Annotated in this window: 53 protein-coding genes, 1 other RNA gene and 2 pseudogenes (2 of these 56 cut by a window edge); 26 read left to right on the forward strand and 30 right to left on the reverse strand. The window is 64.2% G+C overall.

The features are described from left to right. A protein-coding gene (gene serB / locus F3H96_RS07300; protein WP_149791273.1) for a phosphoserine phosphatase SerB crosses the window boundary here: on the forward strand, positions 1 to 8 show its 3' end. Its footprint begins 880 nt before the window's first position; the window shows 8 of its 888 coding nt (coding positions 881-888); its start codon lies off the left edge, out of view; the stop codon is at positions 6 to 8. Then, a complete protein-coding gene (locus F3H96_RS07305) occupies positions 5 to 577 on the forward strand; it encodes a GNAT family N-acetyltransferase (RefSeq protein ID WP_149791274.1) in 573 nt (190 codons plus the stop codon). The genes serB and F3H96_RS07305 overlap by 4 nt, the downstream gene beginning before the upstream one ends. 46 nt (positions 578 to 623) lie before the next feature. Here F3H96_RS07305 and F3H96_RS07310 read toward each other — a convergent pair whose 3' ends face one another. The 6 genes from F3H96_RS07310 to F3H96_RS07335 form a co-directional block, all read right to left on the reverse strand. After that, positions 624 to 2,141, reverse strand: coding sequence for a DegQ family serine endoprotease (locus F3H96_RS07310; RefSeq protein ID WP_149791275.1), 1,518 nt, complete (start codon positions 2,139 to 2,141; stop codon positions 624 to 626). A 260-nt stretch (positions 2,142 to 2,401) separates the two neighbouring features. Then, a complete protein-coding gene (locus tag F3H96_RS07315) occupies positions 2,402 to 2,587 on the reverse strand; it encodes a DUF2065 domain-containing protein (protein WP_149791276.1) in 186 nt (61 codons plus the stop codon). A 5-nt stretch (positions 2,588 to 2,592) separates the two neighbouring features. Then, a complete protein-coding gene (locus F3H96_RS07320) occupies positions 2,593 to 3,555 on the reverse strand; it encodes a protease modulator HflC (RefSeq protein ID WP_149791277.1) in 963 nt (320 codons plus the stop codon). Next, positions 3,555 to 4,667: an FtsH protease activity modulator HflK gene (hflK, locus tag F3H96_RS07325; protein ID WP_149791278.1), complete on the reverse strand. Its 1,113-nt coding sequence runs from the start codon at positions 4,665 to 4,667 to the stop codon at positions 3,555 to 3,557. Before hflK ends, F3H96_RS07320 begins: the two co-directional genes overlap by 1 nt. A gap of 247 nt (positions 4,668 to 4,914) precedes the next feature. Beyond that, positions 4,915 to 5,433 carry a dihydrofolate reductase gene (locus F3H96_RS07330; RefSeq protein ID WP_149791279.1) on the reverse strand — a complete coding sequence of 173 codons (519 nt, stop codon included), beginning with the start codon at positions 5,431 to 5,433 and terminating at the stop codon, positions 4,915 to 4,917. Further along, positions 5,433 to 6,452, reverse strand: coding sequence for a DUF4424 domain-containing protein (locus F3H96_RS07335; RefSeq protein WP_149791280.1), 1,020 nt, complete (start codon positions 6,450 to 6,452; stop codon positions 5,433 to 5,435). The genes F3H96_RS07330 and F3H96_RS07335 overlap by 1 nt, the downstream gene beginning before the upstream one ends. A gap of 139 nt (positions 6,453 to 6,591) precedes the next feature. Here F3H96_RS07335 and cobF point away from each other — a divergent pair, with 139 nt between their 5' ends. After that, positions 6,592 to 7,353, forward strand: a complete 762-nt coding sequence (gene cobF, locus F3H96_RS07340; RefSeq protein ID WP_149791281.1) for a precorrin-6A synthase (deacetylating) — start codon at positions 6,592 to 6,594, stop codon at positions 7,351 to 7,353. A gap of 40 nt (positions 7,354 to 7,393) precedes the next feature. Here the strand turns inward: cobF and F3H96_RS07345 are convergent, their stop codons facing one another. The 4 genes from F3H96_RS07345 to modA all read right to left on the reverse strand — a co-directional run bounded on the left by F3H96_RS07345 (position 7,394) and on the right by modA (position 10,448). Then, a complete protein-coding gene (locus F3H96_RS07345) occupies positions 7,394 to 7,735 on the reverse strand; it encodes a winged helix-turn-helix domain-containing protein (protein ID WP_040982165.1) in 342 nt (113 codons plus the stop codon). An 85-nt stretch (positions 7,736 to 7,820) separates the two neighbouring features. After that, positions 7,821 to 8,933 carry a molybdenum ABC transporter ATP-binding protein gene (modC, locus tag F3H96_RS07350; protein ID WP_149791282.1) on the reverse strand — a complete coding sequence of 371 codons (1,113 nt, stop codon included), beginning with the start codon at positions 8,931 to 8,933 and terminating at the stop codon, positions 7,821 to 7,823. After that, positions 8,930 to 9,634 carry a molybdate ABC transporter permease subunit gene (gene modB, locus F3H96_RS07355; protein WP_149791283.1) on the reverse strand — a complete coding sequence of 235 codons (705 nt, stop codon included), beginning with the start codon at positions 9,632 to 9,634 and terminating at the stop codon, positions 8,930 to 8,932. Before modB ends, modC begins: the two co-directional genes overlap by 4 nt. A gap of 19 nt (positions 9,635 to 9,653) precedes the next feature. Next, on the reverse strand, positions 9,654 to 10,448 hold the full coding sequence (gene modA, locus F3H96_RS07360; protein WP_149791284.1) for a molybdate ABC transporter substrate-binding protein: 795 nt from the start codon (positions 10,446 to 10,448) through the stop codon (positions 9,654 to 9,656). A gap of 165 nt (positions 10,449 to 10,613) precedes the next feature. Here modA and F3H96_RS07365 point away from each other — a divergent pair. Beyond that, positions 10,614 to 10,803: pseudogene (locus F3H96_RS07365) on the forward strand (TOBE domain-containing protein); the annotation flags it as partial. A 56-nt stretch (positions 10,804 to 10,859) separates the two neighbouring features. Here the strand turns inward: F3H96_RS07365 and F3H96_RS07370 are convergent. Both F3H96_RS07370 and F3H96_RS07375 read right to left on the reverse strand, forming a co-directional pair. Next, a complete protein-coding gene (locus tag F3H96_RS07370) occupies positions 10,860 to 11,654 on the reverse strand; it encodes a thymidylate synthase (protein WP_149791285.1) in 795 nt (264 codons plus the stop codon). A 137-nt stretch (positions 11,655 to 11,791) separates the two neighbouring features. Continuing rightward, on the reverse strand, positions 11,792 to 12,103 hold the full coding sequence (locus F3H96_RS07375) for a DUF2853 family protein (protein ID WP_149791286.1): 312 nt from the start codon (positions 12,101 to 12,103) through the stop codon (positions 11,792 to 11,794). A gap of 170 nt (positions 12,104 to 12,273) precedes the next feature. On the opposite strand from F3H96_RS07375, the gene ssrA reads away from it, so the two are divergent. Beyond that, positions 12,274 to 12,634: a transfer-messenger RNA gene (ssrA, locus tag F3H96_RS07380) on the forward strand. A gap of 54 nt (positions 12,635 to 12,688) precedes the next feature. Then, positions 12,689 to 13,239 (forward strand): annotated as a pseudogene (locus F3H96_RS07385) (AAA family ATPase). A gap of 44 nt (positions 13,240 to 13,283) precedes the next feature. On the opposite strand, the gene F3H96_RS07390 reads toward F3H96_RS07385, so the two are convergent. After that, a complete protein-coding gene (locus F3H96_RS07390) occupies positions 13,284 to 14,489 on the reverse strand; it encodes a multidrug effflux MFS transporter (RefSeq protein ID WP_149791287.1) in 1,206 nt (401 codons plus the stop codon). A gap of 159 nt (positions 14,490 to 14,648) precedes the next feature. On the opposite strand from F3H96_RS07390, the gene F3H96_RS07395 reads away from it, so the two are divergent. The 4 genes from F3H96_RS07395 (at position 14,649) to F3H96_RS07410 (ending at position 16,422) form a co-directional block, all read left to right on the forward strand. Beyond that, positions 14,649 to 15,332 (forward strand): TetR/AcrR family transcriptional regulator, encoded by a 684-nt coding sequence (locus F3H96_RS07395; RefSeq protein ID WP_149791288.1) that lies wholly within the window; start codon positions 14,649 to 14,651, stop codon positions 15,330 to 15,332. Positions 15,333 to 15,448: 116 nt separating this feature from the next. Further along, positions 15,449 to 15,979, forward strand: coding sequence for an SspB family protein (locus tag F3H96_RS07400; RefSeq protein ID WP_149791289.1), 531 nt, complete (start codon positions 15,449 to 15,451; stop codon positions 15,977 to 15,979). A gap of 9 nt (positions 15,980 to 15,988) precedes the next feature. After that, positions 15,989 to 16,186 carry a DUF4169 family protein gene (locus tag F3H96_RS07405; protein ID WP_149791290.1) on the forward strand — a complete coding sequence of 66 codons (198 nt, stop codon included), beginning with the start codon at positions 15,989 to 15,991 and terminating at the stop codon, positions 16,184 to 16,186. A gap of 8 nt (positions 16,187 to 16,194) precedes the next feature. Further along, entirely contained in the window at positions 16,195 to 16,422 is a 228-nt protein-coding gene (locus F3H96_RS07410) for a ribbon-helix-helix domain-containing protein (protein WP_149791291.1), read from the forward strand. A gap of 8 nt (positions 16,423 to 16,430) precedes the next feature. Here the strand turns inward: F3H96_RS07410 and F3H96_RS07415 are convergent, their stop codons facing one another. Continuing rightward, entirely contained in the window at positions 16,431 to 18,233 is a 1,803-nt protein-coding gene (locus tag F3H96_RS07415) for a chloride channel protein (RefSeq protein ID WP_149791292.1), read from the reverse strand. A 227-nt stretch (positions 18,234 to 18,460) separates the two neighbouring features. Between F3H96_RS07415 and F3H96_RS07420 the strand changes: the two genes are divergently transcribed. Then, positions 18,461 to 18,892 carry a helix-turn-helix domain-containing protein gene (locus F3H96_RS07420; protein WP_149791293.1) on the forward strand — a complete coding sequence of 144 codons (432 nt, stop codon included), beginning with the start codon at positions 18,461 to 18,463 and terminating at the stop codon, positions 18,890 to 18,892. 153 nt (positions 18,893 to 19,045) lie between these two features. On the opposite strand, the gene F3H96_RS07425 is transcribed toward F3H96_RS07420, so the two are convergent. Further along, positions 19,046 to 22,990 (reverse strand): AsmA family protein, encoded by a 3,945-nt coding sequence (locus F3H96_RS07425; protein ID WP_149791294.1) that lies wholly within the window; start codon positions 22,988 to 22,990, stop codon positions 19,046 to 19,048. A gap of 302 nt (positions 22,991 to 23,292) precedes the next feature. Between F3H96_RS07425 and F3H96_RS07430 the strand changes: the two genes are divergently transcribed. Next, positions 23,293 to 24,261 (forward strand): Dyp-type peroxidase, encoded by a 969-nt coding sequence (locus F3H96_RS07430; RefSeq protein ID WP_149791295.1) that lies wholly within the window; start codon positions 23,293 to 23,295, stop codon positions 24,259 to 24,261. Between the two features lie 15 nt (positions 24,262 to 24,276). On the opposite strand, the gene F3H96_RS07435 is transcribed toward F3H96_RS07430, so the two are convergent. Further along, positions 24,277 to 25,692 (reverse strand): FAD-linked oxidase C-terminal domain-containing protein, encoded by a 1,416-nt coding sequence (locus tag F3H96_RS07435; RefSeq protein WP_149791296.1) that lies wholly within the window; start codon positions 25,690 to 25,692, stop codon positions 24,277 to 24,279. Positions 25,693 to 25,880: 188 nt separating this feature from the next. Here F3H96_RS07435 and F3H96_RS07440 point away from each other — a divergent pair, with 188 nt between their 5' ends. Then, positions 25,881 to 26,366: a thioesterase family protein gene (locus F3H96_RS07440; protein WP_149791297.1), complete on the forward strand. Its 486-nt coding sequence runs from the start codon at positions 25,881 to 25,883 to the stop codon at positions 26,364 to 26,366. A 146-nt stretch (positions 26,367 to 26,512) separates the two neighbouring features. Beyond that, positions 26,513 to 26,710 (forward strand): hypothetical protein, encoded by a 198-nt coding sequence (locus F3H96_RS07445; protein WP_149791298.1) that lies wholly within the window; start codon positions 26,513 to 26,515, stop codon positions 26,708 to 26,710. A gap of 51 nt (positions 26,711 to 26,761) precedes the next feature. Here F3H96_RS07445 and F3H96_RS07450 read toward each other — a convergent pair whose 3' ends face one another. Beyond that, positions 26,762 to 27,253, reverse strand: coding sequence for an Lrp/AsnC family transcriptional regulator (locus F3H96_RS07450; RefSeq protein WP_149791299.1), 492 nt, complete (start codon positions 27,251 to 27,253; stop codon positions 26,762 to 26,764). An 88-nt stretch (positions 27,254 to 27,341) separates the two neighbouring features. On the opposite strand from F3H96_RS07450, the gene F3H96_RS07455 reads away from it, so the two are divergent. Beyond that, the gene (locus tag F3H96_RS07455) at positions 27,342 to 28,259 is read left to right on the forward strand and encodes a DMT family transporter (RefSeq protein WP_149791300.1); all 918 of its coding nucleotides are present in this window, start codon (positions 27,342 to 27,344) and stop codon (positions 28,257 to 28,259) included. A gap of 34 nt (positions 28,260 to 28,293) precedes the next feature. On the opposite strand, the gene F3H96_RS07460 is transcribed toward F3H96_RS07455, so the two are convergent. Then, positions 28,294 to 29,211, reverse strand: a complete 918-nt coding sequence (locus tag F3H96_RS07460; protein ID WP_149791301.1) for a dienelactone hydrolase family protein — start codon at positions 29,209 to 29,211, stop codon at positions 28,294 to 28,296. Positions 29,212 to 29,534: 323 nt separating this feature from the next. Here F3H96_RS07460 and F3H96_RS07465 point away from each other — a divergent pair, with 323 nt between their 5' ends. Both F3H96_RS07465 and F3H96_RS07470 read left to right on the forward strand, forming a co-directional pair. Then, positions 29,535 to 29,972, forward strand: coding sequence for a hypothetical protein (locus F3H96_RS07465; protein ID WP_149791302.1), 438 nt, complete (start codon positions 29,535 to 29,537; stop codon positions 29,970 to 29,972). Between the two features lie 380 nt (positions 29,973 to 30,352). Then, positions 30,353 to 32,416, forward strand: a complete 2,064-nt coding sequence (locus F3H96_RS07470) for a bifunctional diguanylate cyclase/phosphodiesterase (protein ID WP_188131315.1) — start codon at positions 30,353 to 30,355, stop codon at positions 32,414 to 32,416. A gap of 55 nt (positions 32,417 to 32,471) precedes the next feature. Here the strand turns inward: F3H96_RS07470 and F3H96_RS07475 are convergent, their stop codons facing one another. Then, positions 32,472 to 34,787 carry a glucose/quinate/shikimate family membrane-bound PQQ-dependent dehydrogenase gene (locus F3H96_RS07475; protein WP_149791303.1) on the reverse strand — a complete coding sequence of 772 codons (2,316 nt, stop codon included), beginning with the start codon at positions 34,785 to 34,787 and terminating at the stop codon, positions 32,472 to 32,474. Positions 34,788 to 35,071: 284 nt separating this feature from the next. Between F3H96_RS07475 and F3H96_RS07480 the strand changes: the two genes are divergently transcribed. Beyond that, on the forward strand, positions 35,072 to 37,735 hold the full coding sequence (locus F3H96_RS07480; protein ID WP_149791304.1) for a UvrD-helicase domain-containing protein: 2,664 nt from the start codon (positions 35,072 to 35,074) through the stop codon (positions 37,733 to 37,735). A 10-nt stretch (positions 37,736 to 37,745) separates the two neighbouring features. On the opposite strand, the gene F3H96_RS07485 is transcribed toward F3H96_RS07480, so the two are convergent. The 5 genes from F3H96_RS07485 to F3H96_RS07505 form a co-directional block, all read right to left on the reverse strand. Continuing rightward, a complete protein-coding gene (locus F3H96_RS07485; RefSeq protein ID WP_149791305.1) occupies positions 37,746 to 38,792 on the reverse strand; it encodes an ABC transporter permease in 1,047 nt (348 codons plus the stop codon). Beyond that, on the reverse strand, positions 38,792 to 39,586 hold the full coding sequence (locus F3H96_RS07490; protein ID WP_149791306.1) for an ATP-binding cassette domain-containing protein: 795 nt from the start codon (positions 39,584 to 39,586) through the stop codon (positions 38,792 to 38,794). The genes F3H96_RS07485 and F3H96_RS07490 overlap by 1 nt, the downstream gene beginning before the upstream one ends. Before the next feature lie 85 nt (positions 39,587 to 39,671). Further along, entirely contained in the window at positions 39,672 to 40,685 is a 1,014-nt protein-coding gene (locus F3H96_RS07495; RefSeq protein ID WP_149791307.1) for a substrate-binding domain-containing protein, read from the reverse strand. A gap of 100 nt (positions 40,686 to 40,785) precedes the next feature. Continuing rightward, complete coding sequence (locus F3H96_RS07500) at positions 40,786 to 41,694, reverse strand: sugar phosphate isomerase/epimerase (protein ID WP_149791308.1); 909 nt, start codon at positions 41,692 to 41,694, stop codon at positions 40,786 to 40,788. Continuing rightward, complete coding sequence (locus tag F3H96_RS07505; RefSeq protein ID WP_149791309.1) at positions 41,691 to 42,722, reverse strand: Gfo/Idh/MocA family oxidoreductase; 1,032 nt, start codon at positions 42,720 to 42,722, stop codon at positions 41,691 to 41,693. Before F3H96_RS07505 ends, F3H96_RS07500 begins: the two co-directional genes overlap by 4 nt. A gap of 195 nt (positions 42,723 to 42,917) precedes the next feature. Here F3H96_RS07505 and F3H96_RS07510 point away from each other — a divergent pair, with 195 nt between their 5' ends. From F3H96_RS07510 to F3H96_RS07520, 3 genes are all read left to right on the forward strand, one after another. Continuing rightward, positions 42,918 to 43,943 carry a LacI family DNA-binding transcriptional regulator gene (locus F3H96_RS07510; protein ID WP_149791310.1) on the forward strand — a complete coding sequence of 342 codons (1,026 nt, stop codon included), beginning with the start codon at positions 42,918 to 42,920 and terminating at the stop codon, positions 43,941 to 43,943. Positions 43,944 to 44,074: 131 nt separating this feature from the next. Beyond that, on the forward strand, positions 44,075 to 45,556 hold the full coding sequence (locus tag F3H96_RS07515; RefSeq protein WP_149791311.1) for an esterase-like activity of phytase family protein: 1,482 nt from the start codon (positions 44,075 to 44,077) through the stop codon (positions 45,554 to 45,556). A gap of 104 nt (positions 45,557 to 45,660) precedes the next feature. After that, positions 45,661 to 47,133 (forward strand): MATE family efflux transporter, encoded by a 1,473-nt coding sequence (locus F3H96_RS07520; RefSeq protein WP_149791312.1) that lies wholly within the window; start codon positions 45,661 to 45,663, stop codon positions 47,131 to 47,133. 15 nt (positions 47,134 to 47,148) lie between these two features. Here the strand turns inward: F3H96_RS07520 and F3H96_RS07525 are convergent, their stop codons facing one another. Continuing rightward, positions 47,149 to 48,357 (reverse strand): MFS transporter, encoded by a 1,209-nt coding sequence (locus tag F3H96_RS07525; protein WP_149791313.1) that lies wholly within the window; start codon positions 48,355 to 48,357, stop codon positions 47,149 to 47,151. Positions 48,358 to 48,495: 138 nt separating this feature from the next. Between F3H96_RS07525 and F3H96_RS07530 the strand changes: the two genes are divergently transcribed. Next, positions 48,496 to 49,071 (forward strand): TMEM175 family protein, encoded by a 576-nt coding sequence (locus tag F3H96_RS07530; RefSeq protein ID WP_149791314.1) that lies wholly within the window; start codon positions 48,496 to 48,498, stop codon positions 49,069 to 49,071. Between the two features lie 3 nt (positions 49,072 to 49,074). On the opposite strand, the gene F3H96_RS07535 is transcribed toward F3H96_RS07530, so the two are convergent. Further along, positions 49,075 to 49,356: a hypothetical protein gene (locus tag F3H96_RS07535; RefSeq protein WP_149791315.1), complete on the reverse strand. Its 282-nt coding sequence runs from the start codon at positions 49,354 to 49,356 to the stop codon at positions 49,075 to 49,077. 264 nt (positions 49,357 to 49,620) lie between these two features. Here F3H96_RS07535 and F3H96_RS07540 point away from each other — a divergent pair, with 264 nt between their 5' ends. Further along, on the forward strand, positions 49,621 to 50,487 hold the full coding sequence (locus tag F3H96_RS07540; protein WP_149791316.1) for an SDR family NAD(P)-dependent oxidoreductase: 867 nt from the start codon (positions 49,621 to 49,623) through the stop codon (positions 50,485 to 50,487). Between the two features lie 18 nt (positions 50,488 to 50,505). Here the strand turns inward: F3H96_RS07540 and F3H96_RS07545 are convergent, their stop codons facing one another. From F3H96_RS07545 to F3H96_RS07560, 4 genes are all read right to left on the reverse strand, one after another. Then, positions 50,506 to 50,937 carry a low affinity iron permease family protein gene (locus tag F3H96_RS07545; protein WP_149791317.1) on the reverse strand — a complete coding sequence of 144 codons (432 nt, stop codon included), beginning with the start codon at positions 50,935 to 50,937 and terminating at the stop codon, positions 50,506 to 50,508. A 319-nt stretch (positions 50,938 to 51,256) separates the two neighbouring features. Beyond that, entirely contained in the window at positions 51,257 to 51,898 is a 642-nt protein-coding gene (locus tag F3H96_RS07550) for a DapH/DapD/GlmU-related protein (protein ID WP_149791318.1), read from the reverse strand. Positions 51,899 to 51,969: 71 nt separating this feature from the next. Next, the gene (locus F3H96_RS07555) at positions 51,970 to 52,398 is read right to left on the reverse strand and encodes a CreA family protein (protein ID WP_244619944.1); all 429 of its coding nucleotides are present in this window, start codon (positions 52,396 to 52,398) and stop codon (positions 51,970 to 51,972) included. Between the two features lie 145 nt (positions 52,399 to 52,543). After that, on the reverse strand, positions 52,544 to 53,050 hold the full coding sequence (locus tag F3H96_RS07560) for a cytochrome b/b6 domain-containing protein (protein WP_188131316.1): 507 nt from the start codon (positions 53,048 to 53,050) through the stop codon (positions 52,544 to 52,546). 217 nt (positions 53,051 to 53,267) lie between these two features. Between F3H96_RS07560 and F3H96_RS07565 the strand changes: the two genes are divergently transcribed. The 3 genes from F3H96_RS07565 to F3H96_RS07575 all read left to right on the forward strand — a co-directional run. Then, a complete protein-coding gene (locus F3H96_RS07565; RefSeq protein ID WP_149791321.1) occupies positions 53,268 to 53,852 on the forward strand; it encodes an SCO family protein in 585 nt (194 codons plus the stop codon). After that, complete coding sequence (locus F3H96_RS07570; RefSeq protein ID WP_149791322.1) at positions 53,852 to 54,724, forward strand: 50S ribosomal protein L11 methyltransferase; 873 nt, start codon at positions 53,852 to 53,854, stop codon at positions 54,722 to 54,724. Before F3H96_RS07565 ends, F3H96_RS07570 begins: the two co-directional genes overlap by 1 nt. Before the next feature lie 87 nt (positions 54,725 to 54,811). After that, a protein-coding gene (locus F3H96_RS07575; protein ID WP_149791323.1) for an aminopeptidase P family protein crosses the window boundary here: on the forward strand, positions 54,812 to 55,769 show its 5' portion. 887 nt of this gene lie beyond the right edge of the window; the window shows 958 of its 1,845 coding nt (coding positions 1-958); it begins with the start codon at positions 54,812 to 54,814; its stop codon lies beyond the right edge, outside the window.

Consider the following 55,769-nt stretch of genomic DNA (forward strand, 5'->3'; position numbering starts at 1 on the left):
TCGAATGAAGCCGATCCGCACCGAGCGCCTCATCTTGCGCAACTGGGAAGACCGCGACCGCGAGCTCTTCCACCGCATCAACTCCGACGAACGCGTGATGGAATTCTTCCCGTTCCGCCGCGACCGTGCCGCGGCGGATGCCAAAATGGACGAGCTGCGCGCCTGGATCGATGAGGATGGCTACGGCTTCGCCGCAGCCGAGATTGCAGAAACCGGCGAATGCATCGGCTTCGTCGGGTTGCTCGAAACGGACGACGTCGACACCCTCCCGGCCGGCACGATCGAGATCGGCTGGCGGCTGGCGCCTGAATTCTGGGGCAAGGGCTATGTCACCGAGGCATCGGAAGCCTGGCTTGCCTTCGGTTTCGAAACGCTTGGCGTCGACGAAATCGTGTCGTTCGCTGTCCGCGACAATCACCGGTCCATCGCCGTCATGAAGCGCCTCGGCATGCGCGCCGATCCCGATGCCGATTTCGACCACCCCGCCGTTCCCGACAGCCACCCGCATCTCAAGCGGCATGCTCTATACCGGCTGTCGCGTGAGGATTGGCAGGCACGAAAAAGGGCGGCCCGCTAGCCACCCTTTTTCATTGAAACTCAGCCGATTGGGCTGTTTTCCGGAATCAATCCATCCGGATCGTCACGAAACGCAGTTCGCCGGTCTTCGAGGCCAGCATCAGGAGCGCATTCTTGCGCCCCTGCTCCTTCAGCGCGCCGATCCGGTCCATCACGTCCTTCGGCGTGCCGACCGATTCCTGCGCGATCTCGGTGATCACCTCGCCGGGCTGGATGCCGCGCTCGGCCGCCGCTGAGTCCTTGGCGACATCGGTGATGACGACGCCCGACACGTCGGCGGCAATGCCGAATTTCTGCCGGGTCTGGTCGTTGAGCTCGCCAACCGTCATGCCAAGCACGGAAGCCGTCGATACCGGCGGGGTTGTCTTGTCGTTGTTCTCCTGGTCGGTGTTGCCGTTCTCGCCGCTGGCCAGCTTCTCGCCGTCCTCGAGCCGTCCGAGCGTCACCTTGACGGTCTGCTCGACGCCCTTGCGCACGATGACGACGTCGACCGCCTTGCCGACCGGGCTTTCCGCCACGACGCGCGGCAGATCGCGCATTTCATGGATATCCTTGCCATCGAACTTGATGATGACGTCGCCGGCCTGTACGGAACCGTTGTCGACAGGGCCGCCCTTGATGACGCCGGCCACCAGCGCGCCCTTGGCGGTAGCCATGCCGAGGCTTTCGGCGATGTCGTCCGTCACCGGCTGGATGCGCACGCCAAGCCAGCCGCGCCGCGTCTCGCCATACTGGCGAAGCTGATCGACGACACCGGCGGCAAGCTGCGAGGGAATGGAAAAACCGATACCGATAGAGCCGCCCGACGGCGAGATGATCGCCGTGTTGATGCCGATAACCTCGCCCTCGGCATTGAACAGCGGACCGCCGGAATTGCCGCGATTGATGGCGGCGTCGGTCTGGATGAAATCGTCATAAGGACCGGAATTGATGTCGCGGTTGCGCGCCGAGACGATGCCGACCGTTACCGTGCCGCCGAGGCCGAACGGATTGCCGATCGCCATCACCCAGTCGCCGACCCGCATCTTGGTGGAATCGCCGAATTTCACCGCGGTCAGCTTGTGGCCCTTGGGTTCGACCTTCAGCACCGCGACATCGGTCTTGGTGTCGGTGCCGATCAGCTTCGCCTTCAGCGTGACGCCGTCGGAGAAATTCACCTCGATGTCGTCTGCGTCGGCAATGACGTGGTTGTTGGTCACCACGATGCCCTGTTCGGCGTCGATGACGAAGCCGGAGCCGAGAGATTGCACTCTCTGCGCGGCGCCGCCCTTGTCGCCGCCGCGGTTCTTGAAGAAATCATCGAAAAAGTCCTGGAACGGCGAGCCCTCGGGCAGTTGCGGCATCGGCACCGCGCCCGGCCCTTCCGTGCCCTTCACCGTCTGCGAGGTCGAGATGTTGACCACCGCGCCAAGCAGCCGCTCGGCGAGATCGGCGACAGAAGGCGGTCCGTCGGAGGCGATCGTCGGCGTGACGAACGACGGAACGGCAACAATGCCAACCACGAATGCCGTGGCGCCGGCGAAGAACGTGCGCCGCGCCGCGCGCAACAGGGTGTCGGATATCATCATGGCCTCCCGGTGTTCTCTGAAAGGGAAGGCGCTTCCGCAAAGACGCCTGTCCGGTTCATGTTGGCAAGAATTACGGCACGTTTGCGGCCACAGCTCTCGGCGAAGGATAAATCGTCAATCGCCGCGGCACTAGGGCATGATGCCGAAAAGTGTGAGGCGGTTTTCGGACGACATCATGCTCTACTTCTTTGATTTAGAGACGGATTCAGATTTCAGGTCGATCTGACCTGAAATCATCCGGCTCTAAGGAATTTTCGTCAGCCGCGCACCAGCCAGACGATGGCGACGCCGACGGCGATTGCGGCGAGCCCTCCGATCCGCAACACGTTCTCGGGCATCGACAGCACTTCCGTCGCCAGTTTCCGGGCCAAGCCCGGAAACCCGCCATAGACCAAGCCTTCGATCACGAGGACCAGACCGATCGCCGCGACAAAATCCTGCACCGCCGCTACTGGGCGGTGCTGGGTTGCGTGGCCGGCGCTGCCGGTTGCCCGGTTCCAGGCTGCGACGCCGCCGGCTGGGCGGGCTGAGGCTTGCTGTCCGGATCGCGGAAGTAGCGGAAGAACTCGGACTCGGGCGAGAGCACCATCGTCGTGCCGGTGTTGTCCAGCGCGGTGCCATAGGCGTTCATCGAGCGGTAGAAATCGAAGAACGCCGGATCGCGCTTATAGGCGTCCGCGAAGGTCGCGCTGCGCTGCGCCTCGCCCTCACCGCGCAGGATCTCCGATTCCTTTTGCGCCTCGGCGACGATCTCGACGACCTCGCGGTCGGCTCGCGCCCGGATGCGTTGAGCCGCCTCGTTGCCACGGGCCCGCAGCCGCTCGGCTTCGGCCAGACGCTCGGCCTTCATGCGGTCGTAGGTCTGCTGCGAGACCTCCGCGGTCAGGTCCGTGCGGCGGATGCGCACATCCTCGATGTCGAGACCGAGCGAGGTCGCGTCGGGGCGAAGCTGATCGCGCACCTCGCGCATCATGACGCCGCGCTCCTCGGAGAGCGCGGCCTCGAAGTCGCGCAGGCCGTAGACGCGGCGCAGCGCCGCATCGAGACGCGTCCTCAGCCGGGCCTCGGCCAGTTCCACCTGTCCGGACACCGCCGCGCGGAAGGTGCGCGGATCCGAGATGCGGTAGGCGATGAAGGCGTCGACCTCGTAGAACTTGCCGCCCGAGACCTGGACGCGGATGTTGTCGAGGTCGAAGCGCATCACCCGCTTCTCGACCATTTGCACGCTGTCGGCATCGAAGAAGGCGAACGGCGCCTTGAAGTAGATGCCGGGCTCGCTCTTGACGTCGATGATCTCGCCGAACCTGAGCACGATCGCCTGCTGGCCGGCGCTGACCACGAACACCGAGGAATAGAGCAAAAACAGAAGGACAGCCGCGATGACGGCGATGACGGGGAGACGGTTTGCCATCACTGGTTACCTCCCGTCGTGCCGCCCAGGGGGGCCGGCGCCGGCTGCGTTTTCGGCTGCAATGCCGGCAGCGGCAAGTAGGGCAGCACGCCCTGACCGTTGCCCTGCTCGACGACGACCTTGTTCGAGTCCTTCAGGATCCTCTCCATGGTTTCGAGATAAAGGCGCTTGCGCGTGACGTCGGGCGCCTTGGCGTATTCGTTGTAGACGGAGATGAAGCGTTGCGCCTCGCCTTCCGCCTCCTGCACGACGCGGTTCTTGTAGGCGGCGGCATCTTCGCGGATCTGCGCCGCCTGGCCGCGCGCCTGCCCGAGCTTCTGGTTGGAGTACTGGTTGGCCTGCTCGACGAACTTGTCCTCGTCCTGCTCGGCGCGCTGCACCTCGTCGAAGGCATCGGCGACCTCACGCGGCGGCGCCGCGTCCTCGATCGAGATCGCGTTGACCTGGAGGCCGGTCTTGTAACCGTCGAGCGTCGTCTGGATGATCTCGCGCACCGCGGTTGCGATGCCCTGGCGATCGTCGCGGAAGATATCCTGCGCCGGGCGCCGGCCGACGACCTCGCGCATGGCGCTCTCGGCCACCTGGGTCACCATGCCGTCGGGATCGGAAACATCGAACAGATAGGCCTTGGGATCGGAGACCTGGTAGGCGACCGAGAACTGCACGTTGACGATGTTCTGATCGCCAGAAAGCATCAGCCCGGAGCCGCTGGTCGAGCCACCGCCGATGCTGACGAGCTGCTCGGAGATCTTGGCGGTCTCGACCGTTTCGATCGGCCACCAGTGGAAATGCAGGCCGGGCTGCGAAAGCTCGGTCTTTGGCTGGCCGAAGCGCAGCTCGACGGCAACCTCGTCGGGCTGCACCGTATAGATCGCCTTGAAGGCCCACAGCACGATGAGGGCAAGCGCAATCAGTCCGAGCACGGCCGGGCTTGCGCCGCCGCCGCCTGGAAGCGCGCGCCGCAGCCTGTCCTGGCCACGACGGATGATATCTTCAAGATCGGGAGGCGAACCCTGCGGGCCGCTCGGCCCTTTCGGTCCCTGCCCCCAGGGCCCCTGATTGCCGCCGCCGCCCCATGGGCCGCCGCCGCCGCTCTTGTCGTTCCAGGGCATGAATGTCCTTTCGCTTCGGTTCCCTCGGGCCTTGCGGCGCAATCCTAACGCAAGACCCGGAAAACCCATATCGGTTTTCGAAAAGGAATCGTGCGCCAAAATCAAAGTTTTACAGCGGCCTCTTGCGCGCCCGGTGGGACGCGCGCCGACGTAACATCGTTCTTCTATAGGGACGCCTTGGCCCGCTTTCAACGCGATGTGCCACCGCCACCGTGCGATTTGGATCGGTAGCGACCCTTTGTCGTCGTCAATGATCGTCGCGGCGGCGCTCGTACACCGTATAGCGGGTGGCGTGGCTGTCCTTCTCGCCAGCAGGAAAATCCTCGGCGCTGACGACCCGCCAGATGCTTGGGTCGATCGGCGGGAAATGCGCATCGCCATCGACTATGGCGAGCACATGCGTGACATGCAGGCGGTCGGCGACCGGCAGGGCCTGCGCATAGATCTCGCCGCCGCCGACCACGCAGATCTCATCGACGCCCGCCATGCAGCGGCCGCGCGCCTTGGCCAGCGTGATCGCGTCACCCAGCGAATGGGCCACCTCGATGCCTTCGGCGCGCCAGGCTTTGTCGCGCGTCACCACGATGTTGAGCCGGCCGGGCAGCGGCCGGCCGATGCCTTCGTAGGTCTTGCGGCCCATGATGATCGGTTTGCCCATCGTGTCGGCCTTGAAGCGCTTGAGATCGGTGGAAAGCCGCCACGGCAGGCCGCCTTCGCGTCCGATCACGCCGTTTTCGGCAATGGCGACATAGATCGCGATATCCATCAGCCGCCGTTCCCATCCTTGTCCGAAGGCCGGAGCAGCAGGATGTCGATGTCGTGCTCTGGATAAAAATCCTTGGCCGTCATCTCGAACGTCGTCGGGCCGACCTTGCGGACATTGTCGCCGCAGAAGGACACCAAATTGTCGGCGCTGCCCTTGTCTATGGTCAGCTTGAAGTTGCCGATGGTGCCGGCCGCCCAGTTGCCGCCCGTGGTCAGGATATAGGCGATGCGGCTCTCATAATATTTCGGATAGCCGTCCGGACTTGCCTTGGCTGCCTTGCGCACCGCATTCGCGAACGCATCGTCCATGCAGTAGCGGGTCTTGTAGGTATCGTATTGCGGGTGCTGGAACTGGCCATCGTAGAAGAAGCTGACCGAGGACGTGCCGCCGACGCTCGGCTTGTAACGATGCGAGACGTGGACTTCCTTGTTGGCCGGGAAGGCCGAGCGCCACCAATAGGTCGAGCGCAACTGCCAGAACGGCGTGTAGGAAAGCGTGGCGCCTTGTCCGTTGTCCGCTTCCGGATCCTCGATGATGATACCGCGGTTCTCCCAGTCCGCGGCAACCGCCCCGGGCAATTTCGCCAACGCCGCCTTGGCGGCATCGCCGAACGGATTGAACGGCACATTCTGCGCTTTCAGGTCGGCGCTGATGTCGATACCCAGCGCGAACACCTTCTGTTCGAGCTGCGGCTTGGCCGCGACGCCATCGACGGTCACCTCGAAGCCGAGGAAATTGTCGCTCTGGTTCTCCGGGATCGCCGGCATTTCTTCGGGATCGCCTGAAATGTCGGGCATCGGGAAGGCGACGATCGCATCGACATCCTTGTCGGTGTTGTTGCGGAACACATAGTCGACCGTCACCTTTTCGGGTGAGATGAAAAGGTCCTCGCTTTGCATGGCAACGGCGTCGCTGCGCGACAGGATCAGGCCGCCGGTGCCGAGCTCGGCGACGGAATCATTGGCGAAGGCCGGCGCGGCCATCACTGCCAGCGCTGCGGTCAGTACGGTGCGCAACATGGCCCCCCCTCTCTGCGGCGTTACCGGGATTGGCCGGATGCGCCCTTCATCTACCTGTTTCAGTGTGGCGTTTCAAAGCCCTTCCTCGCCGTTGCTGTGACTTCTGGACACCGCGCTGCCGATCGGGCAGGAGATCGCCATGCGCAAGCTTCTCGTTATCGGCATCGGTGCCGGCAATCCCGACCATATGACGGTCCAGGCCATCAACGGCCTGAACCGCGCAGATGTGCTGTTCATTCCCGACAAGGGAGCCAAGAAGAACGATCTCGCGGATCTGCGCCGGCAGATCTGCGACCGCTTCGTGACCAATCCCAAATCGCGACGGGTCGAGTTCGACGTGCCGGTTCGCGCCGAGCCGACGTCGTCCTATCGCGTCACCGTCGACGACTGGCACGAAGCGATTGCCGAAATCTATGAGGCCCTGATCCGCGACGAGCTTGCCGGGGACGGCTGCGGCGCATTCCTGATCTGGGGCGACCCGTCACTCTACGATAGCGCGTTGCGCATCCTCGAACGCGTGCGGGTCAGGGGCAATGTGGGCTTCGAGCTCGAAGTCATTCCAGGCATCACCGCGATCCAGGCGCTCGCCGCCGCCCATGCGACCGCGCTCAACCGCATCGGCGATTCGATCCTGGTCACAACCGGCCGGCGGCTGACGGAGGAAGGCCTGCCTGCCAATGCCGGCACAACGGTGGTCATGCTCGACGGCAAATGCGCCTTCAACACGCTCACCGACAAGGATGTCTTCATCCAGTGGGGCGCCTATCTCGGCACGCCCGACGAAATCATCATTTCCGGCCAGTTGGGCGATGTCGGCGCCGAAATCGAAAAAGTCCGCGAGGAAGCCCGGCGAAACAAGGGCTGGATAATGGACACCTATCTGCTGCGAAAGCCAGGATAGGCAGCTACTGCCTACTGCCTACTGCCTACTGCCTACTGCCTCATCCCGCGTCGATCTCCGCCTGCAAGGCCTGCATATGGACGGCGGCGGCCGACGACGCGGCTCGCTCTATGGCCCTGAAGCGGCTGACGACGGCAAGACCGACCGAGGTCAATTGCGCGCCGCCGCCTTTCCGCCCGCCGGTCTGCGCAGCGACCAGCGGCTTGCCGAACACGCGGTTCATGTCCTCGACCAGGTCCCAGGCATGCTTGTAGGACATCTCCATGCCGCGTGCCGCGGCCGAGATCGAGCCGAAGGCGGCGATCTGCTCGAGAAGCTCTATCTTGCCCGGACCGATCCTTCCGTCGGGGTCGAGATTTATCCGCAAGCTCAGCGACGGCACGTCCTATCCTCCGCGATCACGGCGAGTTTAACCGTTCTGCGATCATATCGCTATTCCAAAACAACATAGCGATGCGGCTCTTCCGTCATCCGTCGGCGTCGACCGGCAGTCCGGCCCAGGTCGTCTCACTGTCGAAACTCACGGTCTTGACCACCGCGAAGACCTTGCGACCGAGCGCAAGGCGCAGAGTGTGCTTTGACTGTTCGGTGATGCGCGCCAGCACGGTCGCGCCATTGCAATCGACGGCGATCTCCACCGTGGGCCCGATTCCCGGCCTGACGGCAGAAATCGTTCCCGCTAAAATATTGAGCGCGCTGAGGCCCGACGGCTGCTCGGTCGCAATCATGACGTCGCGGGCCCGGACACGCAGCCGTACCGAAGCTCCGACCGGATGCGCAAGGCGCGGCACACGGATTTCGCCGGCCCGCGAGGCAAGCACCGTCATGCCGAAAGCCTCGTCGTGGCGCAGCACCGTGGTGTCGAGCACCGCGCCGCCTTCGCTCCGCTCCTCCGCCGGCAATAGGTCGAGCCGCTGCATGATCGCCACGGTCGGGCCGGAGGCTGCGACCTTGCCCTGGGCAAGCACGACCACGTCGCTTGCCAGCCGCGCCACCTCGGCTACGGAATGGCTGACATAGACGATCGGGATTTTCGTCTCGTCGCGCAGCCGCTCGATATAGGGCAGGATCTCGGCCTTGCGCGCCTCGTCGAGCGAGGCGAGCGGCTCGTCCATCAACAAAAGTTTCGGGCTGGCAAGCAAGGCTCGGCCGATCGCGACACGCTGCCTTTCGCCACCCGACAGCTTGGCCGGCCGCCGGTCGAGGAGGTGACCGATGCCGAGCAGGTCGACCACCGCATCCATTTTGGCGTAGCGCTCGGAAGATGGCGTGAACCAGCGGCCGTAGCGCAAGTTGCCGGTAACGCTCATATGCGGGAACAGCCGCGCATCCTGGAACACCATGCCGATCCGCCGCTTGTGCATCGGCACGAAGATGCGCGCGGCTGTGTCGATCAGCACGCGCTCGTCAGCCACGATGCGGCCGTTGTCGGGACGGATCAGCCCGGCGATCAGGTTGATGAGCGTCGATTTGCCTGAGCCAGACGGCCCGAAAAGCGCCGTCAGCCGGCCGGCGCTTTCGAATTGGGCTTCAATGGCGAAATCACCGAGCCGATGATGAATATCGACCGCGAGCGTCATTCGATGTCCATCCGCCGGCCGACGCGCCGCGCCAGCACTTCCGACGCGACCAGCGCGACCATCGAGATGGCGATCGAAATCAGCGTCAGCCTGAGCGCGCCTTCATCGCCGCCCGGCACCTGCGTGAAGGTGTAGATCGCCGAGGGCAGTGTCTGCGTTTCGTTGGGAATGTTGGAGACGAAGGTGATGGTGGCGCCGAACTCGCCCATCGCCTTGGCAAAGGAAAGGATAGCGCCGGCGATCAGGCCGGGCAGGATCAGCGGCAGCGTAATGGTGGCGAACACCCAGAGCGGATTGGCGCCGAGCGTGCCGGCGGCGGCCTCCATCCTGCGGTCGACCGCCTCGATCGATAGCCGGATCGCCCGCACCATCAGCGGAAAACCCATGACGCCGCAGGCCAATGCCGCGCCGGTCCAGCGGAACGACAAGACGATGCCGAAATGCTCGGCGAGGAGGACACCGGCCGGCCCACGCCGGCCGAAGGCGAGCAACAGCAGATAGCCGGTCACCACCGGCGGCAGGATCAGCGGCAGGTGCACCAGCCCATTGAGAAGGGTCTTGCCCCAGAAGCGCCCCCTGGCCAGCAGGAGCGCGAGCAGAATGCCGGGCGGCAGGCTGGCGATCATCGCCACCGTTGCCACCTTGATGGACAACCGGACCGCATTCCATTCGTCGGGCGTTAGGTCCAGCAGCCAGGTCATGTGCGATGTCAGGTCTTTCTCAGTTGCTCGGCGCGAGCACCGTAAAACCCTGTTCCTTGAAGAGATCCGCCGCCTTGGCCGACTCGACGCACTTCAGGAACGCAGTCGTGTCCTTGTCCTTCGAATCGGCGGTCTGGGCAATCGGGTAGATGATCGGCGGATGCGAATCCTCAGGGAAGGTACCGACGATCTTGACGCCCTTGTCGGCATGCGCGTCGGTGGCATAGACGATGCCAAGCGGTGCTTCGCCTGTCGACACCAGCTTCAGCGCAGCGCGAACATTCTCGGCCTGCGCGACCTTGCCCTCGACGGACGACCAGACGCCCAGCGATTCCAGCGCCGCCTTGCCATATTTGCCGGCCGGCACGGCCTTGACATCGCCCATGGCGAGCCTGCCGTCGCCGATGAGCTTGGTGAGATCGAAGCCTTTCTCGACCTTGACCTCGACAGTGGAATCCTTCGGCGCCACCAGCACGATCCGGTTGCCGAGCAGCTTCACTTCGGTGTCTGGTTGGGTCAACTTCTTGTCGGAGAGATACTTCATCCAGTCAAGGTCGGCCGAAACGAAGACGTCAGCCGGCGCGCCGGCTTCGATCTGCCTGGCCAGCGCCGAGCTTGCCGCATAGGAAATCGTCGCCGCTTCGCCGACCTCCGGCTCGCAGGCCTTGTTGACCGCGTCAAGCGCATCCTTGAGGCTGGCGGCGGCAAATACGATCACCTTGTCGTCGGCATGGGCCGCCGGCATGATGGCCATCAGCGTCGCCGTCAGGCCGCCAACGGCGATCGCCTTCAGTCCAAAAGCCTTGCCGGTCATAAATCTCTCCAGGTTTGAAAATCGTTCGGCCCAAAGCCTCGAACCGATATATCCGGATGAACATAACAAGGGAAGGTGTTTCGCGTGCCGTAGCATTGTGCGCCGGGCTTGACCTCAGCCTACGACGAATGCGAAACGGCACGTCCGAGCACAACGGAGAGACGCATGAAAATCGGCGCCCGCAACATTCTCAAAGGGTAAGGTTAGCGAGATCGTCATGGCATGCACCACCTTGCATGTCAGGATCGACATTGGCGGCGGCGCCATCGTCCCAGCGTCGATCACCAACGAAGCGATCGCCGACCTGGCGCTCGATAAAGGCAGGCGAGCCTATGCCGTGATCAAGGCCTCGGATGGTCGGCATCGACTGACCGGTACGTGGGCGGCAATTCCGCGGCCGAGGCCCGAGCTCTACACCGCGATCGGCGCCTTGATGTTGGCGTCCGCGAAATAGTTTTCGAGGCGGAAGTCCTCGAAACGGAAGGCGAAAAGATCCTTGATGTCGGGATTGATCCACATCGTCGGCAGCGCCTTGGGGGTGCGCCGCATCTGTTCGCGCGCCTGCTCGAAATGGTTCGCGTAAAGATGCGCGTCGCCGAGCGTGTGGACGAAGTCGCCGGGTTTCAGCCCGGTCACCTGCGCCACCATCATGGTGAGCAAGGCGTAGGAAGCGATGTTGAACGGCACGCCGAGGAAAATGTCGGCGGAGCGCTGGTAGAGCTGGCAGGAAAGCCGGCCCTCCGAGACATAGAACTGGAACAGGCAGTGGCAGGGCGGCAGCGCCATCGCCTCGACTTCGGCCGGGTTCCAGGCCGAGACGATCAGCCGGCGCGAATTGGGATTTTTGCGTATCTCTTTCAAAAGATTCGCAATCTGGTCGATCTCGCCGCCATGCCCGTCCGGCCATGAGCGCCACTGCTTGCCGTAGACCGGGCCGAGATCGCCGTTCTCGTCGGCCCATTCGTCCCAGATGCTGACACCGCGGTCGTTGAGATATTTGATGTTGGTGTCGCCGGCCAGGAACCACAACAGTTCGTGGATGATCGACTTCAGATGCAGCTTCTTGGTGGTCGTGACCGGGAAGCCGCGCGACAGGTCGAAGCGCATCTGGTAGCCGAACACCGAGCGCGTGCCGGTGCCGGTGCGGTCGCCGCGATCGACACCGCTTTCCAGCACATGCTTCAAAAGGTCGAGATATTGGCGCATCGGCTTCGCCTCGATTCGGTCACGCAATCATACCCGACTGACGCCCGGTCGAACACCGTAAAGCGGATGCAGATGTGGACCGGGCGAAAGGCACACGGCGCCGGCACGGTATCGTGCCGGCCCCGGGTAGCCGAGCTTCAGAGTGAACCGAGTTTGCCGAGGTCCTTGGCAACCAGGTAATAGAACGTCACGCGGCTCTTGGTGTTGTCCGCCTGCATAGCCTTGCAGGTCTTCTCGATCGAGGCGTTGGCCTTCGCGGCATCCGAGATGCCGAGCTTCTTGCCGATCCAGTTCTCCCGCACGCGGTCGAGTTCTTTCGAGTCGGTGCAGGACACCAGCGAGGAATCGCGGTTCCGCAGCGCAATGCCCAGATGCTTGACGATCTTATCGACCGCTTCGGCGCTGGCGCCGGCATCGTATTTCTTCACATCCGCAAGATAATCGGCCATCAAACTTCCCCTCGTCGGCGCCACGGATCCGATCGATGAGGGTTGTGGCGCGGCGCGCAACCTGTGCGCTAGGTCAGAGACTCCTCATCGCAGGCGCGAGCTTTGATTGACTAAGGGCGCAAGTCAACCCTTGGCTGTACGGATTGGCATAACCGGATAAGCGCCGGTTTGGCCTTTCTTTTTCCGTTATCGCTCCCTATATTCGCTTCGTCGGCTTGACCGACTATGGCGATAAACAGGCGATGTAATAAGCCGTTCGGACCCGGGGGCGGTACCCGGCGCCTCCACCAAAAACCGCTCTTGCTGACGGAGCGGCTTTTGCTGGGGGCGAAATAGGATCGACGAAGGTGTAAAGATCGTACTTTTGCCCGGCATTGTACCACCGTCATCGGGCTAAACTTATAGTTGCCAACGACAACTATGCGGAAGCTCGTCTCGCTGCTTAATGCGGCGCGAACGCTTCAAATCAAGTCCTAGAGGTTCGCACTTCTAGGCGGGGTTCGGAGGTACCTGGCAACAGAAACCTCCACCTTCCCCCATTGCTTCTTCCCAGACCAACAGAACGGCCAAGGCTCGTGCGGCGCTTTGAGTGCGCGGCGGCCGCCCTGCCGTTCCGGCGGCCCCGGCTCCGGCAAGACCACGCTGATCGAAGCGCTGCGGCCGAAGGCTTTGCGACCGCGCCCGAAGCCGGACGCGGCATCATACGCGACCAGATGGCGATCGGCGGCCCTGCCCTTCCCTGGCAGGACCGCGCGCTCTTTGCCGAACTGATGCTGTCGTGGGAACTGCGCTCCTGGCACGCCGCGCGCGAATTAACCGGCCAAGTCTTCTTCGACCGCGGCGTGCCCGACACGATCGGCTACCTCAGGCTCTGCGGCCTGCCAGTGCCGGATCACGTCAAGACCGCGGCGGCGACATTCCGCTACGCGCGTCGGGTCTTCGTCGCGCCGCCATGGCCGGAGATTTTCACCCAGGACGATGAGCGCAAGCAGACGCTCGACGAGGCCGAGCGCACGGTCCGCTCGGTGACCGGCGTCTATGCCGAGCTCGGCTATGAGCTGATACCCTTGCCGCTAGCGCCGGTCGATGAGCGGCTGCGCTTCGTCATCAATCAAGCAGGCTTGCGACAAACATGAAAAAGGCCGGGCGAGCCGGCCTTTTTCCGTTGTTTTGTGGGGTCTTATTCCGCCGGCGCCTCGGCCGCTTCGCGCGCACGGCCGAGCGTGAGCTTGGCCAGCGTGAACGAAATCACCGCGCAGAGCGTGATGCCGGCCACCATCGGCAACGGCGTGCCGTCGAAGAAGATGCCGGCAACGCCCATTGCCAGCGCGCCGATGGCAAAGTGCAGCGTGCCCATCAGCGCCGAGGCCGTGCCGGCGATCTCGCCATGCTCTTCCATCGCCAGCACCGAGGTGGTCGGGATGACCAGGCCAAGGAAGCCGTAGCCGACAAAGAGCAGAGCTGCCATCACATCGAGCCGGTCGACGCCGGAAGCCATGATCGCGAACAGCGCCACCATCACCGTGGCATAGCCTGTGACCGCCACCCAGACGACGCGCTTCAAACCAAAACGATCCGCCAGCAGCCCGGTGAGTTGCGACATGCCGATGAACGCCACGGCGTTGATCGAGAAGAACACGCTATAGACGGACGGCGACAGCCCGTAATGGTCGATCAGGATGAACGACGAGCTCGACAGATAGACGAAGAAGCTCGCAATGCCGAAGCCGGCGATCGCCGTCAGGCCGAGGAAGTTGCGGTCGCCCATCAGGTAGCGGTAGCCAGCCAATGCCGTGCCGAAGGACGAGTTGGCGCGCTCTTCCGCCGAGCGTGTCTCCTTGAGCGAGGTGGCAAGCAAAATGGTGGCAAGTGCCGCGGCGCCCGTCACCGTCCAGAACACCGCGCGCCAGCCGAAACTCTCGATGATCTGGCTGCCCGTCAGCGGCGCCAGAATAGGCGACACCGAGAACACCAGCATCAGAAGCGACATCAGCTTGGCTGCCTCGTTGCCGGTGTGCAGGTCGCGCACGATCGCCCGCGGCACCGCCATGCCGGCGCTGGCGCCGAGGCCCTGCAGGAAACGGAAGGCGATCAGCCACTCAATGCTCGGCGCCATTGCCGATCCGACGCCGCCGACCATGAACAGCGCCAAGCCAGCGTAGAGCGGCACCTTGCGGCCGACCATGTCGGAGATCGGCCCCACGACGATCTGCCCAAAACCCATCGACAGGAAAAAGATCAAAAGGCTCATCTGCACGGCGGCGGTGCCGGCATGCAGATCCTGGCCGATCGAGGGCAGCGCGGGAAGGTACATATCGATGGCGAACGGGCCGATTGCGGACAACAAGCCGAGCACGACCGCGATGCGGAGGAATTTGGGACTCATGAGAAGGCTCTTTTCGGATCTGGTTGCCGCCGCGAAATACCGGCGTCTAAACCCAGGACGTTCCATCCTGCGGGAATCCTACAGCCCGGATTCCCTTTGTTGTGTCCACAAATTTAGACAGGCTTGTCCAATTCGTCAATCACCGCTATATAGATTTTTATGAAGCCTGGCGTTTCTCCTGACACTTTCCCGCCACGCAGCCATGAGGCCAAGCGCGTGTCGGTGGTCGACGCTGCCGCCTCGGTTTTCTGCCGGGAAGGCTATGCCGGCGCCAATATCGACCTGATCGCTGCCGAGGCCGGTGTTTCGCGGCAAACCGTCTACAATCATCATGGCGACAAGGAAAACCTCTTTGTCGCCGTCGTGCGCGACCTGACCAAGCGCTGCAATGCAGGCATCTTCGCCACCATCGCCACCTTCCCCGATCAGCCCGCCGATCTCGAAGCCGATCTGATCGGCTTTGCGGTGCGCATGAACCGCAACTGCATCTGCAACCGCGACGGCCGTTTCCTGCGCAAGCTGATCCAGGCCGAAGGCGAGCGGTATCCGGAACTGTTTGCCGAATGGCGCGAACAGGGCCCGGGCCGCACCTGGTCGGCGCTTGCCGCCCGGTTCGCCCGGCTTGCCTTTGCCGGCCATCTTGCGATCGGCGACCCGGACGTCGCGGCGCGCCAGTTTCTGGCCCTCGTCAATGCCGAGCTTCAGATCACTTTCATGCTGGGCGGCATGCCGACCGAGGAGGAGGTGCTGCGCTCCGCCAGCAATGGGGTGCGGACCTTCCTCGCCGCCTTCGGCCGGCGGAAAACGTCGCCGGCCAGGCAGGCGGTGCTCGCCCACGCCTGAGCGATCAAATCGCCGGCACCCCTCTTGGCCTCACGGCTTTGCGCCTATATGCGGTTTACGCCGCGCCCAAGCTTGATTACAGCTATGCGGACGATTCAACGGAATCCGACCATCACATGGCCGACGACCACATCCGCTACGACATTCTGGCCCAGGAGGCCTTGCGCGGGGTTATGCGCAAGGTCCTGGCCGAGGTCGCGCGCACCGGCCTTCCAGGCAATCATCATTTCTTCATCACCTTCCTGACCGGCGCGCCGGGCGTGCGCATTTCGTCCAGGCTGCGCGAGCGCTATCCGGAGCAGATGACCATCGTCATTCAGTTCCAGTACTGGGACTTGAAGGTGACGGACGCCGGCTTCGAGGTCGGACTTTCCTTCTCCGACGTTCCGGAAAAGCTCGAAATTCCCTTCTCCGCCGTGCGCGGCTTCTACGATCCGTCGGTCAATTTCGAACTCGAATTCGACGTCAAGACGGAGGGAGTTGAAGACGAGGCCGTTGCTCCGGCGGCCGAGCCGATCGCCGTCGTCCCGGAGAAGAAGGCCGAAACGAAGAAGAAGGCCGCCGAGGCCGAGAAGAAGCCGGCAGTCGCCGAGACCGGCGGCAAGGGCGCCGACGTCGTTTCGCTCGACGCCTTCCGCAAGAAGTAGTCCGGCGCCATGGGCGAGGTCGTCAATCTCCGCCAGGCCCGCAAGCACAAAGCGCGCATCGAAAAGGAACGCCAGGCCGGCGAGAACCGGGCCCTGCACGGCCGCTCGAAAGCCGAGCGCGAGCGCGACCGGCTGACATCCGAAAGGGCCGATCGATTCGTGGCCAATCATCGCCGTGAAAAGACCGACGATCCTGGCGAACGCTGAGTCCTGCAATGGCCGCGGTCGAAAAACGTTCGGTAACGATCCGCGGTCACCGCACCAGCTTTTCGCTGGAACAACCATTCTATGACGACCTCATCGCCATCGCCGCGGAGCGCTCGCTGTCGCTTGCGGCTCTGGTCGCCGAGATCGACGAGACGCGGACCCGCGATGCGAACCTGTCGTCGGCGCTGAGGCTCTACGTGCTGGCCTGGGCAAAACGTCGTGGCGCGACGCCCTGAAGAGGATCCTAAGCCGGATCGCCGGCGCTGTGTTGTGCCTTGCGTCGCACACCGAAGCTGAGCAGCGCCGAACGGTCGCGCTCCTCCGCCAGCTTCTTCGACCGCACGCGCATCAAGTCCTTCCACCCGACATAGCCGACCAGCCGCGCGTCCTCGCGTGACACGACCGGCAGGTGCGAGACATTGGCGAGCAGGAGCTTGTCCGAAAGCCCCTCCAGATATTCGTCCGGATAGGCGAGCGTAATCTTGCTGCCGGCAAGCAATTCGCCGAGCGTGGCCTTGCGGTGCATGCCGGCCCGCCGCCAGCGCAGGATCGCCGGCGGATCGATGACGCCGAGCACATGCCCCGCTTCGTCGGTCACCGGGAAGCTCGGATGCCGCGTGTCCGGCGCGGTCAGGAAGGCTGCCGCGCCGTGCAGCGTCATCGTCGCCGGGACGCTCTCGACATTAGTGGTCATCACTTCCTTGACCCTGGTCAGCGCGAAAGGATCGACACGGTATTCGCGGACGAGATGATGTCCTCGCCTGGCCACTTTTTCCGTCAGGATCGAGCGCTTCATCAACAGCACGGTGACCGCATGGGCTGTGGCGCAGGCCGCGATCAGCGGCACCAGAACATGCGTGTTGCCGGTGAGTTCGACCGCGAAGAAGGTCGCGGTGAGCGGCGCGCGCATGGTGCCGCCCATGGTCGCGGCCATCGCCAGCAGCGGCCAGAAGCCGGGGCTCGCCTCGGGCAGGATGCCCGAAAGCACCGCGCCCATCGCGCCGCCCATGATGAGCAGCGGCGCCAGCACGCCGCCCGAGGTGCCGGAGCCCAGCGCGACCGACCAGATGATGGCCTTCACCACGAGCAGCGTGAGCGCCGCCGCCGCGATCATGCGGCCGTCGAGCATGTTGGCGATGTTGTCGTAGCCGACGCCAAGCGCGTGAGGCTCGATCAGCCCGCCGATGCCGACCACCAGGCCGCCGATCATCGGCCACCACATCCAGTGTATCGGCAGCTTTAGGAAGGCGTCCTCGCAGGCATAGACCAATTGCGTCAGCAGACCCGAAAGAAGCCCGGAGGCAATGCCGACCAGCACCCAGCCGCCCAGCCCGGCAGGCGATGCCTCCATGGTCCCTGAGAACGGAAAGATCGGACCCGGCAGGTGCAGCAGGCTGCGTTCGACTTCCGCGACGATCGCGGCGACGGCGACGGGGATGAAGCTGCGCGGCGTCCATTCGAACAGCAGCAGCTCGACGGCGAGCATGATCGCGGCAATCGGTGTGCCGAACACGGTCGTCATGCCGGCAGCGGCACCTGCCACCAGCAGCGTCTTGCGCTCATTATCGCTGACCGGCAGCATCTGCGCGATGAGCGAGCCGATGGCGCCGCCGGTCATGATGATCGGGCCTTCGGCGCCGAACGGCCCGCCTGAGCCGATCGAGATCGCCGACGACAGCGGCTTCAGCACCGCGACCTTGGCGTCGAGCCGCGAGCGTCCGAGCAGGATCGCCTCGATGGCCTCGGGAATGCCGTGACCGCGGATCTTCTCGCTGCCAAAGCGCGCCATAAGGCCGATGATCAGCGCGCCGATCACCGGCACGATCACCGCCGCGTACCCGAGTGGCGTGTCTTCAAGCCTCAGCTCTGCGAGCGTGAACTGGCCGAAATAGGCAATGTTGGTGGCAAGCCGGATGAGCTTCAAAAGCACGATACCGGCGAACAGCCCGGCGGTCGCGACCACGACCGCAATGGCCGCGATCAACAGAACACGCGGATCGGTGGTGAAGTCGCGAAGGTGGCCGTTTCCGGCTTTGGCGGATTTCATCGGAACTCAGCTTTCTGGCGGCTCGATCGCCGACCGGTCGTCGGGCGGCTACATATCGTAACACGATATAATCCTTCAAGGCCGTTTCGACCGCTGCCCCGCGTCATTTTGGACAAGGATTGCGCCAGGGCATGATCCCGAAAAGTGGAAGCCGGTTTTCGGCGAGATCATGCTCCAACAAGAATCTGGGCGTTGAGCTTTCGCGCGAAAGCGCGATAAGTCGGGACATGACGACGCCGAAAAAGCCACGCCCCGAAATCAGCCTGGCCGACTACCGGAGGCTGTCGGAGTTCCGCTATCTCATCCGTCGCTTCCTCGAGTTCAGCCAGATCCAGGCGAACGGCGCAGGCCTCACCCCACGCCAGCATCAGGCGCTGCTGGCGATCAAAGGCTATCCCGGCGGCGGACCGGTGACGGTCGGCGACCTGGCGGAGCGGCTGCGCATCCGCCATCACAGCGCGGTCGAACTGGTGAATCGCCTTGTCGAGGCGGGGCTGGTTGTCAGAAACCAGGACAGGGCCGACAACCGACGTGTGCTGCTGCAGCTGACGCGTCTCGCCGACGACCGGCTGGCGGATTTGTCGGCCGCGCATCTCGACGAGCTCTCGCGGATCGAGCCGATGCTGCGACGCCTGCTGTCGCGCCTCGACTCGTCTTGAGCATGGGACAACTCCTTCAGCCCGATACCCGCACGCGCCACGAGCGCAATTCCAGGAAAAGCGCCACGGTTTCCGTCAAGAATTGCGTCAAAACAAAGAGTTAGAGGGTTTCGCCGTTGCCGTGCAACGGTGAAATGCTCTGAGCGGTGAAGCTCAACCGCCGTCGAGCGATTTCAAGAGATTGTCGATCGTGAACGGATTGGCCTTCGGCTTCGCCGGCACTGAAGTCGAACCGTCGTTGACGCCGGGCAGCGTCCGGTCGACCTTTGGCGTCTGCCCGACCGCCTTGCGCTGTGCTTCCAGCTTTGCCTGCTCCGCCTTCCTCCGATCGGCCTCGGCCTGCGCCTTGGCCGCCTCGTCCGCGGCCCGCTGCTCGGCCTCGGCCTTTGCCTCTGCATCAGCTTTGGCCTTGGCGTCCGCCTCGGCCTGCGCTTCGGCACCGAAGTCCGCCTTCGCCCTCGCCTCTTCGTCGGCCTTGGCTTTCGCGTCGGCCTCGGCCTTTGCCTGCGCTTCCGCCTCGGCTTTCGCCCTGGCTTCCGCCTCCGCCTTCTGCCGCGCCACTTCCTCTTGCCGGCGCAACTCTTCGGCCGCCTTGTCGCGTTCCACCTGCAATGACGCGTAGTAGCGAGCTTCGCGCCGCAGCCGCTGCTTCTCCAACAGTGCAGCCTGCATCGCCTCGACCCGCTGCTGTTCTTTTTCCAGCGCGCGCTGCGTCAGGAACTGCGCCAGCGGACCGCTGTCGAACTGGGGCGCGGTCGCCCCGAGCGGGCCGGTCAGGTTGAAATTGACGGCCGGCTCGGAGCCGACCAGCGCCTCATCGCCGGGACGGTAGGTCAGCGCCCCCTTTGCCGTGACGGTGCTTGTGTTGAGATCGGCTGTCACGTCGGCTGACAACGTCGCCCCTGGATTGTCGAGGTTGATCGGCGGCACCCGCACGGTGCCGTTCGCCACGGTGAAGGCCACGTCCATATCGCCGGCGGCGAAGCTGCCCTCCCCGGCGATCTGCGGCGCGAAGTCCGCCGTCCTGGCGGCATCGATATCGCGCCCGATCGCATCGGCCTTGGCGAGGATGGCGGCAAAGCCGTCCGGATTGATGCCGTCCACTTTCAATCCCTTCAGCGCCGCGGTGCCCGATCCGGACAGGGCGGCAATCATGGCATCGACCGATTTGCCGCTGGTCGACAGCGCCGCCGAAAGATCGCCGCTGCCGCCGATACCGGTGCCCGGCAAGACGGTGGAGAGATCGCTGCCGGCGAGCCTCATCTGGCCGGAGAACAGGCCGGTGCCTTCGGTGTTCTTGAGGTCGAACAGGCCGGTCAAATCGCCGCCATAAAGCTTCGCCTTGAGGTCGGAGACATGGATGCCTTCGCGGTCGAGCTTCAGCGAGAAGGTCGCGTCATGTGCCGTGGCGAGTGGCCCGAGGGCGAGCGCCGACGTGTTGAGGTCGAGGTCGGCGTTGAACGGCAGGGTCGACTTCTGGCTGAACGGCGTCGTCGGCCATCCACCCTTGGCGGCAGCGAAGGACTGGTCGCCGAACAGCGAGACCGCCAGCGGATCAAGGTCGAGTTCGTCGAGCGCCAGCGCCCCGGCGAGGTGCGGCAGGCCATCCTTGCCGTCGATGTTGATGTCGCCGGACACCGCTGCCTTGTTGATGGAGCCGTTCAGGCCGCTCAAGACCAGAAGCCCGTTGCCGAAATCGGCATCGGCCGCCAACGACATCGAGGTCCCGGTCCCCATGCCTGGCAGACCGACGCCCGTCGTCATCAGCCAGGGCTCGATATCGGCGGCGTCGAGATCGACCTTTCCTTTGGCGGTGGCGCCTTGCGCCGTCTCGGCGACGGTTCCGTCGAAGCTCGCCTTGAAGTCGTCGGCCGTCAGGTTGAAGCTGGTCGCGAGGCCACCGGCAACCGAGCCTTTCGCCGAAATGTCGGTGCTGGCGTGGCCGAGCATGCCGAGCGGCAGCGCCGGCAGGCCGTAAAGCGCAAGCAGCGTGGTGGCGTTGTCGTTGCGGGCATTGAACGTGACCGATACCGGAGCCTCGAGCAGCTTGTCAGTTGCTCCTTTGCCGGAAAGCGAAGCCGAGAAGGCCGAGCCGCCGGCCTTGCCCTGGGCTGAGAGCGCGAGACCGGTGGTGCCGTCGCCATTGTCGGCGGCGCTGGTCAAGAGATCGATGCGCGCATCCTGGAACAGTTCGGGATAAGCCGCCGCGCGGCTGGCCAATCCCTTCAGCATGGCATTGTTGGGGTAATGCTGAGCCGCGACATCGATCAGCGGCTTAAGGTCCACCGCCACCACGGAAGCGTTGAGCTTGCCGGTCGGGCTCTGCGGAAAATCCTTGATCCGGCCCGTCGCGCTGATCGATGCGCCGGCAAGCCCGCCGATCGACAGCCGATCGATCTCGAGCAGGCCTTCGCGCAACCGCAACGCCGTGTCGACAGTGTCGGCGCTGAGCCCGCCGGCGCTGACCGGACCTGCCTTGATCTGGAAATCGAGATCGCGATCGGAAAAGCGGTTGGCGCCCTTGTCGCTGACGAAGATCGAGGCGAAAGCGGCTAGCCCATCAAGGTCCATCTCGCCGCCCGTCAGCCGCATAAGCACCGATGGCCTTGCGCCGTCCGGCTGGCTGGACTCGATGCCGCCCGAAAATTTCGCCTTGCCGAGGATGAGCTCGAGATCGCTGAAGGACTGCCGGTTCTCGCTGAGATCGACCTTGGCCTTGAAACCCGCCGCGGGCAGCCGGCGGATAGCTTCATCGACATCCTTCGACAGCCAGGCGGCAAAGCCGGAAGGCTGACCGACGGCCAGCAACAGCGAGCCGGTGAAGCCGAAATGGTCCTCGACGTTCAGCATGCCGTCGGCTTCGAGCGTGGCGCGGCCCGGCAGCGTCGCGGCAAGCGACTTGACGGACCAGCCGCCTTCGACCGGTTCGGCCGACAGCCGCACGTCCCGCACAGTCGTATCGCCCGCCACCACCGCCGGCAGCCGCACCTCGAGCGCGCCCGGTATCGTCGGCTTGGGCATATGCCGCAGCGTCTGCTCCAATGCGGCGATGCGCTGGTCGAGCGTAAACCCGCCTCCCGCGGCCCCACCGACGGCCTCGTCGAATTGAACCTGCGCGCCGCTGGCCTCGACCGCGAAATGCGGGTTCAGGCCGAGGTCGACGGACGCCTTGCCGTCGGCGGTGTAGGGATTGTCGAGCGGCCCGGTCTCGAACCGGAACTCGTCGACATTGAGCTTCTGGTGGTCGAGCGCGAACTTGCCGTTCAGCCGAAAACCCGGATCTGGCTTGCCGGCGCTGGCCTTGGCCGGCTCGCCGTCATTGCCGCGCAGTTCGGCCGAATTCTTGTCGGCCCCATTTTTGTCAGAGCCCGAAACCTTGAACTGGCCGGAATAGACCGCGGCGCCCTTGACGATGCCGGCATTGCCGTCGCTCTCGATGATCAACGGATAGGCATCGGGATCGGCCTTCAGCCTGAGCCGCATCTGGCCGCCGGCTTCCACCTTGCCGGTCGAGGCCGACACCTCCGTGCGCAGGCCATCGAAGCGCAGCGTGCCGTCCATCCGCCAGGGACCGGCGAGCGACTTGGCCGAAACGGTCGAGTTGATCTCCGAAACCAGATGGCTGCGTCCACCGGCTTCGTGGCGCAGTTCGATCTGCCCCTCGGTGATCGTCAGCTTCTCGATCGCGATCTGGCCGGGATCGAATGGCGAGGATGGGCGGATTGCCCAGTCGACCGTGCCGTCGCCGGCAACGTCGATGGTCGCCTTCGGATGCACCAGCCGCATGTCGAAAATCAGCACTTCGCCGCGCAGGAATGGTGCCAGTTCCGCGTCCATGGAGAAGGTCTCGACCGTCATTGCCGGCTGGCCGTCCGGCCCGCCCGCGACCTCGACGTTGGAGAAAGTCACCGATGGAAATGGCAAAAGCCGGGCTGTCGCATCGCCCTTCACTGTCACTTTGCGGCCAAGGATCGCACTCGCCTCGCGCTCGAAATCGCTCCGGTAGCCCGTCCAGTCGATGAAATACGGCACCACCAGCGCCGCGCACAGCACCAGCACGAACAGGCCACCGAAGATCACGAACAGGCGGGCGAGCATCTGTTTCCCGGGTTGAAGGTCAGCCGCACTCTACCCGCATCCGCGTGTCGATAAAGCGGCAATTCCATTAGAACAATTCCCGCAATAGTGTGAAACGGTTTTCCGTCCGGAATTGCGTCAAAACAAAGAGATAGAGGGTTTCGCCTTTTCGGAAGCGATGAAGCCTATCGGCGGCCGTTGGTTCCGGCGATGTCGCCTGTTGCGCGACCGCTCGCGGTCGCGATATCTCTTGCCCGACCATTCCCGCCCCAGCGGTCATGTCCCTGGCCGCCCATCTGAACATCCAGCACGGAGCACTTTTGATGTCAGGCAAGAACTGGGACAGAGTGCCCATTGACGCGCAGAGCGTCGACGCTCCGCTGTCGACTGCCGCGATTTTCCTTGTCGTGACGGTCGGCAGCGACGAGGCCGCGCTATCGAAGGTCGCTTCGGTGCTCGGCGAACTCGACGACCTCGTCAAGAATGTCGGCTTCCGCGACCTGTCCGGCCGCCTCTCCTGCATCGCCGGGATCGGCGCCGAGCTCTGGAACCGCCTGTCCCCGAACCGGCGGCCGCGTGAGTTGAAACCCTTCGCACCGATCGAAGGCGCGGCGCATTCGGCGCCCTCGACGCCGGGCGATCTCCTCTTCCACATCCGCGCCGAACGGCCCGACATGTGCTTCGAGTTCGAGCGCATCCTGCTGGACAGCCTGGGCGGCGGCGTGACCGTCGTCGACGAAGTCTCGGGCTTTCGCTATTTCGACGCGCGCGACCTGCTCGGCTTCGTCGACGGCACCGCCAACCCGACCGGCCTCGACCTGCCTGCCTCCGCCCTGGTCGGCGACGAGGACGCCGATTTTTCCGGCGGCAGCTATGTCGTCGTGCAGAAATACCTGCACGACATGGCCGCCTGGGGAAAAACGCCGACGCATGTCCAGGAAGAGATCATCGGCCGCACCAAGATCGACAACATCGAGATCGATGACGACGACAAGCCGCGCAAGTCGCACAAGTCGCTGGCCACGATCGAGGACGGTGCCGGCAACGAATACGACATCCTGCGCGACAACATGCCGTTCGGCCGTCCGGGCCAGAACGAGTTCGGCACCTATTTCATCGGCTACACCCGCTATCTCTGGGTGATCGAAAAGATGCTGCAGCGCATGTATGTCGGCGAGCCACCCGGCGCCTACGACCGGCTCCTCGATTTCTCGACGCCGCATACCGGCACGACCTTTTTCGCGCCGACTCGGCCGATGCTGCAGAAGCTGGTTGAAGGCGTCGGCGAATAACCTCCGGCCGGCGGATTACCCCGCCGCCGGCAAGATCTTGCCCGGGTTCATGATGTTGAGCGGATCGAGCGCCTGCTTGATCGTGCGCATGACGTCGACACCATGCCCGAGCTCGTGGCGTAAAAAGCCGACCTTGCCCTGCCCGATGCCGTGCTCTCCGGTGCAGGTTCCCTCCATGGCGATTGCGCGCATGTTGAGCCTCGCCACGAATTTCTCGGCGAGCGCGATCTCATCCGGGTTGTCGACGTCCATCAGCACCAGCACATGGAAATTGCCGTCGCCGGCATGGCCGACGATGGGTGCCACCAGCCCCATCTCGGCAATGTCGGCCTCGGTCTCGGTGACGCATTCGGCGAGCCGCGAGATCGGCACGCAGACATCGGTGGACAAGCCCTTGGCGCCGGGGCGCAGCGTCAGCGACGACCAGTAGGCGTCGTGCCGCGCCTTCCAGAGCTTTGTCCGCTCTTCCGCGACGCTGGTCCACAGGAACGGGCCGCCGCCATTTTCGTCGGCGATCATGCCGAAGGTCTCGGCCTGTTCGGCGACGCTTGCGTCGCTGCCGTGGAATTCGACGAACAGGCATGGGCTTTCAGGATAATCGAGCTTCGAATAATTCTTCATCGCCCGCATCTGCAGCGCGTTGACCAGTTCGATGCGCGCCACTGGGATGCCCATCTGGATGGTCGCTATCACTGTGTTGCAGGCCGCCTCGAGGCTGGGGAACGGGCAGACGCCGCCGGAGATCGCCTGCGGGATGCCCTGCAGTCTCAGCGTCAGCGCCGTGATGATGCCGAGTGTGCCTTCGGAGCCGACGAGAAGCCGCGTCAGGTCATAGCCGGCCGAGCTTTTCTTCGCCCGCTTGCCCGTCGTCACCGCTTCGCCGTCGGCGATGACGGCGGTCAGCGACAGCACGTTTTCGCGCATGGTGCCGTAGCGCACGGCGTTGGTGCCGGAAGCCCTGGTTGCCGCCATGCCGCCCAATGAGGCATTGGCGCCGGGATCGATCGGAAAGAACAGGCCGGTGTCGCGCAAATGGCGGTTGAGGTCCTCGCGCGTCACGCCGGGTTCGACCGTGCAGTCGAGGTCCTGCGGATTGACCGACAAGATGCGGTTCATGCGCGAGGTGTCGACGGAGATGCCGCCGCCCGGCGCATTGGTATGGCCCTCGAGCGAGGAGCCGACCCCGAAAGCGATCACCGGTACACGGTGGGCGGCGCAGGCGCGCACGATCTCCTGCACTTCCGCGGTCGTCTCGGCGAAGGCGACGCCATCCGGCGCCTGCGTCGGGATATAGGTGGTGGTGTGCGCGTGCTGGCTGCGGATAGCCTCGCCGGTCTGGAAACGTTCGCCGAAGCGCTGCTTGAGGATGCCGAGCACGGCGGCGATGCCCTCCTCGTTGCGTTCGACCGGGTTGAGGTCGCTCAATGCCATGAATTCCTCCGCGAATGGACCAGCGGCCGCTCTTGTCATGCAGCTATGGATGATGCCTAAAGCAATTCAAGGAAAAGTGCGAAGGGTTAGGCTCGGCGACTTCGCCTCAGCCCTCCGTCTGGAATTGCGCCGGAACAAAGTGAACCTCACCAGCCACCCCTGTCCAGCGACGATCAAGGAAAACCGACATGACGATCCCCGCCCCCTTCGTTTCCAACCTGATGGACATCGAGAAGGACTGGATCGACTACAACGGCCACCTCAACATGGCCTATTACAATGTGCTGTTCGACCGCTGTTCGGACGTGGCGTTCGAGATGATGGGCATGGGGCCGGACTACGCCAGGGACCGCCGCCTTACCATCTACACGGCGGAAGTCCATGTCTGCTACGTGCAGGAACTGCACCTCGATCACAAGGTGAAGGTCTCGTTCCAGCTCATCGACCACGACGAAAAGCGCCTACGCGCCTATCAGGAAATCCGCCATGTCGACGGCTGGCTGGCCGCCACGTCCGAGCAGCTTGCGCTGCATGTCGACATGGCCGGACCGAGAGTCGCCCCCTTCCCCGCCGATGTGATGGCCAAGGTCGAAACCATGCGCGCCGCCCATGCCGCGCTGCCGATGCCGGAGCGCGCCGGCCGTTCGATCGGCATCAGGCGCAAGAGCGCTTGAAGCACGCAGACGCCCACGTTAACCTTACCAAGGATTTAACGTGAACAAGCCATTTGAGCCGGTTGAACGACTCAGTGGCGCGTTCGAAAACCGCCCTACCGGGTTTGCGCGCGGGCGGCTGGCGGAATGCGGTGCGAGGACAGTGCATGAAAACCGACATCAACGTCGAAGTGGAGCGGTTGGCGGCCGATCCACGCATCACCGACTATGATTTCTGGCGATCGCTGAAGAACGTCAACAACGAGATCTTCCACATCGCCAACAACAACGAACCGATTCCGTTCGACATGATCCGCTGGCGCGCGATTCTGAAGCAGGCGCGCATGAAGCGCGGCCGCGCTTGAGCCGTTCGCAATTCCGGACGGAACACCGCGCGGCGCTTTCCTGGAATTGCTCTAATCGCTGCTCAATTGCTTCTGCCTGAATCCGCCGAGCGGCGAGCGCGGCTCGATCGGCGATGACTGGATGATCGCCGTGTTGGTCATCGCGTAGGGAATGATCCGGTCGATCACGCGCTCGAGCTCGCTCACCGAGCCGACATGGGCGAGCGCGATGAAGCAGTCCTCGCCGGTTACCCGGTCGCATTGCGCGATTTCCGGCAGCTCGCGGATGATTTCCGCCACCACCGAAAGCTGTCCCGGCACCGGCCTGATTCGCAGCCATGCCGACAGTTTTATGCCAAGCGCGGCCGGATTGATCCTGACCGTATAGGCCTCGATCACGCCGTTTTCCTGGAGCTTGCGGATGCGCTCCGCCACGCTCGGCGCCGACAGCCCCACGGCGCGCGCCAGTTCCGCCGTGCTGATGCGCGCGTCCTTTTCCAGGAGCCGCAGGATCTTGAGGTCCACGGCGTCCAGGTCGGTGTTTTCATTTCGAAGGCTTTTCAAGTCAGATCTCTTCCATCAGAAGGAAAAATAGCCATCGTGCCGTCAATCATATATATAGTTCGCGGGTTTCGCCTGCGATAATGCTCTCATGAAAGCCCAAGCGCAAGTTCCAGTTGCACACCAGGCCGCCAGCGATCCTGAGGCGGTCGCACGGCCAGCCCTTACCGGATGGGCCAACGCGGTGCCGCCGCATGTCTGGTTCTGCGTCAGCGCCGTGTTCCACTATCTCGGGCCAGCTTTCGCCGTGCTGCTTTTCGCTGAGGTAGGGGTGCTCGGCATGGCTTGGCTGCGCATCGCCACCGCCGCCCTCATCTTTGCCCCTTTGACCAAACCCTGGCGCGTTTTCGCCCGCGCCGACCGCGCTCAGCGACGGCTGCTGCTGGCCTTCGGAGCGTGCCTGGCGGTGATGAACTGCTCGTTCTATCTCGCGCTCGATCGCCTGCCGATCTCGCTGGTGGCAGCGATCGAGTTCGTCGGCACCATCGGCGTGGCGCTGGTCGGCCTGCGCAGCCGGCGCAACGTTGCGGCGCTGGCCGTTGCCGTTATCGGCACATTGCTGCTCATCGATGTCAAATGGTCGAGCGATCCGGTCGGCCTGTTCTGGGCCTTTTTGAATGGGGCCCTGTTCGTCGGCTACATCGTGATCGGTCACCGCGTCGCCCGAACCGGCATCGGCATTGCCGGCCTGGGCACCGCCATGGCGATAGCACTGCTCATCGTGTTGCCCATCGGCTTGCGCGAAGCACTGCCGGCCATGTCCTCGCCAAAACTGCTGTTCGCCGCCATCGGCGTCGGCGTCTGCTCCTCGGTCATCCCTTACATCTGCGACCAAATCGCCATGGCGCGGCTGCCGCGCGCGAGCTTCGCGCTGATGCTGTCGCTCCTGCCGCTGACCGCGACGCTGATCGGTGTCATCGTGTTACGCCAGGTGCCGAGCCTCACCGATTGCCTCGGTATCGCACTGGTGATCGCGGGCGTCGCCTTTCACAAGCCGGCGTCCGAGTGATCCGGCCGACATGGCCATTGAGCTGTGCCGAGATTCAGGCCAGCTTCTCCTTCAAAAACGCGATCGTCCGCCCCCAGGCGAGATCGGCTGCCTTCTTGTCATAGCGCGCGGCCGAGGTGTCGTTGTTGAAGGCATGGTTGGCGCCGTCATAGACATAAACCTTGTATTCGACATGCGCGGCGTCGAGCGCCTTCTTGTAGGCGTCGATGCCGGCATTGGTCCGGCTGTCGAGGCCGGCATAGTGCAAGAGCAGCGCTGCCTTGATCTTCCCAACGTCCTCAGCCTTGGGCTGCATGCCGTAATAGGCAACGCCGGCGCTGAGGTCTGGCGCATGGACGGCAAGTTGGTTCACCGCGCCGCCGCCCCAGCAAAAGCCGACCGCACCGACCTTGCCGTTGCCGTCCTTGAGGCTCTTGAGATAGGCGACCGTCGCCACGCCGTCGGCCGCGACTTGGGCGGCGTCGAGCTTGGCGAACATGTCGCGGGCCTTGTCCTCGTCGGACGGTGTGCCGCCAAGCGGTGACAGGAAATCCGGCGCCAGCGCGACGAACCCTTCCAGCGCCACGCGCCGGGCGACATCGCGGATATGCGGGTTGAGGCCCCTGTTCTCGTGGACGACGATGACGGTGCCGAGCTTGCCCGACTGGCCGGCCGGCCTCACCAGATAGCCTTTCATCTCGCCGCTGCTGCCGGGATAGCTGATGTCCTCGCCCTTGACGCGCTTGTCGTCCTCGGCGACGATCGCCGCCTGGGCCGAATTGGCGGCCAGCATCGGCGCGATCGCCGCCGCCGCGGCGCCCGAGCCCGCCAGCTTCGTCAATTGCTCCATGAAGCGGCGTCGGTCGAGCGTCAGATGGGTATATTCGTCATAGGCATCGATCATCGCCTGGGTAATCACAGGGTGAGTGATGACAGACTGCGGGGCGACGGGCTTGGCAACGGGTTCGCTCATGGCTCTCCTCGACGATTTTGGCAAGTTGATCCGCAAGATAGGGTCGGCATCCGCACGGTCCAGTCACACCCCTTTGACGATTGCGCGACCTGCGGCACGCGCATCACATTTTGGTCATTTCCGAAAACCTTGATGGTGCTGTCACATGAGGACAGGAAGTTGCTGATGCAGCCCAAAGCAATTCCAGGAAGAGCAATTCCAGGAAAAGTGTGACACGGTTTTCCGTCAGGAATTGCGTCAAAACAAAGAGATAGAGCATTTCGCCGTTTCGGTGAAACGGTGAAAAGCTCTAGCCCGATACGAATGACGAAAAGGGGAATGCCATGAACGTCCAGGATATCATCAACACCGTTTCCTCGAAGGCCGGCCTCGATGAGCCCACCACCGAGAAGGTCGTCGGCACCATCTTTTCGGTGCTCGAGCACGAGGCGGAAGGCACCAGCGTTTCCTCCTTCTTCGACCAGATCCCCGGCGCCGGTGCGCTGGCGCAGAAACATGACGTGATGGCCGCCGGCGCGGCGAGCGGTTCGGGCGGCGGCCTGTTGTCGTCGCTGCAAGGCGCGCTTGGCGGCGTGCTTGGCGAAAAGGCCGGCGCGCTGATCAACGGCGTCGCCGTCCTCCGGGCGTCCGGCCTCGACATGGCGCAGATCCGGCAGGCCGGGGAGACCTTGATCAAGCAGGCCGAAGCCGCCGCCGGCCCTGATCTGACCAACCAGGTGCTGAACCAGGTGCCGAGCCTGAGGGGCCATCTCGGGCTTTGAAACGTTCCGTGCGGTCTTGAGCGGATCAGCCCTTCGGCAGCGGAGCTGATCCGTTTTGCCAGCCGAACTCAACGGCAGATCGCCTGTTTTGCTCGGAATTTCGACGTTATGCCTACTTTAGAACCATCCTACATAATCCGGAAACCATGCCCGTAACCGCCAGGGGCCGGTTAACCGCAATTAACCACCCATTAGAAGCTGTATCCGATTGTGCTTATTGAACTATCGGTATCCGCATTGGGGGCGGCTGCCCTTTATCGCCTGAGTCAAAGCCCCTCACCCGGAATGGCAATCGGTCGCTCGCGCTGACGAACGCCGGGCGGCTGTTTGATGAGGTAATAAGGTCCGGCACCCCCGAAATCGAAGAGGGCGACCCGGCCATGATGCGCGTCATCTCCTGCGTGACAGTCGATCACAATTTATGGCTCGTGCTGGTCGCGGCGCTGGTCTGCAGCGCGGGCTCCTGGGCGACCATCCGGCTTTTCCTGCGCGCGCACGAAGCCGGGGACCTGCAGCAGGTCGGCTGGAATTTCCTGACTTCGGTATGCGCGGGATCGTCCATCTGGTGCACGCATTTCATCGCAATGCTGGCTTACGATCCCGGTGTTCCGATTACCTTCGATCCGGTGCTGACGATCGCCTCGCTTTTTATCGCCATCACCGGCACCGCCGCCGGTTTCATCGCGGCGACGACGCGCGCCCCGCGCATTGCCCCGATCTTCGGCGGCGTCATCGTCGGCCTGGCGATCTCCGGCATGCACTATACAGGCATGGCGGCCTATCATGTCGCTGGCATCGTCGAATGGAACACGACCTATATCGCCGCCTCTGTCCTGCTTTCCGTGGCGTTTGCCTGCGTCGCGGTGAAAGCCGCCCTGAACGTGCATCTGTCCGGCCGCAACTATTGGGCCGCGGCTGCCCTGGCGCTCGCCATCGTCAGCCTGCATTTCACCGCAATGGCGGCGGTGCAGGTGACGCCAATGGCAACGCGCGGCACCGAAACCGACACCTTGGCGTTGCACGCCATGGCGCTCGGCGTCGCCGTTGCCGGCCTGATCATCATCGGCACCGGCCTTGCAAGCTATCTGATCGATGACCGAACGCGCTCGGAAGCCTTTCAACGCCTGCATCACCTGGCCATGAACGACACGCTGACCGGCCTGCCCAACCGGGCGAACTTCAACGACCATCTCGACCGCGAGATCGACCGCGCCCGCGAGCTCGGCGGTAAGGTGGCGATCGTCGGCATCGATCTAGACCGGTTCAAGGAGATCAACGATATCTGGGGGCACGGCGCCGGCGACCAGACCTTGAAGAACCTGGCCGACCGCATGAGCGCTCTGCTGCAGGAAGGCGAGTTCGTCGCCCGCCTCGGCGGCGACGAGTTCGCCGGCGTCAAGCGCATGAAAAGCCAGTCGGACCTTGTCGATTTCGTTTCGCGCCTTGAATCGGCGCTCTTCGCGCAGGTCAGGTTCGGCGATGTCGAAACCACCACTGGCGCCAGCCTTGGCGTCGCCATTTATCCCAACGACGCGCATAACCGCGAAGCGCTGGTCAACAATGCCGACCTTGCCATGTATCGCGCCAAGGCGAATATAACCCAGCACGTCTGCTTCTATGAGCAGGCCATGGACGAGGCCGTCCGCGCCACCCGGACACTGGCCAACGATCTGCGCGATGCCGCCGAGAATGGACAGCTCGACCTGCACTACCAGGTTCAGACCTCGGTCTCGACCGGCGAAGTTCGCGGCTATGAGGCGCTGTTGCGCTGGAAGCATCCGACCAGGGGCAATATTTCTCCGGCCGAGTTCATTCCGCTGGCCGAGGAAAGCGGCCTCATCCTGCCGCTCGGCGAGTGGGTGCTGCGCACCGCCTGCGCCAAGGCCGCCTCATGGGATCATCCATACAAGGTTGCGGTCAATCTCTCCCCGGTCCAGTTCGCCCATGCCGACCTGCCGAAGCTCGTCCACGAGATCTTGCTCGAGACCGGGCTGCGGCCGAGCCGGCTGGAGCTCGAGATCACCGAGACTACCATCGTCGCCGACAAGATTCGCACCTTGAACATCCTGCGGCGGATCAAGGCTCTGGGCGTCACCATCGCCATCGACGATTTCGGCACCGGCTATTCCTCGCTGGAGACGCTGGGCGCCTTCCCGTTCGACAAGATCAAGCTCGACCGTTCCTTCATCTCGGAGGTTGAAACCAGCCCGCAGGCCAAGGCCATCATCCGCGCCGTGCTGGCGCTCGGCCAGAGCCTGCAAATCCCGGTGCTGGCCGAAGGCGTCGAGACCCACAGCCAATTGTCGATCCTGCGCGCCGAAGGCTGCAACGAGGCGCAGGGCTTCCTGCTCGGCCGGCCGGCGCCCTTCGCCGAGATCTTCGCGCCGATGCATCGCGACGCAGTCGACGGCGCTGAAATGCCAGTCCGCCAGGCTGTTGCTTAGGCAAGAGCGCGCCAGGATCCAGGTCAGGCCGGTCTGCAAACGGCCTCACCTGAATCTACCTAGGCAGCGTGTAGGCCATCACATAATCGCCCGGCTTCGTGCCGACCGAGCCGTGACCGCCGGCAACGATGACCACGAACTGGCGGCCATCGGCCACCGTATAGGTCATCGGCGTCGACTGTCCGCCGGCCGGCAGCCTCGCCCGCCAGAGCTGCCTGCCTGTGGTGAGGTCATAGGCGCGCAGATAATCGTCGACCGCGGCGCCCAGGAAAGCGACGCCGCCTCCCGTGATCATCGGACCGCCGATGCCCGGCACGCCGACCTTGAACGGCAGCGGCAGCGGCGTCATGTCGTAGACGGTGCCGTTGCGGTGCTTGTAGGCGATGTTTCCCGTCTTGAGGTCGACGCCGGCGACATAGCCCCAGGGCGGCGCCTGGCAGGGAATGCCGAGCGGCGACAGGAACGGTCCCATCACCACCGCATAGGGCGCGCCCTCGTTGCGGTTCAGCCCCTGCTCGCTGCCCTTGTTGTTGTCGCCCGGCGGCGGCACGTCGGCTCGCGGGATGAGCTTCGAGGTGAAGGCAAGATAGGTCGGCATGCCGAACATCACCTGCCGCACGGGATCGACCGCGACGCCGCCCCAGTTGAAGACACCGAAATTGCCCGGATAGATCAGCGAGCCTTGCAGCGAAGGCGGCGTGTAGCGTCCCTCATAGCGCAGCTTCTTCAGCTCGATCCGGCACGCCAGCTGGTCGAACATGGTGATGCCCCACATGTCGGCGCCGGTCAGCCGCTCCGGATTGAAGGACAGGTCCGAGGCCGGCTGGGTCGGCGAGGCATGGTCACCCTCGATGGCACCGCCAGGCGCCGGCACCTCCTTCACCGGGATGATCGGTTCGCCGGTGCGCCGGTCGAGCACGTAGAGGTCACCCTGCTTGGTCGGCCCGACCAGCGCCGGCACGACGCCGCTGCCCGTGGCGATATCGACCAGCGTCGGCTGGGCCGGCACGTCCATGTCCCACAAATCGTGATGCACGGTCTGCCGCACCCAGCGCAATTGGCCGGTGTTGAGGTCGAGCGCCGTGATCGAGGACGAGAATTTCTCGACATTGGCGCTACGGCCCATGCCGAGCTGGTCCGGCGTCTGGTTGCCGAGCGGCAAATAGAGCAGCCCGAGCTTCTCGTCGGCGCTCGCGGTCGACCACATGTTGGGCGAGTTGTTGGTGTACTTCTGCCCGGCCGGAAGCGGCGTCGTCTGGTCGGGATTGCCGGAATCCCAGTTCCACAAAAGCGCGCCGGTGCCCACATCATAGGCGCGGATGACACCGGACGGCTCTTCGGTCGAATAATTGTCGTTGACCGCGCCGCCGACGATGATCTTGCCGCCGACGATCAGCGGCGCCGAGGTCGAATAGTAATAGCCCGACTTCGGATAGGGCATGTTGGCCATCAGATTGAGCGTGCCCCCCTCGGCGAAGGACGGACAGACCTGCCCGTTCGCGGCGTCGAGCGCGATCAGCCTGGCGTCGGAGGTCGGCAGGTAGACGCGCGCGGCGCAAGGCTGGCCGGCGGCGATCTTGGCGTCGGCATAGTAGGATACGCCGCGGCAGGTCTGGTGCTGGCGGTTGGGGTCGAGCTTGATCTTCGGATCGTAGCGCCATTTCTCCTTGCCGCTCGCCGCGTCGATGGCGATGGCGAAATTATGCGGCGTGCAGATGTAGAGCGCGTCGCCCACTTTCAGCGGCGTCACCTGATAAGTGGTCTCGCCGATATCGTCGGGGCCCTTCACGTCGCCGGTGCGATAGGTCCATGCCGGCTGCAGTTTGGCGACATTGTCGGGTGTGATCTGGTCGAGCGGGGAATAGCGCTGGCCGAACGGCGTGCGGCCGTAGAAGCGCCACTCGCCGGCCGGCATGTCGCCGCCGAGATTGGCCGCCGTCGTCATTTTCTCACTGCCAAGCGTGCCGCTGATATCCTTGGGATCGGCCGTCATCGAATAACCGGCGACGGCTAGCGAGGCGAGCACGGCCAGGATCAGCGGCGCGCGTCCGTCCGGGCCTCTCAAGCCTCGCCTTGACCATGGCGTCAGCAGCCACAAGGCGACGAGCACGATGACGCCGCCGCGCGGGCCGAGCTGCCACCAGTCGAAGCCGATTTCCCAGACCGCCCAGCACAGCGTGGCGAGCACGAACAGCGCATAGAGCCAGAGCGAGGTCGACCTGCGCCTGAACAGCAGCCAGGCGGTGATCAGGAAGACCAGGCCGGCGATCACGTAGTACCAGCTGCCGCCCAGCACGGCGAGCCAGATGCCGCCGCCACCAAGAACCAGGCCGATGAGCAAGAGGACGAGGGAGGTGATGGTGACAGCCAAGACGGTGCTCCTTCGACTGTTGCACGCTTAAAGCAATTTCAGGAAAAGTGTGAAGCGGTCTTTCCGTCCGGAATTGCATCAAAACAATGAGATGGAGCGGTTCCGCGTTTCCGTGAAACGATGAACCGCTCCATAGCGGCTTCCAGGCGACGGCTAGCCGTCCCTGTCCTGCCGGCAGCTTTCCCTCACCCGCTCCGGCTGTCAAGTTGGAGCCAGACACGCGAAAATAGAACAAAACGTAGACAGTTCTGGTCTTTCGCTCCCGAATCACTACATTCGGGGCGATGTCGGGCTTTTCCGAGGACATGCCTTTTTTCGATGAACCGAATGCGCGGCCCGCGGCCCCGTCCGGCATAGCTGCGCGTGCCATGGCGGCGCGCAGCGGCCAGAACGGCGCGCCCGATTATCTGAAGGGCCTGAACCCGGAGCAGCGGCTCGCTGTCGAAACCACCGAGGGCCCGGTTCTGGTGTTGGCCGGCGCCGGCACCGGCAAGACGCGTGTGCTCACCACGCGCATCGCCCACATCCTTGCCACCGGCAGGGCTTTCCCGCGAGAAATCCTCGCCGTTACCTTCACCAACAAGGCAGCGCGCGAGATGAAGCAGCGCATCGGCATCCTGATCGGTGAGGGCAATGTCGAGGGCATGCCGTGGCTCGGCACCTTCCACTCGATCGGCGTGAAGCTGCTTCGTCGCCACGCCGAGCTAGCCGGGTTGAAGTCGGATTTCACCATCCTCGACACCGACGACGTGGTACGGCTGATCAAGCAAATCATCCAGGCCGAAGGGCTGGACGACAAGCGCTGGCCGGCCAAGACGTTCGCCCAGATGATCGACAACTGGAAGAACAAGGGCCTCGGTCCCGACGAGATTGCGGAAGGCGATGCGCGTAGCTTCGGCAACGGCAAGGGCCGCCAGCTCTACAAAGCCTACCAGGAGCGGCTGCAGACGCTGAATTCCTGCGATTTCGGCGACCTGCTCTATCACCCGATCCGCATCTTCCGCGCCTATCCGGACGTGCTGAAGGAATATCACAAGCGCTTCAAATACATCCTCGTCGACGAGTACCAGGACACCAACACCGCCCAGTACATGTGGCTGCGGCTCCTGGCGCAGCGCCCCGGTGCGGGACGCTCTGCGCGTTCGGATTCGGCCGAAGGCCGCAAGCCCGACCGGGCGTCGGCCGGTCAGGCCGCCCCCGCGGAGGCCAGCGAGCGGAGCGAGCGCGCGGCCGTGAGCGAAAACAAAGTAAACATCTGCTGCGTCGGCGACGACGACCAGTCGATCTATGGCTGGCGCGGCGCCGAGGTCGACAACATCCTGCGCTTCGACAAGGATTTCCCGGGCGCCACCATCATCCGGCTGGAGCGCAACTACCGCTCCACCGCCCATATCCTGGGCGCCGCCTCCCACCTCATCGCCCACAATGAAGGCCGCTTCGGCAAGACGCTGTTCACCGACCGCGACGACCCTGAGGACGACAAGGTGCATGTCCACGCCGCCTGGGACTCCGAGGAAGAGGCCCGGGCTATCGGCGACGTCATCGAGGCCTACCAGCGCCCGGATAGACAAGGAAACCGGCACAATCTGAACGACATGGCGATTCTGGTGCGCGCGTCCTTCCAGATGCGCGCCTTCGAAGACCGCTTCATAACGCTCGGCTTGAATTACCGCGTCATCGGCGGCCCGCGCTTTTATGAGCGGCTGGAAATCCGCGACGCGCTGGCCTTCTTCCGTGTCGTCGCCAACAGCGGCGACGACCTTGCCTTCGAGCGCATCGTCAACACCCCGAAGCGGGGTCTCGGCGAAGCCACCATCCGCCAGATCCACGACACGGCGCGTGCTCTGCGCATTCCGATGCTGGAGGCGGCAGCCACGCTCGCCGAAAGCGACGAGTTGAAACCGAAGCCGCGCGCCGCGCTGCGCGAGGTCGCTGCCAATTTCGAGCGCTGGCAAAAGGCGCTGGAAACGACCCCGCACACCGAGCTCGCCGAGACCATTCTCGAGGAGAGCGGCTACACCGACATGTGGAAGAACGACCGTTCGGCCGAAGCGCCTGGGCGGTTGGAAAACCTCAAGGAATTGATCCGTTCCATGGAGGAGTACGAATCGCTGCGTGGCTTCCTTGAGCATGTGGCGCTCGTCATGGATGCCGAGCAGAATGCCGAACAGGACGCCGTCAGCATCATGACACTGCACTCGGCCAAGGGTCTCGAATTCGAGACCGTTTTTCTCCCAGGCTGGGAAGAAGGCCTGTTTCCGCACCAGCGCGCGCTGGACGAAGGCGGCCGCTCCGGCCTGGAGGAAGAACGCCGGCTCGCCTATGTCGGGCTGACGCGGGCGAAAAAGAACCTGCACATCTGGTTCGTCTCTAATCGCCAGATCCACGGCCTGTGGCAATCGACGATGCCGTCCCGCTTCGTCAATGAACTGCCGGAAACCCATGTCGATGTCGCCGACGGCGGCAACTCCTATGGCGGCTACGGAAATCCGTATGGCGGCGGCTCATTCGCCTCGGGCCGTGGCGGCGGTGGCCGGCAAAATCCCTATGGCGCCTCCCGCTTCGACAATGTCGGCGCCAAGGATCAGGGCAGCTTCTCCAATACCTATGCGACGCCGGGCTGGCAGCGCGCGCAGGCCAACCGCACCGAAGCGACCGACCGCAACTGGGGGACGCGCTCCGGCCATCAGGTCGAGCGCATCGGCTACGGCGAGACCGACTCAGGCTACGGCGCCGGCCGCACCTCGGTGAAAGGCCGCACCATCGAAGGTGAGCTGGTCGCCAAATCCGTCGCCGACACGCCATCCGCCTTCAACGTCGGCGACCGCGTCTTCCACCAGAAATTCGGCAACGGCAACATTTCGGCCATCGAAGGCAACAAGCTCACCATCGACTTCGACAAGGCCGGCCAGAAGCGCGTCCTGGACGGGTTTGTCACAGGCATTTGAGCGGGACTTTTCACCGATACCTTGCCTGGTTCCATTTGTGGCCGAGCAGCGACAGGATGATGATCAGCCCGTTGAAGAACTGGACGTAGAAACCGCTGAGGCCCGCCGCCACCACGCCTGTCTGGATGAAGGAGACGGTGACAGCGCCGATCGCGCCGCCGACCACCGTGCCGATGCCGCCCCAGGTCGGCGTGCCGCCGACGAACACCGAGGCGAGCACCGGCAGCAGATAGCCGTCGCCGGCCGTCGGCCACCAGGTGAAATTGATCATCACCGAGAACGTGCCGGCGATCGCCGCGCCGATGCCGACGAAGACGAACACCTTGACCCGCACGCGCTTGACGTCGATGCCCATCTGCTTGGCGCTGTCGGGATTGTCGCCGACCACTTTCACCTGCGCGCCGAAGCGGTGGCGGTTGTAGAGCAGCGCCGAGAAGACGACGAAGGCGATGGCCCAGAAGATCTGCACCGGAATGCCCCAGACCTGGCTTGAGAAGATCGCATAGGCCCAGCTGTCGCTGAGACCGGTCAGGGCCGTCGACTTGCCCTCGTTGATGATCTGGATCAGCCCGCGCAGCAGGAAATTCATGCCGAGCGTGGCAATCAGCGATGACAGGCCGCCATAGACCACCAGCGAGCCGACCAGGAAGCCGAGCAGCGTGCCGGTGAGAATCGCCGCGGCAATGCCAAGGAACGGATCGTAGCCAGCCTGCACGACCAGCGCGAAGACCCAGGAAGCAAAGCCCATCGTCGCAGGGAACGACAGGTCGATCTCGCCGCAGGTGACGACGAAGACCAGCGGCACCACCACGAACAGCGCAACGGGCAGCGTCGTCAGCACCGAACTGTAGAGATACCAGGTGGTGAAGACCGTCGGGTTGGCGATCATGAACGCCGCCATCATGACGATGAAGACGCCGAGCGTGCCGAGCGCCGCCCGGTTGTCGAGGATGAAGCCACGCAGCCAGTTGTCGGAGGGGTGGCGCCACTCCTTGCTTGCCTGGCCGCTTGCCCGTCCCAGAGGGGTTTGCAGATCGGGTTCCATGGCTTTGCTCATCACGCTCTCTGCTCCGCTTCCGCGCCTTCATGCAACCCGGGCAGCCCGCCCGGGTGTGCTACGTCTTCCATGAAGTTGATGAGGTCTTCGGCCGACTTGACCTCGCTGCGATCTGCCGTCAGCGCGACCTTGCCGCGGTCGAGCACGACGAAGCGGTCGGCAATGTCGAAGACGTGGTGGATGTTGTGGCCGATGAACAGGATGGACCGGCCGCTCGCCCGCACCTGGCGCACGAAGTGGAAGACCTTGGCGGTTTCGGTCAGCGACAGCGCCGTCGTCGGCTCGTCGAGGATGATCAGCTCCGCCTGCTTGTAGATGGCGCGCGCGATCGCCACGCCCTGGCGTTCGCCGCCGGACAGCTGGCCGACGATCGAGTGTGGCGTGAACACTTTCGAGGTGAAGCCGATCTCGCGCATTAGCCGGCTTGCCTCCTCGATCTCCTTGTTGACCTTGAGCCAGCCGAGAAAACCAGTCAGCTCGCGCCCCATGAAGATGTTGCGCACGATCGTCTGCTGCACGGCCAGGGCCCGGTCCTGGAACACGGTCTCGATGCCGGCGTCGCGCGAGCGCGCCGCGCTCCATCCGGTGACCGGCTCGCCGCGCACCAGGATCTCGCCGCTGGTCGGCCTCACCACGCCGGACAGGATCTTGATCAGCGTCGACTTGCCGGCGCCGTTGTCGCCGATCAGGCCGACCACCTCGCCGCGGTCGACGCTGAGATTGACGCCGCCCAGCGCATAGACCTGGCCGTAGGATTTCTTGATGTCGCGCAGTTCGATGATGCGTTCGCCCATGGCATTCCTCGCCTCGATTGTCGCTTGCCGGCTCGTCGCCGGCGGTCCGGCCGGCCGGGCTCAGCCCGGCCGGCCGCCTGGGAGGTCAGCGCAGCGCCTGCTTGGCGAGCTCTGAGACGATCTCGTAGTTCTGTGGCGTCACGAAACCGGCGCCGGTGTCGACATTCATCGGCGCCAGCCCAAGCACCACTTGCTGGCAGAGGCTGAGGATCGGCAGGTAGCCCTGCAGGAACGGCTGCTGGTCGGCCGTCAGTTGCACCCAGCCGCCCTTGAAGCCCTCGACGATCTGCGGGCTGGTGTCGAAACCGAAATTGAAGATGTCGCCGGGCTTGCGGCCTGCGGCCTGCATGTAGGTGGCGACATTGCCCAGCATCTGCCCGCCGGGATAGCCGACCGCCTTGACGTCGGGGTGGTTGAGCAGCGCCGCGGTGATGACCGGGATGGCGAGGTTGGGATCGGAGGCCCATTCGCCGCTCGGCGGCGAGGAGAGCTGGATCACCTCGACGCCCGCCTCCTTCAAGGCCGCCACCGTGCCGCGCTCGCGCGCGCCGCGGCTCTCGTTCTCGAACGGGCCGATCATGATCGCCTTGTCGCCGGCCTTGAGCTTGCCGAGCTTGAACGCCTCGACGCCGAGCGCGCGGCCCTGTTGCTCCTGCTGCGCGCCGACATAGCCGCCGCCGAACGCCGCCACCACCTTCGGCACGGGCACGTTCTGGTACATCATCTTGATGCCGTCCTTATGCGCCTGCTCGGCCAGCGGCATGATCGCCGCGTCGCCCGGATGGCCCATCATGGCGATGCCCTGCGGCTTGACCGCGACCGCCTCGCGCAATTGCTGCACCATCTTCTCGACATCCCACTGGGAGAAGATGTAGTCGACCTTCGGCCCGAGATCGGCCGCCGCCTGCTTGGCGCCATTATAGACGATGGTGCCGAAGGCGTCGCCCTCGGCGCCGCCGACGAAAAAGCGGATGTGGACGTCCTTGCACCATTGGGCGTCGAGCGCCTGCGCGGGCAAGGTGGAGATCGAGGCGCCGAGCGCCGCGGCGGCTGCCACGACGGTCGAGCGCAGAACAGTCCTTCTGGTCGTGATGCTCATGCACGTTCCTCCCTTTTTTGGTCCCTCGCAACGGAGGGTTCTCGACAAACGATCGGCGTGAAGCCGCAATCTTCGGCCGACTCCTCCCGCCGGCCGGTCCTCACACCGGATTTGGCAGGTAGCTGGCGCCTCCCCTGCATTGCTTCAGATACTCGAGCGCCCGCACTTGGCCGGTGATCTCGAGGTCGCCGCGATAGACCGGATCGTGCCAGCCTTCGATGTCGATGGCGCCACGATAGCCTGCGAGCCGCAACTCGCTGATCACCCGCGTCCAGTCGCTGTCGCCGAAGCCCGGCGTGCGCATCTGGACGAATGGCAGGCGCCCGAACACGCCATGCTCGCGGATCACGTCCCAGCGCACCGTCGCGTCCTTGCCGTGGACATGGAAGATGCGCGGCGCCCATTTGCGGATCTGCGGGATCGGATCGATCAGGTAGACGAGCTGGTGGCAGGGCTCCCATTCGAGGCCGAGATTGTCGTCCGGCACTTCGTTGAACATCAATTCCCAGGCGTCGGGATTGTGGGCGATGTTCCAGTCGCCGTTCGCCCAGTTGCCGTCCATGGCGCAGTTCTCGAAGGCGATGCGCACGCCCTTGTCCGCGGCGCGCCTGGCGAGCGCCCCCCAGACCTCGCGGAAGCGCGGCAGGCTGTCGGTCAGCGGTTTGCCGCGGATGCGGCCGGTGAAGCCGCTGACCGTGGACGTGCCGAACAGATGCGCATTGTCGATGACCGTTTCCCAGGCCTTGAGCACGCCGCGGTCGGTATCGCCGCTCTCCAGCGGATTGCCGAACACGCCGATCGAGGAGACTGTGACATCGGCGTCGCCGATCGCCTCGCTTATTTGGCCGGCCAGCCGCGGCAGGTCCTTCCCGCCCAGCGTCTGCCAGAAGAACGGCTGGATGCTCTCGAAGCCGAGCGGCAGGATCTGTTTGATATAGGCTGCCGGGTCGTCGAGATTGGCCCGCACCATCGTGCCGATCCTGATGTCGAGGAGCGGGTTTGGCATCATTGCATTTCCTCTGCGATAGCGACGCGCCGTCCGGTCTCCGCGCTTTCGATCGCGCCGAAGACCATGGCCAGGCTCCGGATGTTGTCGGCGCCGCGCGTCTCGGGCTCGGTGCCGGTCTCGATCGCGCGCATGAAGTCCTTGATGATGCCGAGATGGCCGTCGACACGGTCGGCGGGATCGAGCGGCGGCACTTCGATCGGCTGGGTCTTGTCGAACAGGCCGTCGCGGCCCGGCACGACCACCTCCGCCTTCAGTGTGTCATGGCCGTCCCAGATGAGGCTGCCGCGCTCGGCGACGATGCGCCAGCTGCCTTCCCAACTGGTGCGGAAGCCATCGGCGCACCAGGAACCGGCATAGGTGAAGACCTTGCCGCCGCCGAGGTCGAACATCGCGCTCGCTGACGATCCCTGCCGGTACCAGGAATTGGCCGGCTCCCATTCCTGGCAATAGACGCTGGCCGGCTCGCCGGCGACCATGTAGCGGGCGGCATCGAAGGTGTGGATCGCCATGTCGAGCAACAGGACGTGGGCCATCTCCTCGCGGAAGCCGCCGAAATGCGGCGCGACGAAGAAGTCGGCGTGAATGCTGGTCGGCTTGCCGATGGCGCCTGAGTCCAGAAATCGCCGAATGCGCCTGACATCGGCGACATAGCGGCGGTTCTGGACGACAGCGTGAACACGCCCGGCGCGGCGCGCGGCCTCGACGATGGCGCGCGCGCTCTCCGGGCTGTCGGCCAACGGCTTCTCGGTCAGCAGATGGCAATTGTGCGCGAAAGCGGAGAAGGCAACTTCGCGCCGGGCCGCCGGGACAACGACGTCGAATACGGCATCCGGCTTTGTCTGGTCGAGAATGGCGTCGACGCTGGTCGCAATGACGGCCGTGGCAAGCCCGTATTCGCGCGCCCTCGCCCTTGCCCGCTCGGCATCAAGATCGACAAGGCCGACAATCGCAAGCCCGTCGATCTGCCTTGCGGCGTCGAGCCAGCGCGTGCTCATGGCTCCGCACCCGACTAGGACGACATTCATCATCCAGCGCTCCTCCTCCGTCCGGTCCCTCCAGACCGAACACCGGCATTCACGGCATCGCCGTAAACGTTGTTCCGTAAACGTTTACGAGAACACACCCGAAGGCGTAGAATGTCAATTGGCCGCTCGCAAAATTCATCCTTTTTCGCCTTGGCCTGAGCGGCGGGCGGTGCTAGCCAAGGCGAGGGAGAACCGTCTTTGGCGTCCAGCATCCACGATCTTGCGCGTCACCTGAACATCTCGATCGGCACCGTCTCGCGCGCGTTGAACGGCCGTGCCGACGTCAATGCCGATACGCGTCAGCGCGTGCTGGAAGCGGCCAGGGAGCTGAACTATTCGCCCAATCAGTCCGGCCGCAGTCTCAGGCAGGGCGCCACCCGTTCGATCGCCTTCATGCTGCAGCCGCATCCGGGCGACCAGGAATATGGCGAGCCCTTCTTCATTCCGTTCCTGACCGGCTTGCAGGCGCAGCTCGCCGAAAGCGGGCTCGATCTGATCGTGGTGATGGGCGCTCCGGGCGACTATCAGCAGGAGCGCCTGCGCCGCGTCGTCGAGACGCGTCGCGCGGACGCGGTGGTGCTGGCCTGGACACGACGCGAGGACGAGCGCATCGACTATCTTGCCGAGAGGGGCTTCCCTTTCGCCACGCTCGGCCGCAGCCGCTCGGGCGGCACGTCCTACCCATCGCTGGATCTTGATTTCGAGAAGGCGGGGAGCGACGCGGTCGACCGGCTGGTCGCGCGCGGCCACCGCCGCATCGCCGCCATCCGCCCGTCGCTCAACCTCAATTTTGGCTATCTGTTCCTCGACGGCTATCGCAAGGCCTTGCAGCGGCATGGCATCGAGGTCGACCCCGGACTGATCGCGGAGGGCTTCATCAACGAGGCCGGCGGCTATCAGGTGACGCCGCGCGTGATGCTATCCAAGGATAAGCCGACCGCCATCATCTTCAACAATGACGCGATGGCGCTCGGCGGCTGCAAGGCGCTGGCCGAGATGGGCATCCGGCCAGGCCACGACATTGCCGTGACCGTCATCGTCGACACCCCGCTCTGCCGCTATTTCTCGCCGGCGCTGACTGCTTTCCGTCCGGCGTTGGAGCCGATGGGCCGCCGGCTGGCCGAGATCCTGCTGGCATGGCTCCCCGCCTTCGCCGGTCCGGAGGGCCCACGCATCATTCGCGAAGTCTGGCCGCTGGAACTCATCGCGCGCGACAGCGATTGAGTGCCCCTCTCCTGTCACGCAAGTATCATGTTGGCGTCCTAGACCGCATGTCGGAGAGGGCTGACCGCATGGTGGATGCCGCTCCCTTTCAGGCTTCGGCCTCCGGCATGCTCGTCAAGAAGGGGATATTCATGAAACGTCTCAACCGAACCATCGCGCTCTGCGCGGCACTCGCCCTGTTCACCGCTCTCAGCCCGGCACTCGCCGACGGCGTTGCCTATGTCAACAAGGGGCTTGTCGGCGTCGGCCGCATTCCGGCCAGCCAGAAGGACAAGTTCGGCGAGACTTTCGGTTCGGGTTCCGGGATGGCGATCGATACCAAGGGCTGGGCAAGGGACGGCGCCGGCTACAAGGGCTCGCTCTGGCTGCTGCCGGATCGCGGCTACAACGTCGTCGGCACGACCGACTACCGCGCCCGCCTCAACACCATCGCGATCGAGCTGACCCCGACGGCACCGGGTGCCGCGCCTGCCGCGGGACAGGAACAGTCGGGTGTCAAGGCGACGCTCGCCGACACGATGCTGCTGACCGACGACAAGGGCGCCGACACCACCGGCCTGGATCCGTTGAACGGCGTGCGTCCCGCCGCCGGCGACATGCCGATCCTGCCGCAGGCCGACAACGGCAAGCTAGCGCTCGACGACGAGGCGATCGTGCGCCTGCCCGATGGCACTATGTTCATCTCCGACGAATACGGCCCAAATATCTACCGCTTCTCGGCCGACGGCCGCCTGATGTCGGCGACGCAGCCGCCGGCCGCGCTGGTGCCGATGCGCCACGGCAAGCCGAACTTCGCTTCCGATAATCCCGGCCCGGGCGCGGCCGAACCGGATCCGAAGGATCCCGAGACCGGGCGCCAGAACAACCAGGGCCTCGAAGGCATGTCGATGACGCCTGACGGCAAGTTCCTGATCGCCGTGCTGCAATCGGCGCCGCGCCAGGACGGCGGCGATTCCGGCACGACCCGGCAGAACACCCGGGCGCTGGTCTATGACGCCGCCGACCTCGCCCACCTCAGACTGGCGCACGAATATGTCGTGCCGCTGCCGGTGTTCAAGGACGCCAAGGGCAAGACCAAGGTCGCCGCGCAAAGCGAGATCGTGGCGCTGTCCGACAAGAGCTTCCTGATGCTGGCGCGCGACAGCGGCAACGGCCAGGGCGTGAAGGGCGACGAGTCGCTCTACCGCAAGATCGAGATCGTCGACCTCTCCGGCGCCACCGATATCGCGGGCGGACCCTTCGACGCCGCCGACAAGCCGGTCGCGCCGAAGGGCGTGCTGGACCCGTCGGTGACGCCGGCCAAGCTTACCTCGTTCATCGACATCAACGACAAGGGCGAGCTCGGCCGCTTCGGCCTGCACAATGGCGCGCCGAACGACAAGAACAACCTCTCGGAGAAGTGGGAGGCGATGTCGCTGGTCAGTGTGCTCGATCCAAAACTGCCCGACGACTATTTCCTGTTCGTCGCCAACGACAACGATTTCCTCACCCAGGACGGCTTCCAGGTCGGCGCGCCCTACAAGGCCGAGGACAGCGCCGACGTCGACACCACCTTTCTGGTCTATCAGGTCACCCTGCCCGGTCTTTCGGGAAATACCGTCGCCGGTCAGTAAGCGGTGACGGGCGGCTGCCCGTCATCCGGTCTGATCCTGAAAGGGATGCATGAACATCGGGCCTGCGATAGCATCGCGGGCCCGCTTCATTTTTCGGTACCGCCATGGATGACGAAAAGCCCAGTCGCCGGCGTGTCGGCGACCTGACCAGCGGCCCGATCCCGCGCACGCTGCTCTTGTTCGCTCTGCCGGTGCTTGGCTCCAACGTGCTGCAGTCGCTCAACGGCTCGATCAACGCCGTTTGGGTCGGCCGCTTTCTCGGCGAGGCGGCGCTGACGGCGACCTCCAACGCCAATCTGGTGCTGTTCCTGATCCTCGGCACCGTGTTCGGCATCGGCATGGCGGCGACGATCCTTGTGGCGCAGTCGGTCGGCGCCCGCGACCTGCTGGAGGCGAAGCGCATCGTCGGCACCAGCGCCACCTTCTTCTTCCTGGTCTCGGTGGTGTTCGCGGTCTGCGGCTGGATCTGGGTCGACGCCATCCTCACGGGGCTCGGCACGCCGGCGGATGCCTTGCCGCTGGCGCGGAGCTATCTGCGCATCATCTTCGTCGCCGTGCCGATGATGAACCTTTTGTCCTTCGTCATGACCGTGCTGCGCGGCGCCGGCGATTCGCGAACGCCGTTTGTCTTCATGGCGCTGGCGGTCGTCCTTGACGTCGTGCTCAATCCGCTGCTGATCCGAGGCATCGGTCCCTTCCCCGAGCTCGGCATCGCCGGTTCGGCCACCGCGACGCTTGTAGGCCAGACGGTGAGCGTGATCGCCATCCTGAGCGTGCTCTATGTCCGCAGGCATCCGCTTCGGCTGGCGGGCAGTGATCTGGCTTTGCTCAAGCCGGACCCGGCGCTGCTGCGCATCGTCGTGTTCAAGGGCATTCCGATGGGCCTGCAGATGATCGTCATCTCGGCCGCCGCGCTGACCGTGATGGGCCTCGTCAATTCGTATGGCTCGCAGGTCGCCGCCGCTTACGGCATCGCCGCGCAACTCTGGACCTATATCCAGATGCCGGCTCTCGCCATCGGCGCCGCGGTCTCCTCGATGGCGGCGCAGAATGTCGGCGCCGGCCGTTGGGACCGCATCGGCAAGGTTGCGGCGTCGGGTGTCGGCTTCAACCTGGTGCTGACCGGCGCGCTGGTGGCACTGTTGTTCGTCTTCGACCGCGCGGTGCTGAGCCTTTTCCTCAGCACCGACAGCATCGCGATCGACATTGCCACCCATATCAACAAGGCGGCGTCCTGGTCGTTCATCCTGTTCGGCATCACCATCGTTCTGTTCGCCACGGTGCGCGCCACCGGCGCCGTCATGCCGCCGCTGATCATCCTGATCATCTCGGTACTGATCGTGCGTACCGGCTTTGCCTATTTCTTCAGGAGCTGGATCGGTGAGGAGGCGCTGTGGTGGAGCTTTCCGGCGGGTTCGATCACGTCGCTGGTGCTTGCCGCCGCCTATTACCGCTTCGGCCGTTGGCGCACGATGCATATGATCGAGGACCGGCCGGCTGGCGGCGAGCCGCCGGACACCGGCCTCGGCGTGCCGCGCCAGCGCGCCCATCTCTCGCCCGAGACACCGAACGGGTGAGGCGATCGCCTCGGACTACCGCGCGTATTTGGCGCCGAACCCCAGCGCAACCAGCGAGAAGACCGTGATCATGCCGGCAAAGGCCAGGCTTGCCGTCGTCGCATTCGTCAGGCTCGACAGGACGCCGATGCCGATCACCGGCAGCGCATTGCCGCAGAAGCAGCAGATGAAGAAGGCCGACACGACCTCGGCGCGGCGGTCTGCGGGCGCGATCTGGTTCACCACTTGCAGGCCGCCGCGATAGCCAAGCGCCGCCGCCACGCCGCAGATCGCCGTCGCGGCGATCATGAGCGCCATCGAGGCGTAGACCTGCGCTGCCACGATCAGCGCCACGGTCGGGATCATCAGCACCAGCGCGGCGAGCATGATGGAGCGGCTGGACAGCCATGCGGTGCCGACAATGGTCGCTGCCGCCACGATCGACAGTTCAAAAAACAACCCGCCGGCTTCGGCATGATTGGTCGCATGGAGCTGCTGCGCCAGGATGCTCGGCGCCAGCGCCGCGTAGAAACCGACCAGCGCCATGGCGCCGAAGCCGGTCACGGCCGGCGCGACGAATTGCGCGCGAATGTCCTCGGGGACCGAAAGCCGCGGCCGCATCGAGACATCGGAAAGTGTCCCGGGCCTGGAGATCGTTTCCTGCGTCCGCCAGATCAGCAGCGTGACCAGCGCAAGCAGGACAAGATAGGCACCGAATGTCAGCCGGAGCGGCCAGGGTGCATATTGGGCGAGCAGCCCGGACAGTAGCGCGCCGCCCCCGAGACCGACGAAGTTGGTGCTGGTGGCAATTATGGCGGCGCGCGACTTGTCCTTGCCCTCGATCAGTTCGGCAAGCCAGGCAGTGCCGGTTCCCGCGCCGATCCCGATGCCGAGTCCGCTCAAGATGCGGGCGATGTCGAGCCAGGCGAGGTTTTCTGCGAAGAGGAAAAACAGCGCGCTGACCACGGCGACGGCCATTGCCGCCATGGCCGCCGGACGGCGGCCAATGGCATCCGACAGCCTGCCGAAAAACAGCAGCGCCGCCAGATTGCCGACCACGTAGACGGCATAGACCAGCGTCAACGTAATCTGCGAGAAGCCGAAGGCCTGCTTGTAGATCACATAGAGCGGTGTCAGCGCCGTGCTGCCGGCAAAAAGCGCGGCGATCATCGCCGCGACGGCGGCCATCGCGGCGGCGCCGCCGAGCCCATTTTCGCGCGTCATGGTTTGAATGTCGCTGGTCATGGCGACCTCCGCTGGTTGTAGCCCCAACACCCATGTAATGGCGCTGTTCCGCCTGCCGAACGCGCTCCTGACAATTCTGGCAGGATGGTCAGGCGCGTCTTCATCCCGTAACCTCCGTCAACCGACGAGGGAGGAAGCATGGGCAAGGGACGGGTAGAGGCTTTCACCGATGGCGTGGTCGCGATCATCATCACCATCATGGTGCTGGATTTGAAAGTCCCGCACGGTGAGGACTTCTCCACGCTTTTGCCGCAGTGGCCGATCTTCCTCAGCTACGTGCTGTCCTTCATCAATGTCGGCATCTACTGGAACAACCTGCACAACATGTTCCACACCGTGCAGCGCGTCGACGGCCGCGTCCTGTGGGCCAATCTCAACCTTCTGTTCTGGCTGTCGCTAATGCCGGTGACCACGGCCTTCATGGGGGAAAACGATTTCGCTCCGGCGCCCGTGGCCGTCTACGGTATCGACCTGGTGCTTTGCGCCGTTGCCTATACCATTCTGGTCGTCAAGCTGCGCCATCTGCACGGCGCCGACACGACCTTCGCCAAGGCAGTGGGCCGCGACAACAAAGGCAAGATTTCGTTGGCGCTCTACATCATTGCCGTGCTGCTCAGTTTCTTCAACCAGTGGGTCAGCGTGGCTATCTACGTGCTTGTGGCAACGATCTGGTTCGTGCCCGACAAGCGTTTTGAGAGACTGATCGAAAAATAGAACTTACTTCCGCATCGCTTTCAGCTTTTCCGCCACGGAAGCGGCAAGATCGGCATAACGCTCCTCGAGCCGTTCAGCCGCCTTGATGATTGCGAAGTCATGGCCGAACTTCTCCAACGCGAGCCGCAGCTTCTCGGCGAATTCCGCCTGCTTTTCCAGCGCCGCAAACAGCGTTTTCACCTGCGCCTCGCTGATGTCGGGATTGTCGAGCATCTTCGGCACCTCGCGCCCCATCTGGTCGCCGTTGGCGGTCTGCTCCTTCAGGATTCCGATCCAGTCGGTCAAATGCCGAACTCCTTTTTCAGGGCACCATGCGCGGCGGGCGCCGCCATGGTCAACCCGTTGTCGGCGCCATGGTCAACCCGTTGCCGTCGTCGCGGTCAACCCGTTGCCGCCGTCGCGATCAACCAGTTGCCGCCGTCGCGGTCAACCAGTTGCAGCTATCGCGGTCAACGTTGCCGCGGTCGCGGCCACCCATTCGGACGAACCAGCCTTGCCTCGGCGGCGCTCGGCGTTAAGTTCGGCCCGACCCGAACAAGGATAGAGATCATGACCAGCGACGCCGAAATCCAGACCGCCCTGCCCGCTTTCGCCTCCGGCAATGTCGCCGTGATCACCGGCAGCGCCAGCGGTATCGGCCTTGCCGCCGCGAAACGGTTCGCGGCGATGGGCATGAAGACGGTGCTTGCCGACATCGGCGGGGTGCGTCTCGACCAGGCGAGACAGGCCGTCGCGGCGATTGCCGGCGACGATGCCGTCCTTCCGATCCCGACCGACGTCTCGAAGGCAGAGGACGTCGACCGGCTGGCGGAACTGGCTCACGATGCCTTCGGCGCGGTTTCCGTGCTGATGAACAATGCCGGCGTCGGCAACAATCCGGGCAAGCCGTGGGAGAACCGCGACGCCTGGAAGCAGCTGCTGGACATCAATTTCTGGGGCGTCGTGCATGGTGTCGAGGCCTTCGCGCCGCGCATGCTGGCCACCGGAAGGCCGGGCCTGATCGTCAACACCGGATCCAAGCAGGGCATCACCACGCCGCCCGGCAACCTCGCCTACAACGTCTCCAAGGCCGGCGTGAAGACTTTTACCGAAGGGCTGGCGCATGCGCTGCGCAACGAACCTGGCGCGAACATATCGGCGCATCTGCTGATCCCGGGCTTCACCTATACCGGCCTGACCGAAGGCGCGACGGAAAAACCCGCCGGCGCCTGGACCGGCGAGCAGGTGATCGATTTCATGCTGGCATCGCTGCTGGACGATGACTTTTACATCCTGTGCCCGGACAACGAGGTCGCGCGGCCGATGGATGAAAAGCGCATGGCCTGGGCGATCGGCGACATCATCGAGAACCGCCCCGCCTTGTCGCGCTGGCACCCCGATCACAAGGACGCGTTCGCGGCGTTCATGCGCCGCTGAGGACCTGGAGCGGACCGCTCAGGCGGCCGCTTTCTTCTTGGAGCCGGTCTTGCCCGCCACCGCCTTCTTGGCCGCGGCCTCGGCGATCTTGCGATCGTGCCGTTTCGCCGCCGCCTCGCATTTGGCGCGAATTTCCTCGACCTCCGATTCCGTCAGGTGTTCGATGCCGATGAAGTTATTGTGGGCGCGGCTGACCCTGATCAGCTCGTCGAGCTTGGCCTGGATCGCCGCGCCGTCGCGATTCTGAGTGTTCTGGATCAGGAACACCATCAGGAAGGTGATGATGGTGGTGCCGGTGTTGATGACGAGTTGCCAGGTGTCCGAAAATCCGAACATCGGACCGCTTGCTGCCCATGCAACCACGATCAGCATGCAGACGGCAAAGATTGACGGCATTCCGGCCAGATGCGCCACCCGATTGGCAATGCTGGTGAAAAGTTTCTCGACCATGCAATCCCTCGAACAGCCGCAGGAGCGCGGCGTTTCCGAAGAAACAAGCTGTGGCCTCTCCGGGTTCCCGCCGAACGAATTGTTCTGCCGACACGTGCCTGCAATCATGTGCACGCAGAAAGCATGGGCATGCGACAAGACACCTTATCCGTTTGTCGCCATAGTGCCGGTACAGGCAAACGCCTGTTCCTTCCGCTTTACGGCGGTTTACCTCCAGCCCCTTCCGCTGCGCCACCCCCGCATGGCGGAAGGGGCAACCCGCCTGAACCGAGGCTTGGCCTCGCCTGGACTCCTTCAACGCCGCATCGGGTAACCAGCCTCAGGCCGGATCGTTTTCCCAGCGATCGAGGAAGGCCTCGATCGGCATGGCCTGCATGTCGGGGATTGCCCTGGCCAGTTTCTCGGGCGCCCAGTCCCACCAGGCGAGGGTCTCGATGCGCGCCGCCACGTCGGCGCGGAACCGCAGGCGCAACGGCTTTGCCGGAATGCCGGCGACGATTGTGTAGGGTGCAACGTCGTGCGTCACCACGGCATTGGCGCCGATGACGGCACCATTGCCGATCGTGACACCCGGCACGATGACCGCGCCATGGCCGATCCAGACATCGTGGCCGACATTGACCGCTTTCGCCTGCCGCCGCGCGCGAAATTGCGTGTCCACCCCCAGCCAGCGGAAATACTCGTTCGGGCGGTAGCTGACCTTGTGCTGCGTCAGCCGCTCGATCGGATGTTCGAGAGCGTTGATGCGGCTGTTGGCGGCGATCGAGCAGAACTTGCCGATCGTCGTATAGATGGCTTCCGAATGACGCTCGAAATAGGAAAAGTCGCCGACCGTCACCTCGCGTAGGATCACCCGCTCGCCGACCGAGGCATAGCGGCCGAGCTTGCATGCCTTCAACTCCGCGGTCGGATGGATGCGCGGCTCGGCGTCCTTGAGAATGAGGTTTTCGGGGCGGTTCATGGCGCGGCTTTACGCCCGCCGGAACCACCTCGCAAGCCGGGACCGGTTTTGGCCCGGGCCGATCGAAGAGACTATTGCGGCTTGCCCTTCGTCCACACCACGTTCTGGCCGTAGAGCGGCACGGTCGTGACCGACATCTTCGCCGAGCCGTTCTGCACCTGGCGCGAATGCGACAGGTAGATCAGCGTCTCGTTCTTCTTGTCGTAGATGCGGTTCACCACCTGCTTCTTCCAGATCAGGCTGAGACCCTGTTTGAAGACTTCCTCACCGCCCTCACTGACGTCGATATCGCCGATGGTGATCGGCCCGGTCTGGCGGCAGGAGATCGAGGAATCGGAAGGATCCTCGAACCAGTTGCCCTTATGCAGGCGGTCGATGATGCTGCGGTCGAAATAGGCGACATGGCAGGTGACGCCGTCGACCTTCGGGTCCTTGATCGCGTCGATCATGATGTCGTTGCCAACCCAGTCGACACCCACTTTGCCCACCTCGTCGGCCATGGCCGCGCCGGTGATCAAGGCAAGACACGCGGCGAATAAGCCGGTCAGTTTTCGCAAGGAAGCCTCCTCGGTTCGCGTTTGCCGACCACAGGTGGGATAAGGGCATGGCGTTTGCAAGACGATCGACAGCGCTCGCGCCGTGCAACTACGCCTGGCGGAACGCCAGCATCTGGCGCAGCACGTTCGTCTTGAGGACAAAGTGCTGAACCATCGCGCCGGCAATGTGCAGCAGGACCACGTAGAGCAGGATGTCCTTGCCGAGCACATGCAGCCGCCCTGCGCCCGGTACTGCAAGAAACCAGGCTGCGGCCCCCGAAATCGGCACCGCGAAAATGAGCGCGTAGATCACGAGATGCGTTGCCCTGGCGAGGAGCCGCAGCGCCGGGTGTTCCATGCCCGAAACCGGCGGGACGCCGCGCGTCGCCCGCAGCCACAGCCGCCACGCAGCCAAGGCCAGCACCGCAAGGCCGAGCACGACGTGCATGTAGGCCAGCGACCAGTCGCCGGCGGCGGCTTCCTGCCCGCGGCGCAGCGCGCGCCATACATGCTCCATGCCGTCATGGGCCAGGAACTGAACCAGGATCAGCGCGGCTATGCTCCAATGCAGCCAGACCTGGGTCCTCGAATAGGACGCTGCAGGCATATTGGACATTACAGGTCCCTCCATCGTCAAAGGCTCATGGAAGATAGTTTGGAAGCGAGGCCGGTCAAATTAACGATCGGTAAGGCGCCCATTGCACCGTCGGCCCGTCCAACTGGTTGCGGCAACGCGACATCTTTGCGCGCGCGGCGTCGAACCGCTAAGACTCAGCGCCAAATCGCCTGCAACACCGCCCGATGGGCCAGGCAACAATGACGGATACCTTCAGATGATGCGTTCAATCCTGGTCGGCATTCTCGTCCTGATGGCGACGGGCATCGGCTGGCTGACATTCGACTGGTACCGGGGGCACTATGGCGGCGAGCCCTTCGGCGCGCCCTTCACCCTGGTCGACCAGAAAGGCGCGCCGATCACCGAGGCGGCCTTCAGGGGCCACCCGAGCGTCGTCTTCTTCGGTTTCACCCACTGCCCGGAAGTCTGCCCGACGACATTGTTCGAACTGGCCGGCTGGCTGAAGACGATGGGCGACAGCGGCAAGGACCTCAACGCCTATTTCGTCACCGTCGATCCCGAACGCGACACGCCGGAGACGATGAACACCTATGTCAGCAACTTCTCCGACCGCATCACCGGCATCACCGGCGATCCGGACAAGGTGCACGCCATGGCCAAGGCCTTCGGCATCTACTGGAAGAAGGTCGACACCGGCGACGGCGACTACACGATGGACCATACGGCTTCGGTGCTGCTGCTCAATGCCAGGGGCGATTTCGCCGGCACGATTGCCTATGGCGAGAGCGCCGACACCGCCGTCGCCAAGCTGAAGCGGCTGGCCGCCGGCGGCCAAACCTGATGGCGCAGACCCGGCTCCATCTCACCGCGGGCAAGATTGAAGCCGACCGCATCTTCGCGGCGCTCGACGCCGCCTTCGAGGATGACGGCCTGCCAATCGCCGTGCTGGAGCTCGACGAGGAAAAAGACATTCACGAAGTATCGCTCTACGCCGATGGCGACATCGGTCCTGTCGAAGAGCGCGTCAAGGATATCCTCGCTGGTCTCGGCCTGCCGAAACCTGTCGAGCGCGAGGCCATCCCCGATATCGACTGGGTGTCGCGCTCGCTGGAAGGCTTGAAGCCGGTACGCGCGGGTCGCTTCCTGGTTCATGGGTCGCACGACCGGGCCAGGCGCCACAGCGGCGATCTCGCCATCGAGATCGAGGCGGGCCTTGCCTTCGGCACCGGCCACCACGGCACCACCGCCGGATGCCTTGAAATGCTGGACATGGTTGTGCGGCGCGAGAAACCGCGCAACGCGCTCGACCTCGGCACCGGCAGCGCGGTGCTGGCGATCGCGCTTGCCAAGCTTGCGCATATTCCGGTGCTGGCGACCGACATCGATCCCGTCGCCGTTCGCGTCGCCGCCGCCAATGCCCGCCTCAACCATGTGAAGGCGCTGGTCGAGACGGTGACGGCGCCCGGCTTCCATCATCCTATCTTCGCCAAGCGCGCGCCCTTCGACCTGATCGTCGCCAACATCCTGGCGCGGCCGCTGATGCGGCTCGCGCCCGAAATGGCCAGGCACGTCAGCCTCGGCGGCTCCCTGGTGCTCTCCGGCATCCTCGACCGGCAGCGCGACGCGGTGATCTCGGCCTATGTCGGCCAGAGTTTTCGCCACGTCCGTACCTCGCATCGCGAGGGCTGGTCGACGATCCACCTCAAGCGCTGAGACAGTCGTCTGGCCCTGCCGAAATCGATTCCGGATTGGCGAGGCATGCGCTACGCTCGCCGCAAGCCATTCGAGGGAGATGCCAAAATGTTCCAGACCTTTGATTCTGCTGGCGATCCGGCCGTCGGCAAGCCGCGCGTGGCGCTGCTGCGGCAATGGCTGGCGGAAAATAACCTCGATGGCTTCATGGTGCCCCGCGCGGACGAGCACCAGGGCGAATATGTCGCCGATCGCTCGGCGCGGCTGAAATGGCTGACCGGCTTTTCCGGCTCGGCCGGCGTCGCCATCATCCTGCGCGACCGCGCCTTCATCTTCGTCGACGGACGCTACACGCTCCAGGTGCGCGGCGAGGTCGACCTGTCGATCTTCACCGTCGAAAGCCTCATCGACAATCCGCCGGCCAACTGGATCAAGGACAATCTCGGCAAGGGCGCAAGGCTCGGCTTCGACCCCTGGCTGCACACGATCGGCGAGGTCAAGGCGCTGAAGGCATCGGCCGAGCAATCCGGCGCGACATTGGTGCCGCTCGACAGGAACCCGATCGACATCATCTGGACGGACCAGCCGCCGCCGCCGCGCGCACCCGTCGAGATCCATCCGCTCAACCTTGCCGGCGAACTCGCCAAGGACAAGCTGGCCCGGCTGGCTGGCTCGATCGAAAAGGACGGTGCCACCCATGCGGTGCTGACCGACCCCTCTTCGATCGCCTGGGCCTTCAACATCCGTGGTGGTGACGTGCCGCACACGCCGCTGGCGCTCGGCTTTGCCATCCTCGCCGCCGACGGCAAGCATCAGCTGTTCATGGACCAGCGCAAATTCCCGCGCCAGGTCGAGGCCTATCTCACGCAGCTTGCCGATCTGCATGATCCGGCCGATTTCGAAGCGGCGATTGTCGAGTTGGCCAGGAACGGCGCCAAGATCGCGCTCGATCCGGTGCTGGCGGCGGAGAAGCTGCGCATGCTGGCCGAGGATAATGGCGGCACCGTCGTGTTGGCCGCCGACCCTGCCCGCATCCCGCGCGCCACCAAGAACCAGGCAGAGATCG

The organism is Mesorhizobium sp. NFR06, assembly GCF_900115245.1.
Lineage (GTDB): Bacteria > Pseudomonadota > Alphaproteobacteria > Rhizobiales > Rhizobiaceae > Mesorhizobium.

Coding starts and splice junctions, on each gene's coding strand:
- F3H96_RS07470 (WP_188131315.1), top strand. CDS start 30,353: ATGATGCGCGTCATCTCCTGCGTGACAGTCGATCACAATTTATGGCTC.
- F3H96_RS07425 (WP_149791294.1), bottom strand. CDS start 22,990: ATGCTCGCCCGCCTGTTCGTGATCTTCGGTGGCCTGTTCGTGCTGGTG.
- F3H96_RS07440 (WP_149791297.1), top strand. CDS start 25,881: ATGACGATCCCCGCCCCCTTCGTTTCCAACCTGATGGACATCGAGAAG.
- F3H96_RS07370 (WP_149791285.1), bottom strand. CDS start 11,654: ATGCGCCAATATCTCGACCTTTTGAAGCATGTGCTGGAAAGCGGTGTC.
- F3H96_RS07550 (WP_149791318.1), bottom strand. CDS start 51,898: ATGAACCGCCCCGAAAACCTCATTCTCAAGGACGCCGAGCCGCGCATC.
- F3H96_RS07540 (WP_149791316.1), top strand. CDS start 49,621: ATGACCAGCGACGCCGAAATCCAGACCGCCCTGCCCGCTTTCGCCTCC.
- F3H96_RS07305 (WP_149791274.1), top strand. CDS start 5: ATGAAGCCGATCCGCACCGAGCGCCTCATCTTGCGCAACTGGGAAGAC.
- F3H96_RS07520 (WP_149791312.1), top strand. CDS start 45,661: ATGGATGACGAAAAGCCCAGTCGCCGGCGTGTCGGCGACCTGACCAGC.
- F3H96_RS07500 (WP_149791308.1), bottom strand. CDS start 41,694: ATGATGCCAAACCCGCTCCTCGACATCAGGATCGGCACGATGGTGCGG.
- F3H96_RS07390 (WP_149791287.1), bottom strand. CDS start 14,489: ATGAGTCCCAAATTCCTCCGCATCGCGGTCGTGCTCGGCTTGTTGTCC.
- F3H96_RS07495 (WP_149791307.1), bottom strand. CDS start 40,685: ATGAGCATCACGACCAGAAGGACTGTTCTGCGCTCGACCGTCGTGGCA.
- F3H96_RS07530 (WP_149791314.1), top strand. CDS start 48,496: ATGGGCAAGGGACGGGTAGAGGCTTTCACCGATGGCGTGGTCGCGATC.
- F3H96_RS07445 (WP_149791298.1), top strand. CDS start 26,513: ATGAAAACCGACATCAACGTCGAAGTGGAGCGGTTGGCGGCCGATCCA.
- F3H96_RS07565 (WP_149791321.1), top strand. CDS start 53,268: ATGATGCGTTCAATCCTGGTCGGCATTCTCGTCCTGATGGCGACGGGC.
- F3H96_RS07405 (WP_149791290.1), top strand. CDS start 15,989: ATGGGCGAGGTCGTCAATCTCCGCCAGGCCCGCAAGCACAAAGCGCGC.
- F3H96_RS07560 (WP_188131316.1), bottom strand. CDS start 53,050: ATGTCCAATATGCCTGCAGCGTCCTATTCGAGGACCCAGGTCTGGCTG.
- F3H96_RS07480 (WP_149791304.1), top strand. CDS start 35,072: ATGTCGGGCTTTTCCGAGGACATGCCTTTTTTCGATGAACCGAATGCG.
- F3H96_RS07465 (WP_149791302.1), top strand. CDS start 29,535: ATGAACGTCCAGGATATCATCAACACCGTTTCCTCGAAGGCCGGCCTC.
- F3H96_RS07320 (WP_149791277.1), bottom strand. CDS start 3,555: ATGGCAAACCGTCTCCCCGTCATCGCCGTCATCGCGGCTGTCCTTCTG.
- F3H96_RS07435 (WP_149791296.1), bottom strand. CDS start 25,692: ATGGCATTGAGCGACCTCAACCCGGTCGAACGCAACGAGGAGGGCATC.
- F3H96_RS07430 (WP_149791295.1), top strand. CDS start 23,293: ATGTCAGGCAAGAACTGGGACAGAGTGCCCATTGACGCGCAGAGCGTC.
- F3H96_RS07460 (WP_149791301.1), bottom strand. CDS start 29,211: ATGAGCGAACCCGTTGCCAAGCCCGTCGCCCCGCAGTCTGTCATCACT.
- F3H96_RS07415 (WP_149791292.1), bottom strand. CDS start 18,233: ATGAAATCCGCCAAAGCCGGAAACGGCCACCTTCGCGACTTCACCACC.
- F3H96_RS07505 (WP_149791309.1), bottom strand. CDS start 42,722: ATGATGAATGTCGTCCTAGTCGGGTGCGGAGCCATGAGCACGCGCTGG.
- F3H96_RS07395 (WP_149791288.1), top strand. CDS start 14,649: ATGAAGCCTGGCGTTTCTCCTGACACTTTCCCGCCACGCAGCCATGAG.
- F3H96_RS07420 (WP_149791293.1), top strand. CDS start 18,461: ATGACGACGCCGAAAAAGCCACGCCCCGAAATCAGCCTGGCCGACTAC.
- F3H96_RS07335 (WP_149791280.1), bottom strand. CDS start 6,452: ATGTTGCGCACCGTACTGACCGCAGCGCTGGCAGTGATGGCCGCGCCG.
- modC (WP_149791282.1), bottom strand. CDS start 8,933: ATGACGCTCGCGGTCGATATTCATCATCGGCTCGGTGATTTCGCCATT.
- F3H96_RS07570 (WP_149791322.1), top strand. CDS start 53,852: ATGGCGCAGACCCGGCTCCATCTCACCGCGGGCAAGATTGAAGCCGAC.
- F3H96_RS07330 (WP_149791279.1), bottom strand. CDS start 5,433: ATGGATATCGCGATCTATGTCGCCATTGCCGAAAACGGCGTGATCGGA.
- F3H96_RS07410 (WP_149791291.1), top strand. CDS start 16,195: ATGGCCGCGGTCGAAAAACGTTCGGTAACGATCCGCGGTCACCGCACC.
- F3H96_RS07490 (WP_149791306.1), bottom strand. CDS start 39,586: ATGGGCGAACGCATCATCGAACTGCGCGACATCAAGAAATCCTACGGC.
- F3H96_RS07375 (WP_149791286.1), bottom strand. CDS start 12,103: ATGGCCGATTATCTTGCGGATGTGAAGAAATACGATGCCGGCGCCAGC.
- F3H96_RS07455 (WP_149791300.1), top strand. CDS start 27,342: ATGAAAGCCCAAGCGCAAGTTCCAGTTGCACACCAGGCCGCCAGCGAT.
- F3H96_RS07515 (WP_149791311.1), top strand. CDS start 44,075: ATGAAACGTCTCAACCGAACCATCGCGCTCTGCGCGGCACTCGCCCTG.
- F3H96_RS07525 (WP_149791313.1), bottom strand. CDS start 48,357: ATGACCAGCGACATTCAAACCATGACGCGCGAAAATGGGCTCGGCGGC.
- cobF (WP_149791281.1), top strand. CDS start 6,592: ATGCGCAAGCTTCTCGTTATCGGCATCGGTGCCGGCAATCCCGACCAT.
- F3H96_RS07545 (WP_149791317.1), bottom strand. CDS start 50,937: ATGGTCGAGAAACTTTTCACCAGCATTGCCAATCGGGTGGCGCATCTG.
- F3H96_RS07485 (WP_149791305.1), bottom strand. CDS start 38,792: ATGAGCAAAGCCATGGAACCCGATCTGCAAACCCCTCTGGGACGGGCA.
- hflK (WP_149791278.1), bottom strand. CDS start 4,667: ATGCCCTGGAACGACAAGAGCGGCGGCGGCGGCCCATGGGGCGGCGGC.
- F3H96_RS07400 (WP_149791289.1), top strand. CDS start 15,449: ATGGCCGACGACCACATCCGCTACGACATTCTGGCCCAGGAGGCCTTG.
- F3H96_RS07310 (WP_149791275.1), bottom strand. CDS start 2,141: ATGATATCCGACACCCTGTTGCGCGCGGCGCGGCGCACGTTCTTCGCC.
- F3H96_RS07555 (WP_244619944.1), bottom strand. CDS start 52,398: ATGGCCGACGAGGTGGGCAAAGTGGGTGTCGACTGGGTTGGCAACGAC.
- modA (WP_149791284.1), bottom strand. CDS start 10,448: ATGACCGGCAAGGCTTTTGGACTGAAGGCGATCGCCGTTGGCGGCCTG.
- modB (WP_149791283.1), bottom strand. CDS start 9,634: ATGACCTGGCTGCTGGACCTAACGCCCGACGAATGGAATGCGGTCCGG.